44 protein-coding genes and 1 pseudogene (1 of these 45 running past the window's edge) are annotated in these 57,671 nt (G+C 61.0%); 14 read left to right on the top strand and 31 right to left on the bottom strand.

Translation table 11 applies throughout. The annotated features are described in order from the left end of the window. The 19 genes from rfbB to AC1DIX_RS18780 form a co-directional block, all read right to left on the bottom strand. Positions 1 to 754, bottom strand: the 5' portion of a protein-coding gene (rfbB, locus tag AC1DIX_RS18870; RefSeq protein WP_477326458.1) for a dTDP-glucose 4,6-dehydratase. The gene continues 305 nt to the left of window position 1, outside the view; only the first 754 of its 1,059 coding nucleotides appear in the window; its start codon is at positions 752 to 754; its stop codon lies beyond the left edge, outside the window. 94 nt (positions 755 to 848) lie between these two features. Further along, positions 849 to 3,629 carry a YjbH domain-containing protein gene (locus AC1DIX_RS18865; protein WP_477326456.1) on the bottom strand — a complete coding sequence of 927 codons (2,781 nt, stop codon included), beginning with the start codon at positions 3,627 to 3,629 and terminating at the stop codon, positions 849 to 851. Between the two features lie 178 nt (positions 3,630 to 3,807). Further along, positions 3,808 to 4,860, bottom strand: a complete 1,053-nt coding sequence (locus AC1DIX_RS18860) for a DUF1972 domain-containing protein (protein ID WP_477326454.1) — start codon at positions 4,858 to 4,860, stop codon at positions 3,808 to 3,810. Then, complete coding sequence (locus AC1DIX_RS18855) at positions 4,844 to 5,953, bottom strand: glycosyltransferase family 4 protein (RefSeq protein ID WP_477326452.1); 1,110 nt, start codon at positions 5,951 to 5,953, stop codon at positions 4,844 to 4,846. Before AC1DIX_RS18855 ends, AC1DIX_RS18860 begins: the two co-directional genes overlap by 17 nt. Positions 5,954 to 5,971: 18 nt before the next feature. After that, positions 5,972 to 7,087: a non-hydrolyzing UDP-N-acetylglucosamine 2-epimerase gene (gene wecB, locus AC1DIX_RS18850; RefSeq protein WP_477326450.1), complete on the bottom strand. Its 1,116-nt coding sequence runs from the start codon at positions 7,085 to 7,087 to the stop codon at positions 5,972 to 5,974. 25 nt (positions 7,088 to 7,112) lie between these two features. Beyond that, entirely contained in the window at positions 7,113 to 8,426 is a 1,314-nt protein-coding gene (locus tag AC1DIX_RS18845) for a hypothetical protein (RefSeq protein ID WP_477326449.1), read from the bottom strand. Further along, the gene (locus AC1DIX_RS18840; protein WP_477326447.1) at positions 8,423 to 9,577 is read right to left on the bottom strand and encodes a glycosyltransferase family 4 protein; all 1,155 of its coding nucleotides are present in this window, start codon (positions 9,575 to 9,577) and stop codon (positions 8,423 to 8,425) included. Before AC1DIX_RS18840 ends, AC1DIX_RS18845 begins: the two co-directional genes overlap by 4 nt. Before the next feature lie 43 nt (positions 9,578 to 9,620). After that, positions 9,621 to 10,148, bottom strand: coding sequence for an acyltransferase (locus AC1DIX_RS18835; RefSeq protein WP_477326445.1), 528 nt, complete (start codon positions 10,146 to 10,148; stop codon positions 9,621 to 9,623). After that, positions 10,145 to 11,302 (bottom strand): glycosyltransferase family 4 protein, encoded by a 1,158-nt coding sequence (locus AC1DIX_RS18830; protein WP_477326443.1) that lies wholly within the window; start codon positions 11,300 to 11,302, stop codon positions 10,145 to 10,147. Before AC1DIX_RS18830 ends, AC1DIX_RS18835 begins: the two co-directional genes overlap by 4 nt. Further along, positions 11,302 to 12,441: an N-acetyl sugar amidotransferase gene (locus AC1DIX_RS18825; RefSeq protein ID WP_477326441.1), complete on the bottom strand. Its 1,140-nt coding sequence runs from the start codon at positions 12,439 to 12,441 to the stop codon at positions 11,302 to 11,304. Before AC1DIX_RS18825 ends, AC1DIX_RS18830 begins: the two co-directional genes overlap by 1 nt. After that, positions 12,438 to 13,205, bottom strand: coding sequence for an AglZ/HisF2 family acetamidino modification protein (locus tag AC1DIX_RS18820; RefSeq protein ID WP_477326439.1), 768 nt, complete (start codon positions 13,203 to 13,205; stop codon positions 12,438 to 12,440). The genes AC1DIX_RS18825 and AC1DIX_RS18820 overlap by 4 nt, the downstream gene beginning before the upstream one ends. Continuing rightward, positions 13,195 to 13,821, bottom strand: coding sequence for an imidazole glycerol phosphate synthase subunit HisH (gene hisH / locus AC1DIX_RS18815; protein ID WP_477326437.1), 627 nt, complete (start codon positions 13,819 to 13,821; stop codon positions 13,195 to 13,197). The genes AC1DIX_RS18820 and hisH overlap by 11 nt, the downstream gene beginning before the upstream one ends. 8 nt (positions 13,822 to 13,829) lie before the next feature. After that, complete coding sequence (locus AC1DIX_RS18810) at positions 13,830 to 15,293, bottom strand: lipopolysaccharide biosynthesis protein (RefSeq protein ID WP_477326435.1); 1,464 nt, start codon at positions 15,291 to 15,293, stop codon at positions 13,830 to 13,832. Between the two features lie 22 nt (positions 15,294 to 15,315). Continuing rightward, the gene (locus tag AC1DIX_RS18805; RefSeq protein ID WP_477326474.1) at positions 15,316 to 16,413 is read right to left on the bottom strand and encodes a DegT/DnrJ/EryC1/StrS family aminotransferase; all 1,098 of its coding nucleotides are present in this window, start codon (positions 16,411 to 16,413) and stop codon (positions 15,316 to 15,318) included. Continuing rightward, positions 16,413 to 16,997, bottom strand: coding sequence for an acyltransferase (locus tag AC1DIX_RS18800; RefSeq protein ID WP_477326433.1), 585 nt, complete (start codon positions 16,995 to 16,997; stop codon positions 16,413 to 16,415). The genes AC1DIX_RS18805 and AC1DIX_RS18800 overlap by 1 nt, the downstream gene beginning before the upstream one ends. A gap of 33 nt (positions 16,998 to 17,030) precedes the next feature. Beyond that, on the bottom strand, positions 17,031 to 18,086 hold the full coding sequence (locus tag AC1DIX_RS18795) for a Gfo/Idh/MocA family protein (RefSeq protein WP_477326431.1): 1,056 nt from the start codon (positions 18,084 to 18,086) through the stop codon (positions 17,031 to 17,033). 18 nt (positions 18,087 to 18,104) lie between these two features. Further along, entirely contained in the window at positions 18,105 to 19,400 is a 1,296-nt protein-coding gene (tviB, locus tag AC1DIX_RS18790; RefSeq protein WP_477326429.1) for a Vi polysaccharide biosynthesis UDP-N-acetylglucosamine C-6 dehydrogenase TviB, read from the bottom strand. A gap of 57 nt (positions 19,401 to 19,457) precedes the next feature. Next, a complete protein-coding gene (locus tag AC1DIX_RS18785; protein WP_477326427.1) occupies positions 19,458 to 20,651 on the bottom strand; it encodes a GumC family protein in 1,194 nt (397 codons plus the stop codon). A 72-nt stretch (positions 20,652 to 20,723) separates the two neighbouring features. After that, entirely contained in the window at positions 20,724 to 22,628 is a 1,905-nt protein-coding gene (locus AC1DIX_RS18780) for a polysaccharide biosynthesis/export family protein (protein ID WP_477326425.1), read from the bottom strand. 370 nt (positions 22,629 to 22,998) lie between these two features. Between AC1DIX_RS18780 and AC1DIX_RS18775 the strand changes: the two genes are divergently transcribed. Continuing rightward, entirely contained in the window at positions 22,999 to 23,379 is a 381-nt protein-coding gene (locus tag AC1DIX_RS18775; protein ID WP_477326423.1) for a hypothetical protein, read from the top strand. A gap of 91 nt (positions 23,380 to 23,470) precedes the next feature. Further along, positions 23,471 to 24,634, top strand: a complete 1,164-nt coding sequence (locus AC1DIX_RS18770) for a hypothetical protein (RefSeq protein ID WP_477326421.1) — start codon at positions 23,471 to 23,473, stop codon at positions 24,632 to 24,634. 51 nt (positions 24,635 to 24,685) lie between these two features. Here AC1DIX_RS18770 and AC1DIX_RS18765 read toward each other — a convergent pair whose 3' ends face one another. From AC1DIX_RS18765 to AC1DIX_RS18730, 8 genes are all read right to left on the bottom strand, one after another. Beyond that, on the bottom strand, positions 24,686 to 25,687 hold the full coding sequence (locus tag AC1DIX_RS18765; protein WP_477326419.1) for a fumarylacetoacetate hydrolase family protein: 1,002 nt from the start codon (positions 25,685 to 25,687) through the stop codon (positions 24,686 to 24,688). 38 nt (positions 25,688 to 25,725) lie between these two features. Beyond that, entirely contained in the window at positions 25,726 to 26,721 is a 996-nt protein-coding gene (locus AC1DIX_RS18760; protein ID WP_477326417.1) for a phospholipase A, read from the bottom strand. A gap of 160 nt (positions 26,722 to 26,881) precedes the next feature. Further along, positions 26,882 to 27,595, bottom strand: coding sequence for a pseudouridine synthase (locus AC1DIX_RS18755; RefSeq protein ID WP_477326415.1), 714 nt, complete (start codon positions 27,593 to 27,595; stop codon positions 26,882 to 26,884). Between the two features lie 172 nt (positions 27,596 to 27,767). Then, on the bottom strand, positions 27,768 to 28,109 hold the full coding sequence (locus tag AC1DIX_RS18750; protein WP_477326413.1) for a hypothetical protein: 342 nt from the start codon (positions 28,107 to 28,109) through the stop codon (positions 27,768 to 27,770). Between the two features lie 120 nt (positions 28,110 to 28,229). Further along, entirely contained in the window at positions 28,230 to 29,219 is a 990-nt protein-coding gene (locus AC1DIX_RS18745; RefSeq protein WP_477326411.1) for a S49 family peptidase, read from the bottom strand. Positions 29,220 to 29,234: 15 nt separating this feature from the next. Continuing rightward, the gene (locus AC1DIX_RS18740) at positions 29,235 to 29,606 is read right to left on the bottom strand and encodes a Rieske (2Fe-2S) protein (protein WP_477326409.1); all 372 of its coding nucleotides are present in this window, start codon (positions 29,604 to 29,606) and stop codon (positions 29,235 to 29,237) included. After that, positions 29,603 to 30,262 (bottom strand): HAD-IIIA family hydrolase, encoded by a 660-nt coding sequence (locus tag AC1DIX_RS18735; protein ID WP_477326407.1) that lies wholly within the window; start codon positions 30,260 to 30,262, stop codon positions 29,603 to 29,605. Before AC1DIX_RS18735 ends, AC1DIX_RS18740 begins: the two co-directional genes overlap by 4 nt. Beyond that, a complete protein-coding gene (locus AC1DIX_RS18730) occupies positions 30,262 to 31,230 on the bottom strand; it encodes an RluA family pseudouridine synthase (protein ID WP_477326405.1) in 969 nt (322 codons plus the stop codon). The genes AC1DIX_RS18735 and AC1DIX_RS18730 overlap by 1 nt, the downstream gene beginning before the upstream one ends. A gap of 722 nt (positions 31,231 to 31,952) precedes the next feature. Between AC1DIX_RS18730 and AC1DIX_RS18725 the strand changes: the two genes are divergently transcribed. From AC1DIX_RS18725 to AC1DIX_RS18690, 8 genes are all read left to right on the top strand, one after another. Then, a complete protein-coding gene (locus AC1DIX_RS18725) occupies positions 31,953 to 35,150 on the top strand; it encodes an Rne/Rng family ribonuclease (protein ID WP_477326403.1) in 3,198 nt (1,065 codons plus the stop codon). 86 nt (positions 35,151 to 35,236) lie between these two features. Then, a complete protein-coding gene (gene chrA, locus AC1DIX_RS18720; protein WP_477326401.1) occupies positions 35,237 to 36,553 on the top strand; it encodes a chromate efflux transporter in 1,317 nt (438 codons plus the stop codon). Beyond that, entirely contained in the window at positions 36,546 to 37,655 is a 1,110-nt protein-coding gene (gene moaA / locus AC1DIX_RS18715) for a GTP 3',8-cyclase MoaA (protein ID WP_477326399.1), read from the top strand. The genes chrA and moaA overlap by 8 nt, the downstream gene beginning before the upstream one ends. Positions 37,656 to 37,659: 4 nt before the next feature. Then, positions 37,660 to 39,540 carry a molybdopterin molybdotransferase MoeA gene (moeA, locus tag AC1DIX_RS18710; protein WP_477326397.1) on the top strand — a complete coding sequence of 627 codons (1,881 nt, stop codon included), beginning with the start codon at positions 37,660 to 37,662 and terminating at the stop codon, positions 39,538 to 39,540. 133 nt (positions 39,541 to 39,673) lie between these two features. Further along, the gene (locus tag AC1DIX_RS18705) at positions 39,674 to 42,412 is read left to right on the top strand and encodes a type VI secretion system Vgr family protein (protein ID WP_477326395.1); all 2,739 of its coding nucleotides are present in this window, start codon (positions 39,674 to 39,676) and stop codon (positions 42,410 to 42,412) included. Positions 42,413 to 42,430: 18 nt separating this feature from the next. After that, complete coding sequence (locus AC1DIX_RS18700; RefSeq protein WP_477326393.1) at positions 42,431 to 44,242, top strand: esterase/lipase family protein; 1,812 nt, start codon at positions 42,431 to 42,433, stop codon at positions 44,240 to 44,242. Positions 44,243 to 44,267: 25 nt separating this feature from the next. Then, complete coding sequence (locus AC1DIX_RS18695) at positions 44,268 to 45,710, top strand: T6SS immunity protein Tli4 family protein (protein ID WP_477326391.1); 1,443 nt, start codon at positions 44,268 to 44,270, stop codon at positions 45,708 to 45,710. A gap of 3 nt (positions 45,711 to 45,713) precedes the next feature. Next, on the top strand, positions 45,714 to 45,980 hold the full coding sequence (locus AC1DIX_RS18690; protein ID WP_477326389.1) for a PAAR domain-containing protein: 267 nt from the start codon (positions 45,714 to 45,716) through the stop codon (positions 45,978 to 45,980). On the opposite strand, the gene AC1DIX_RS18685 is transcribed toward AC1DIX_RS18690, so the two are convergent. From AC1DIX_RS18685 to AC1DIX_RS18670, 4 genes are all read right to left on the bottom strand, one after another. Then, positions 45,981 to 47,324 (bottom strand): DNA recombination protein RmuC, encoded by a 1,344-nt coding sequence (locus AC1DIX_RS18685; protein ID WP_477252917.1) that lies wholly within the window; start codon positions 47,322 to 47,324, stop codon positions 45,981 to 45,983. It abuts the gene before it with no gap. Between the two features lie 21 nt (positions 47,325 to 47,345). Beyond that, the gene (locus AC1DIX_RS18680; protein WP_477326387.1) at positions 47,346 to 47,771 is read right to left on the bottom strand and encodes a group II truncated hemoglobin; all 426 of its coding nucleotides are present in this window, start codon (positions 47,769 to 47,771) and stop codon (positions 47,346 to 47,348) included. Positions 47,772 to 47,878: 107 nt separating this feature from the next. Continuing rightward, positions 47,879 to 50,410, bottom strand: coding sequence for an ABC transporter permease (locus tag AC1DIX_RS18675; protein ID WP_477326385.1), 2,532 nt, complete (start codon positions 50,408 to 50,410; stop codon positions 47,879 to 47,881). Beyond that, on the bottom strand, positions 50,410 to 51,420 hold the full coding sequence (locus AC1DIX_RS18670) for an adenosine deaminase (RefSeq protein ID WP_477326383.1): 1,011 nt from the start codon (positions 51,418 to 51,420) through the stop codon (positions 50,410 to 50,412). Before AC1DIX_RS18670 ends, AC1DIX_RS18675 begins: the two co-directional genes overlap by 1 nt. A gap of 545 nt (positions 51,421 to 51,965) precedes the next feature. On the opposite strand from AC1DIX_RS18670, the gene AC1DIX_RS18665 reads away from it, so the two are divergent. The 4 genes and pseudogenes from AC1DIX_RS18665 to AC1DIX_RS18650 form a co-directional block, all read left to right on the top strand. Further along, the gene (locus AC1DIX_RS18665; protein WP_442123391.1) at positions 51,966 to 53,888 is read left to right on the top strand and encodes a PrkA family serine protein kinase; all 1,923 of its coding nucleotides are present in this window, start codon (positions 51,966 to 51,968) and stop codon (positions 53,886 to 53,888) included. A gap of 169 nt (positions 53,889 to 54,057) precedes the next feature. Next, positions 54,058 to 55,329 (top strand): YeaH/YhbH family protein, encoded by a 1,272-nt coding sequence (locus tag AC1DIX_RS18660; protein WP_477326381.1) that lies wholly within the window; start codon positions 54,058 to 54,060, stop codon positions 55,327 to 55,329. A gap of 13 nt (positions 55,330 to 55,342) precedes the next feature. Continuing rightward, positions 55,343 to 56,869, top strand: a complete 1,527-nt coding sequence (locus tag AC1DIX_RS18655) for a SpoVR family protein (RefSeq protein WP_442123389.1) — start codon at positions 55,343 to 55,345, stop codon at positions 56,867 to 56,869. A gap of 563 nt (positions 56,870 to 57,432) precedes the next feature. After that, positions 57,433 to 57,671 (top strand): annotated as a pseudogene (locus AC1DIX_RS18650) (ABC transporter substrate-binding protein); the annotation flags it as partial.

The raw sequence follows: 57,671 nt of genomic DNA, 5'->3' as shown, positions 1-57,671 counted from the left end.
AGCCGCCGACGTTATAGACCTCCCCTATCTTGCCAGCCTCGAGGACGCGGCGAATCGCCGAACAATGGTCCTTTACGTAGAGCCAGTCACGGATCTGCTGGCCGTCGCCATAGATCGGCAAGGGCTTGCCGCCCAGTGCATTCTGGATGCATAGGGGGATCAGCTTTTCCGGAAAATGATACGGACCATAGTTGTTCGAGCAATTCGTCGTCAGTACAGGCAAGCCATACGTATGATGGTAGGCCCGCACGAGATGGTCGCTGGCGGCCTTGCTTGCCGAATAGGGGCTGTTCGGTTCGTAGCGGTTGGTCTCGCGGAACGCCGGGTCATCCTTGCCCAGGGAGCCATATACCTCATCGGTCGAGACGTGCAGGAAGCGGAATTCCGCCTTTCCCTGCTCCGGCAAGCCGTTCCAGTACTCCCGAACTGCTTCGAGCAGGTGGAAGGTGCCGACGATGTTTGTCTGGATGAAATCCCCGGGACCGTGAATGCTGCGGTCGACATGGCTCTCGGCAGCAAAGTTCACGACGGCGCGCGGGCGATGCTCTTTCAGCAGTTGCAAGACCAGGTCGACGTCGCCGATATCGCCTTTGACAAAGACGTGCTGCGGATTATCGCGCAGGCTTGCCAGGTTTTCTAAGTTGCCGGCATACGTCAGCATGTCGAGGTTAACGAGGGCTTCATTAGATGCCGCGAACCAATCGAGAACAAAATTACTACCAATAAATCCGGCGCCACCGGTCGTTAAAATCATGTGAATACACTCCAAGTAGCTGTGTCAGGCAGAGAATGTTGCAAGATGGACGTCAGATCCACAAATTTGCGAGACTCTGCGTCCATGAAGATATTTAATAGCTGCCGCCCCAAGCCACGCTAAGCGACTTCGGCCCCGGCGCGACGGCAAAGCTCGAGCCATTGTTGCTACGCTGGGTCTGCCACAGCCAGCTGCCCATGGCGTAACCGAGCACGCCGCCGGCAACCACGTCCGACACCCAGTGCTGGCGGCCGGCGACGCGGCCCATCGAGCTGGCGGCGGCAAGGCCATACAGCCATGGGGCATCGTACTCCTGCGCGAACGGCGTCACCGCCGCGAACGCGACCGTGCTGTGGTTCGATGGGAAAGAAGCATTGGAACGGTCCGAGGTCTTGCTCCACTGTCCTTGGCCTTCGCTCGGCCGCGCACGGCCGACGATGCGCTTGGTCGCGATCGACACGGCCGCCGCGCCGGCGATCGATTCCAGCGAGATAATGCCCATGTTCTGCGCGCGCGCATCGCCCAGCGCCACCGCGCCCGCGGCAGCACCAGCCAGCAGCACCGGCATGCCCTTGCCCACGTTGTCCCAGGCGCGCGCCGCACGCGAATCTGCATGCTTATCCATGAAGCGGTCGACCGGCTTGTCGAGCAAAGCACCGCCGAGGATTGCGCCGCCGCCCAGCAGCGTGCCCTTGGCCCACTGCGGCAGGGTCGGCGTGTTCGAGAACGACTGCTCCAGGCGATAGCGGAAGATCGGCCACATATTCGGCATCGGCTGCACCGGCGGATTCACGGCCGGCAGCTTCTGCTCGTCGCGGCGCTCGGCGAAGTTGCCGAGACCGTCGTAGGTCGTCAGGTCGCGGCGTGACTGTTCGAACAGGTCGTACAGGTCGCCTGGGCTGGCAACCATCTGGCCGACGTCGCGGGTCCAGGGCGACAGGCCGATACCGGCCGTTGCTTGCGTATCCGAGGGCAGCATGATGTTCAGCGGCACCGACAGGAATACCCCCTTGTCGTTGTACGGATTGGTCGGCGTACCGGGGCTCGTGATGTCCTTGCCGTTGGTTTTGGTGTACCAGGCGCCAATTTCGACACCCGATGAGAAGCGCCGCTTGAACTCGAAACGCGCGCCCTCGTCGCGTGCCAGGAAGCGGCCGACGCGGACAGTAGCCGTGACATCGTACGGGAGCTTGTAGTGCAAGGCGCCCAAAGTTGTGACGGTCTTGTAGTCCAGCTTGTCGAACCAACCTTTGTAGCCGCGCTGCTGCAGGGCGTCGACGCTGACATCTGCGGCCCAGCGGCTGTCCTTCGGCAGATACAGCAGTTGCCCGCCCAAGCCGCGGTACATTTCTTCGTAAAAGCCCGCCGATGCACGCGCATACAAGCGCTCGTCGAGCGTCAGGTACTGGTTGACGAGCAGGCGGTTCATCTTGAAGCGCCCGCCGCGCTTGTATTCGGCGATGTCGGTTCGGACGTGCGGCAACAGGCTGTTCGACGCCTGGGTCACGCCGGAGACGTTCTCGAACAGGTCCAGCTTGAACGCGCTGTTCAGGTAAGTACCCTGCCCCAGCCGCTTGTCATAGTTGGCCGCCGCCGCCACTTCGTAACGCAGCGCGCCGCTGGGATCGTTGAAGAAGAAGGCGATCTTGGGGACGGTCTTGAAACGGTTTGCTTCCCGGTCTTCGGAAACAACCTGGACGATATTGCCGTCACGGCCAGTCTGGACTGCCAGTCCTGTGCCCTCTTCACGCACGGCAGCAAGCAGGCCCTGCTGGTCATCGATACGATCTGCCGGCGTCGAATAACGCACCGCCACGGTTTGCAGGAAAGCGTCGCGGGTTGCCAGGCCGGTCAAGTAATCGGTCAGACGCTGCAGGTCCAGGAACTCGTAGGTCGCGATCGGCTGTTCGAGCCTGGTATAGGTGATGTGGATCGCGCGCGTACCTTCGGGCGCGAACGCGAGCGCGGTGCGCGCCGCGCGGCCGACCGCGCGGCCCATGTTCGAAATGCGATTGTTGGTCAGCGTGAGCTTGAGGACGCCGCTGTCGAGTTCGACGCGCACGTTCTTGAAGTTCTGTTTGACCAGGGCCTGCGCCAGTGCCGCACCGCGACTACCGTCCTGCTGCCATTCGGCTGCGGTGACGCGCGCGGGCGCCTTCTTCGGATCGAAAGGCGCCGGCTCGTATAGCTTTGGGATGAACTCGCGCTCGGAGAACGGAATGCTGACGTAGGCGTTGGCGCTAAAGTGGTCGCGGTGGCGGGCGACCTGGGCACCTAGCCAGCCCCAGCGGTATTCGAGGCCGACAACTGGGCCTTTCTTGTGTTTAGCGGCACCGGTGAAAGCGGATTCGAACTCGGCCTGATAATTGGTCGCATCATACTCCGCAGACAGGGCGAAGCCGCGCATGGTCGGCGAATACCAGCGCAACCCGGCAAAGGCTCCGTCTGGACGGTCCTTGCCGAAACCGACGCTGGCTTCCAGGTTACGCAACTCTCCAAACGACTTGGTGGCCACGACATACCGACCTTTGAACAATCCGGTACCTTGCAGGTCTTTGATACCGACTGCCACCGCCGGACGCCATTCGGTCTCCGTCAACAGCTGGATCTTTGCATCTGCAACCTTGTCCTTGTAACGCCCGTATCCCTTCCAATAAGGATTGTCACTAATGTTTTCGAACTGGGGCGTGCCACTGATCGCAATGTAACGCCCGGTAAGCTGGAGAAATGGCAACAGCGTCGTACTAGCCCAGAAGTTGCTGTACGGCGTGTCTCCGCTATAACCGACCGAAAACGTGCCGTCCGGCTCGACGATGGCGTTCGGCATGTTGATGTAGCCGGACTGTCCTTGGTTGTTCGGCGTCGCTGCAAGCACCGGGCTGCAGATGATCAGATACCCGCACCAAGTGTATTTGATGGAGTCACGTAATGCTGTTATCAAAATAATTAACCGATAAATGGTGAAGGCGAATCCTGCAGGTCCACACGAACAGGACTGGTCGATTCATTAGCTGGCGCATACAGCGGCGACGTGCGCGCCGCATCGCTGGTGATTACGCACACATCTTGAGGTAGGTTTCGGAAATGCGGTCCCGGCTATAACGCTGACGCAGCTCGTCGCGCTCCATCGGCTTTCCATCCTCTGCGTTGAGCAGCTCGGCCAGCGCTTTAGCGTTGGTGAAGTAACTAGCGTGTTCGCCAACCGTCGAGTGATGGTAGACAACGTCGAGGCAATACATATGGCAATCGTAGTAAACCATCTCGACCAGCGAAGGATTGGTGCCGCCAACCGAATGCCCGTGAATGTAGGAAGAGCAGGTTTCACGGTAAAATGCGAGTTGCTGCGGGTCGTAGATCGGATCGAGCAGGTTCAAGCGCGGATTGTCCGCATATTTCTTGCGCAGAGAGGTACCATATTCGCTGCGATCCCAGTTCCCGATGATAGTGTAGTTATGGTGTTTCGACTCGAGCACGCCTTGGATCAGCATTTCGATATTGTTTTCGGGCTCGATGCGGCAGATCGTCAGCGCGGCATGCGCTTTGCGTTCCGCACTGCTCAGCCGGATCACGTGGTCACCAGGATAGGCCACACAGAAGGTCTTGCGTGGAAAGTGTGGTTCGAGCGCATCGCTGTCGATAATCACTTTGTGCGCGAAACGCTGTGCGAGGTAGTCCAGAAGGCGCAGGAACAAGCGTTTCGGCTTCGAAAACTTCCCACGCTTCCACTCGACGCCGTCGACATTCACCAGCAGGCGCTTGCCGGTCAGGCCGCACATTAAACGGAATAGCGGAAACCATAAGCCGCCAGACACACCGAGAACCACGATGTGCGAAGAACGCGCGAACACGGCGAAAAAGCCCAGTAGATCGTGCAGCAGCGACGCCGCACCATTTGCCGGACAATTCAGGAATACGCGATCGACGCCGTTATAGGCGCCTTCGGCGTCCGGATAGGCGGATTTGTCGCACGTGACAGTGACTGATTCGGCGCCCTTCAGCATGAAAGGGGTCGTATGCTCGAGGAAGGCCTCAAAACCGCCGTAACGGTTCGGAATACCGACGCTGCCGATAAATGCGATGTGGGGAGATTTATTGTCGGAACGCAAGATGGTAACCTTTCAACGTCATGTCAGCAGCTTTCTGCCAAGTGAATTCGTCGCAGATTCGGCGCTGCAGGGCCAGATTGCGCGGGGCTTCCAGCGCGGCTACCACGGCCTGTCGGATCGAATCGACCGACTCGGGATCGCAATAATACGCGTCGTTCCCAAAATAATCGCGGGTATCGCCTTTTTCGGTGATTACCAGATTGCTGCCCATAGCCCCTGCTTCCAGCGAAGACAGGCCAGGGGTTTCCATCCAGCTGACCAAGGCATGGACTTTGGCCGCTGTGTAGTATTGCGCCAGCTGGTCGTGCGGGATCTGGCCCAGGAAGAACACGCGGTCGTTAGCTTCGCGCTTAACGGCTTCGTAGTATCCGGCATGGTTCGGCGCAGGCTTACCGATCAATACGAGTTTTACCGGCAAGTCGCGCACGGCGCGCACCAGCTCCAGCTGGCATTTGCGGCCTTCGATGCGGGCCGCACTCAGCACGCAGCCTTCGAACTTGCGCACCTCGTCCGACATCGTCACGGTGTCGGGATTGAAGACCGCCGTGTCGACGGCGTTTGGCACCACGACATAGGGCTTGGTGCGGGATGCCTCGAAATCCGCATGGACTCGCCGCATCTCGCTCTCCGAGTTCGGCAGGAATACATCCGATAGGTCTGCCAGCCGCGAACACTGGGTGCGGTAACCTAGCGCGGCCACCAGCATGCTGCCACGACTGAACTCGCCGTTCGCCACCGCTCGGGCCAAGACCTTCAAACGCTCGACCTGCCATGGAGACAAGTTACGGCTGACAAGGCCGGCCAGTCCCGGCCGCGCTTTGCGCTCATATTCCGTGTACAGGCCATAGATCGTGGATAGGGCCACGCGACGACCCTGCTTCTTGGCATTTGCAGCCTGCACATAGACTTCCTGCGGGCGCATCAGGTTGAACAGATGGACCAGGTCATAACCGGCAAGGGAAGGTTCGAGTTCGGTCGAGATGTCGACGGTGACGCCGCGCGCGCGCAACGATTCTGCGGTCTTCATCAACTGCACGGTGTCGCCGCCTGGCACGCTGAACAGCGTCGAGCGGGATTGGAAAAGTACTTTCATCGTATTCAGATATGCTGGTCAGGATTCCAGTGCTTCGCGGATGCGTAAGCTGGCCCGGCCATCGCCGTAAGGATTGTGAGCTTCCGCCATACGTGCATAAACGGCAGGATTGTCGAGCAATTCGTTAACGCCGCTGACGATACGGTCGGGATCAGTGCCGACCAGGCGTACCGTGCCTGCTGCCACCGCTTCCGGACGCTCGGTATTGTCGCGCATGACCAGCACCGGCTTGCCGAGCGAAGGCGCCTCCTCCTGGATGCCGCCAGAATCGGTCAGCACGATATCGGCGCGCTTCATCAGGTAGGTGAACGGCAGGTACTCAAGTGGTTCGATCAGCTTGACGTTGCCGTTGTCTCCCAACAGCCGGCGGACCGGCTCTTGGACGTTCGGATTCAGGTGTACCGGATAAACGATTTCCAGATCCTGGCGCTCGGCGAGAATCGCCAACGCGCGGCAGATGTTCTCGAAACCGCCGCCGAAGTTCTCGCGGCGATGCCCGGTCACCAATAGCAGGCGCTTGCTGCGGTCGAGGAAGCTGAAACGCTCTTCCATTGCCCTAATCTGGGCCTGGTCAGTTTCCAGGCGACGCACTACGTCGAGCAGCGCGTCGATGACGGTGTTGCCGGTGACACAGATCGTTCCGGGTGCAACGTTTTCTGCCAGCAGGCTGTCGCGCGAAGTCTGCGTTGGTGCGAAATGCTTGGTGGCGATGCGTCCTACCAGGCGGCGGTTCATTTCTTCCGGCCATGGCGAATAGATGTCGCTGGTACGCAGGCCAGCCTCGACGTGGCCGACCGGAATACGGGCATAGAAAGCCGCGAGCGCCGCCGCCATGGCTGTTGTCGTATCGCCATGGACCAGTACGATGTCGGGGCGGCAGTCGGCCAGCACCGGACGCATCTCGGTGATCACGCGCGCCGTGATATCGGACAGATCCTGGCCCGCCCGCATCAGGTTCAGATCGTAGTCAGGCGTGATGTCGAACAGCCGCAGCACTTGGTCCAGCATTTCACGGTGCTGGGCAGTGACGCAAACCTTGACGTTCAATACGTGGCTGCGGCGTAAGGTGGCAACCACCGGCGCCATCTTGATCGCTTCGGGGCGGGTGCCAAATACAATCAGTACAGTTTTCATTCTTAGGAACTCTTTACGGCTCAATTCAATTAATAAAATTACGGTTCGACACGCTCTGTTCCGCGGATTCCGGATTCGCATAGGAAAGCAGCAGCAGTGCCAATATCGTCGTGACTTGCGGTGAAAACAGAACGTGTCCAGCCATGAATGCGTGGCCGAGTACGCAGATGATCGCCAACCCGACGTCTGAGGGAAGTTTGCCTACGTTCGAGCGCTTGATCAGTTGCCAGACGGTGTAACCATAGAGGACAGTCCCTATCAGACCATATGCGGCAAACAGATCGAAGAAATCCATTTCGAACGTTGTACCTTCGCCGGGCAACAACTGCAAAGGTGCCACCGATATTTCACGCATGAAATGCTCGCCGGCCCCGAATAGGTAAAACAGGCCATTCATATCGTGGTCGAGCAATTGAGGAAAGATCGCGTCGATATAGTTTTGGCGGCCGCGGAACAGGAAGGAAACGATACCGCCGTCGAACAGGGACGAGAAAAATGTAGTGCGTGCGAATTCCTGGATTGCATCCAGGTTCGCGACGACCGCGCGTGCAGTAAAAAGCACAATCGCGGCCAAGCCAACCCATACCAGCAAGCGTGTGGCGGCATTTCCTTTTTTGAATCCGCAGATTGCCGAATACACCGCGACGCAGGTCGAGATCAATGATGACTTGGTAAAAACATAGACTCCCGCAAGCGCATACGTCGCCATTGTGGCAAGACCGGAAAGCAGGACACTCCTGCTTTTGGCTGTCAGCCAATACAGCAGGAAAGGCTGGGTCAGGATCAGCATCAGGCCAACTTCGTTAGCACCGATCATGAATCCTTTGCCGCCTTCCATCTCGATTCCGCGACCGCCAATAGTTCCGCCAAGTCCGGTCACGCCCCCTAGTAGCAGCGAAACGAGCACCAGGACACCATACAAGAATACGCTTTGACGAAAATCGCCGTTCGTCAGTTTTCCCTTCTCGAATTGCGCCTTCAGGTAAGCGTACAGCAGGGGGAAATACAAGAGCTTCATGGTTGCGCCGCCCTCGACCGAAAGGATGCTCTGTTCGGGCGCGCGTAGAAAATCGACCAGCAGCCGCGCCACGAAATACAACAACACAACCGACCAGAGCAGCATTTGGCGCGGACGGTTAGCGGAAGTTACCGCCAGGTGTCCCAGAAGGAAGACGACCAAACAGGCGCGCAACAATAGTGAAGCCGGAAAGAAACTCTGCACCAGTCCGCCAAACGTATCGACGACCGCCAGCATGAAGATCAGGTAATGGACATGACCGCGCTTTCCAAAGGTGCCGTTTACGGGAAGCCCAGTCGCTTGTGATCCGGAGCCGGTCATTGGATACCGATGTACTTCACGAAATGGTCGACATGGCGCTCGAGCGAATAAAGTTCGAGTACCGATGCGCTCGCGCGGACCTTGTCCTTCATCTCTTCAGCGCGGGCATCGACCGCCGCGAATACCGCAGCCAAGGCTGGGATCTCGCTTTCCTCGACGAACGCAGCTTGGCTATCGTCCAGCACCTGCTTGAATATGAGCGAGTCCCATGCAATGACGAGACGTCCCGCGCCGATGAGTTCGAGCAGGCCGTTCGAGACGCCGCCGCCGCCCGACTGTTTCGAGTACGTCAAGCAGACCCCGGCATCGATCGTCTCCAGATAACCCAACATGTTTTCGTTGGCGACCGGCCCAAGGAACCTGACTTGCTCCGGATATTTCGCGCTGAACTCTTCCGCAAGCGGCCGCAGGGGCCCGTCTCCAACGATATCGAACACGATATTGCCTGACCCGGAACCAGTGGAGAGGTAATACGCGATCGCCTCGAGATAAGCGCGCAGGCCTTTTTCCTCGCTGAGCCGGCCGATGTACGATACGACCTTGCGCGGCGACGAAAACGCTGCCCGCTTGACCGCCGCATATTTGGCGATGTCGAGTGCGTTGGGGATTGCTTCGACGTGCCGTTGCAACAACGCTTCATAGAATAATTTCGTGTCATGACCATTCGAAATGACCTTATCCGCGCTGCGCAAGAACAGCTTTTCGAAACGGCAGATCAGATCGCGCATGCCACCAGCGTGCCGGTGGTTGATCTCTTTGGACCAGACGCCACGGATCCATGCGACCAATACCCCCGGTCGCTTGGACAGTATCCGTTGCAGCGCCAAGATCGCACCTTCGTAAAAAGTACCGATTGCCAAAACATAGTGCTTTTGCCCAGACTGCGCGCGAAGTTTGCCAATCACGCTGGAGCAGAACATCAGGATCCGATGCAGGGAGCGGAACTTGCCGGCACCGACTGGCAATCTGGTTTCGATGAAGCGTACGCCGGGGTTCTCAAAGGCGCTGATCTTTTTATGCACATCGGTGCTTTCGTCTGCAATGTAATAGACGTCAATCGACGAGAACCGTCGCGATTCCACCAGTTTTGGCAGCACATTGTTCAGCCAGGTTTCGCGCCCGCCACCATGGCTGAGCAATGCGGAGAACATGACAATGCTTAATTGAGAACTGCTCATAAAATAACCGCGCGCTTCAAAAAGTGGGCTTTAAGTGAATCTGAACCGCTGGCACGCCAGCCACCGTCGAATAATCAGTCGTGCTTCGGGTAACGACCGAGCCGGCGGCTACCGTACAGCCCTTTCCTATCGTTACGCCCGGCAGGATTATGGAACGAGCACCAATCCACGCGTCGTCCTCGATCACGACCGGAGCATGCGTTTCGCCCTGCCGGAAATACGTCCTCTCCCGCTCGTTCCAAACGTGATTCGAGGTGAAAATCATCACGCCAGGTCCCATCAGCACGCGTGACCCGATCGACACCGTATCCAGACAACTGAGGTAGCAGCCAAGGCCGATGCCGGAGTTGTCGCCGATGCTCAAGTTGTGCGGCGCACCGATCTCTGCGTTTGCGAGCACGTTCACGCCATTGCCGCAGGAATGCGCGAGCCGGCGTAACAGGAATACACGCACCCGGCAACCGAATGAGGAACGCGCGCTGCCCGGAATGAACTTGGAAGCCTGGAACAGGCCAAGCCAAACCTTCCTGATCAGCCGGCTCATGCGGGCAATGCCTGTTCACGCATGACAGAATTGATCAGCTCGATTTCTTTCTGGATTGTTGCGGCATAGTCGGTTCGCTTGCGCATTGAGTACGCGGAATTCTTAGATTTCGACAAGAACTTCGGCTCGTCTTCCGCCAGCTCAATCATCGCCTTCACCATGTCATCAACCGAATCACAAAGGTAACCCTCCAACGGAGTCAGGTATTCGGGGATTGCTGTATTGTTCGACGCAATCGGCACAAGGCCGCTGGACATTGCCTCGCACATGGAGACACCTTGCGCGTCCTGGCGCGTCGGGCATAGAAAAATCCCGTGCGCTGCGTGCAGCTCACGGATTTGCTGATGATCCAGACTTCTGTTCACCAGTTTGACGTTGTCAAAGCGGATTCGCGAAGTCAAGGGTTCCCAGAGCTTGCCGGAACCGACCACCGTGAATTCCAGTTCTTTAAAACGAGGATACGCTGCATGCAGTTTTTCGATCGCTGCCACTGCCAGGTCGTTTGCATATTTGGCGGAATTGAAAGAACGGATGAGCAGGAATCTCTTGTTCATCCCTTCAGTTTTCTGCCGATACGCGAAAAACTCGTCGTCGATGAAGTTCGCGATGATATTCGAATACTTCGGTGTGACGCCTACATCTGACTCCGCTACGTCACGCATCCAGTTCGATACGAACACGAAGCGGATCTTGCCTTTGACCTGGTTCGAGCGCCGGAACAAATACGCCATCGCGGCACGCTGCCTATGGTTTGAAGCAATATACCGCAGGAAACCACCCAATCCCAAGGTTTTCAGGTAAAAAAGACGACGGCGCCACGACAAGGCTTCCTCGCCGTGGATCCAAACCAACAGTGGAGCAGCGCTCAGGTCCGGCAGGACGCGGCACAAATGAGCCTGGATAAAATGTGCAAGCATGACATCGGGCTTGAAACTTGCCAAAAGTGCAGGCAGGCTCTCGCGCGAATGATGCTCGATACGAACACCACCGAGCTCGTAATTATCGGTGGACGAACTATGACGTGCGAGCTTTACAACAAGGATCTCAGCACCTGAGAACGTCTTCAAATATGATTCCAGCCTGAATCGAACAAAGCTGTCGGCATATCCCGGCCCTGGCTTAGGATAATTGTCGCAGAATACTAACAGCCTCATCAGGTCCCCTTCTTGGCGGCCTTGCCACGCAGGCGCTGCAACATGTTGCTGGCGAAACTCCAGAGGCCGACCTCAGAGGAGTAGGCATCGTGAGGAATGCTGGGACGTTTTAAATAAGTTTGCAGGTCAAGGTCGGTCCAACCCATCTTTTTTAGGAAGTATTGTCGGTCTTCCGCCAATTGCGCTTCATCCGGATACGCGATCTTTTCCAGATCCAGCAGGGCCTTGTCACGGTTCATCTGGCCGGAGGCGACGAGCGTACCGAGGTGCAGTTTGCGCTTGTCCACACCGAATTTGTTCGGCAAGATGTAGCCTTGATAGAAACGGGTAAAGATCGATTCGTAATGCTTATAAGGGTAAGGCTTATAGCCGTACTTTTCCTGCAGCTCGCGCAAGACATCCGCTTTATTGTAGGGCATCAAATCCAGAATCGAGGTCCAGCGAATGCCATTCATGAAACGGAAGCGGAAAAAGTCAAAAGTCCCGATAGAGGGGAAGCTGCGGATGCGTACGTTGCCAAAACGCTTGCCGATTGACTTGATGTTTTTTTTATCGAACTTCAACCAGTTCCAGCCTTCGGGCATGCGCATGCCTTCCGTCGCGGAATTTGTTCCTGCGAGAATATAGGTTATGCCGTTACGAGCAGCTTCGCGGTAATTCACCGCCAACGCGGCATTATCGTAGAGCAGTTCCACATCGATGACATCGGCATCGAAAAATGCTTGCATCAATTTGCGATATTCATGCCAGTCGATGACTGTCGTGTGCAGGTCAACTCCGAGACGCTGTACCAAAGTGGCGATGTTATGCTGTGCCAGCTCCGAATTCCAGCCGTTGTCCATGTGGACAGCCAGCGGGCGAAGGCCGAGCTTGACTGCCTGCACCAAGACCCAGGAACTGTCCACGCCACCCGAAACGCCGATGATACAGTCGTATTTCTTTCCGGCGCCTTGCTGTTTTACTTTGGCCACCAGTTCTAAAAGTTTGGTCTGTTTGACCTCGGGCCGTTCGTACAGTACATGATGGCATTGCTCCAGGTATTCGGAACAGTAATTACACACGCCAGCAGCGTCGAAAGAAATATTCGGAACGCTGCTATCCATGATGCAGCGCGCACATACCTGCTGTGCTGTGTTCATTTATTTACTCCAATAATTTTTTCCAATTCCTCGTATTGAGGATAGGTAATCAGCACGGCACGGTGCGGGCCGTAAAACACGAACATTGCGCCGGCTGCAACGGCGGCGGCACCGGCTTCGATAGCTGCGCGAAAATCTTCCAGCCTAGCCGCGCCGCCTGACGCGATGACCGGTACCGGCACCAGCTTCGAAGCACGCTTTACCAGTTCGAGATCATAGCCGGACAATTCGCCGTCGCGGTCGACAGCGTTGACGACCACCTCACCAGCCCCCGCTTCCACGCCGCGGCGCAGGAAGTCGGTCCAGTCTTGGGAATCTGTTTTCCTTGATCTGGACTGGTATAGCTTCGGACGGCGCAGCCAATCGCGCTTGACGTCAACCGACAGCACGATCGCCTGGCTGCCATAACGGTTGGCGATCTGGGTGATCAGGTTCATGTTGTCGAACGCCGCCGACTGGATGCAAACTTTCTCGACCCCACAATCGAAAATGCGCGCTGCCATGTCCAGTGAGCGCACGCCGCCGCCATAGCACAAGGGCATGAAGCACTCGCCGGCAATTTCGCCGATGAGTGCGTAGTCCGGCTCCTTGCCGCGTTTGGAAGCCTGGATGTCGAGGACGATCAGCTCATCGACCTCCTTCTCGTTGAAAATCCGGATCGCATTGACTGGATCACCGACATACTTCGGATCCTTGAACTTGCGGGTCTTGACCAGGCCGCCATCCTGTAGCAACAGGGTTGGAATGACGCGATTACTGATCATTGTTCAACCTTACGAATTTCGTCATGATGGCCATGCCAAAGCGATGGCTCTTTTCGGGATGGAACTGTGCGCCGAACAGGTTATCGCGCGAAAAGGCAGCGACGAAGGTGTCACCGCCATAGGTGGCGGTTGCAGCGATATCCGATTCGTCATTGCAGGTCACACGATAGGAATGAACGAAGTAATAGCGGGTTCGCGGCAAGGCGTTGTCCATCAGCGGATTGGGATTACGGATGTCCACCACGTTCCAGCTCATGTGCGGCACGGGTACGCCGGCACCTTCGGGAAAAGCGAACTTCTTTACGTCGGCATCGATCCATGCCAGTCCCCGTGCGCTGCCTTCGTCACTCCGATTGCACATGAGCTGCATGCCCAGGCAGATGCCAAGGAAGGGAATCTTGCGCTGCAGTGCAGCCTCGTTCAGCGCTTCGATCAGTCCGAGCTGTGCCAACTGGCCCATACCGTAGTCAAATGCACCGACACCCGGAAGTATCAGCTTTTCGGCGCTGGCGATATCGGCAGGCGACGAGACACGACGTGCGCTGCCACCTACCTTTTCGATCATGCGGATCACCGAGCCAACGTTGCCGGCTCCGTAGTCGATAACTGAAATCATATTTGCCTTTAAGGTTCAATCGCTTCGGCGAAAGGTCCGGAAGATGCCGGTGCGGCCTGCGCCTTGTTCCGCAGGAGATCCGTCAGCATAGAGGTGAAAAGGCATCGGTTCCGGACAATGAAAGAGATTGCGAGGATGTTCCATAGCGCCACCCAGAAGGCCGCATACCGCGCACCGGTCAACGCGAACGCGACGGCAAGGAAGACCAGTGCACCCATCGGGACATATAACCTTCCGCGGCGCATCGGTGCCCAGCTGCGCATCGAGGCTTCCGAGCGCAGAACGTAGACGGTAAAAAACGACAGCGCGGTCGCGACAGCAGCGCCGGCAGCGCCCAACGCAGGGATGAGCAGCAGGTTGCCGGCCAGGTTGACGGCGCAGCCGATGACGGATGCAAGCATCACGCCCGAGGTCTTACGGGCGATACCAGAGCCAATGCCAGTGACCTCGGAGCTTGCATACAAGACTGGCGGCAGCATCGCCACGCAGATCAGGTACTGCACCTGGTTGTAGGTAGCCGGCAGGATGTAGCGCAACGTCCAGCTGAAGGCGCCGGCCCCAAGGATGATGACGATCCCGAGGGTGACGATCTTGTGGGCGATCTGCTCGATCCGCGGCACACAGTCCGGCTCGCCAGCCCAGCGGTAGGCGGTCGGAATCCAAATTGTAGTGAACAGCACCGACAGGGTACCGGCGACGGCGGCGATACCGGCCGCAACCGAGTAAGTGCCCAGCTGGTCGAAGTTACTCAGCATCCGCAGCAAGACCTTGTCCATGGCTTCCAGGCCCCAGAAAGCCAGGCCCGATACCATCAATGGCATGCCATAGCTGACCAGGCCACTCAAGGCGATGGGATCGCCAACGGTTTCGACCGGCGCGCGGCTCCAGCTATGGCGCGTGTTGTAAGCAAAGATCAAAGTCGCGCTAACGATGCTCACCACATGCGCACCCAGCAAGTGGGCGAACGAGCGGTTGGGCCCGGCGAAGTGAATCGCCAACAGCGCGGCCACGAACAGCAATTTCGGAAGCAACTGGCTCATCGAGAAGGCGAATCCGCGCTCTTCCATCCTGAGCACCAGCGAAAAGTAGCGGGAGCAGAACGACGCGGTGATGGTCAGCAGTGCAACGTAGGCCAGTGCAGGTGTGTCAAGGCCAAATACGCCCCGCGCGACCCATCCGGGCACGCAGCCAACCAGCAAACCACCGCAGCCGAGCAGCAACAGCAGGCCCGGCGCAGTTGCTTGCCAGAATAGCCGGAAACGGTTACGAGTCTGGTGAAATTCGCGCAGGTAACTCTGATCGAGCCCAAGCCCGAACAGGATGATCGCCAGGCTGGTCAGCGTCTGCAGCATCGCCATACGGCCGATGTCGGCCGCGCCGAACATCCAGGTGGATGCCGGCAGGCTGATGAATCCGAGCGCGGCCGCACCGATCGGCCCTACCGCAAACCCCAACACAGCACTACGTTTCATAGGTCAGGCCTGCATGTCCCGATCAAACGCGCTGAACGGCGGCAACCGCCTCGGCAATCAGCTGGAGGGTTGCATCGTCGAGGTCGGCCGACATCGGCAGGCTCATCACCTGCTTGGCGAGCGCCTGTGCAACCGGCGTATGGCCGAGTACCGAATTCTTGGAATATGCCGGCTGCTCGTTCAGCGGGATCGGATAATGCACCGCGGTCGGTACACCGCGGTCGGCCAGGGCTTTCTGGACGGCCTCGCGGTCATCGACAAAAATCGAATATTGTGCGAACACACTAGTGCGGTCGCCACGCTGCTGCACGCGGCGCGCGCCGATCTCGTCCATTGCACGGTTATAACGCGCACCGATCGCCAGACGTTGCTCGACCTCCCAGGCGAAACGGTCCATCTTGGCCAGCACAACAGCGCACTGGATGGTGTCCATGCGACCGCCCACGCCGACGCGAGTGTGGACGTAGCGCTTTTCCTGGCCATGCACGCGGATCTCGCGGCAGGCCTTTGCGATTGCGTCGTCGTTGGTGAAGATCGCACCGCCGTCGCCGTAGCAACCAAGTGGCTTGCTAGGGAAGAAACTGGTGCAGCCGATGGTCGACAGGTTACAAGACTTCTTGCCCTGGTAGTCAGCGCCGAAGCTTTGCGCCGCGTCTTCGATCACGGGAATGTTGCCATGGCGCGCAGCCAGGGCGTTCAGTTCCGCCATATCGGCGGGCTGGCCATAAAGGCTCACCGGCATGATGGCCTTGGTGCGCGGCGTGATTGCCTGCTCGACCTTGGCGATATCGATGTTGCCGGTGTCGGCTTCGACGTCGACGAAGACAGGCGTGGCGCCAGCGAGTACGATCACTTCGGCGGTGGCGGCGAACGTGAATGCGGTCGTGATCACCTCGTCGCCGCGGCCGATGCCGAGCGCCATCAGGCTGATCAGGAGCGCTTCGGTGCCACTGGCGACCGTGATGCAATGCTTGGCGCCGCTGTACTCTTCCAGGCGCGCCTCGAGTTCACGGACTTCCGGCCCCATGATGTACTGTCCATGGTCGAGCACGCGGTTGATGCGCGCCTGCACGTCCGGCTTGATGGCCTCGTATTGTTTTTTCAGGTCGATAAAGGGAATCATTGGGACAGACACGTGCATTCTCCGTTTTCTAATTTATAGATATTACCGGTTTCCGGACAGACAGCTTCTCCTGTCCCTTCCATTGGCAGGTCGAGGCGAACGCCGTGACGGCTCATCCAGCCGACCTGGCGCGCCGGAACGCCGACCATCAAAGCGTAAGGCTTGACGTCGCGATTGACCACGGCGCCGGCGCCGATGAAGGCGTACTCGCCAATCGTTGTGCCGCAAACGATCGTGCTGTTGGCGCCCAGGGTCGCCCCCTTCTTAACGGTCGTACGGCGGTACTCGTCCTTGCGGGTCACCGCCGAGCGCGGGTTGTAAACATTAGTGAACACCATGCTTGGTCCGCAGAACACGTCATCCTCCAGCGTGACGGCGTCATAGATGCTGACGTTGTTCTGGACTTTGCAATTGTCGCCAATAACGACATCGTTACCGACGAACACGTTCTGCCCGAACGAACATCCCTTACCGATTTTTGCCTGCCCGCAGATGTGCACCCAGTGCCAGATTCGCGTGCCTTCACCGATTTGCGCACCGGCATCGACGATGGCGCTGGGGTGGACTGTAAATGCTGTCATATCCGATCCGTTTATGTCGAAATGTGGGGGCGCTTAATATTCGAGCGGCAGCGAGACCGTATGGCCATCCCGCGAAGACAGGTATGCGGCGATCAGCAGCTCGAGCGACTTCAGGCCCTCGCGGCCATCGGTCTCGGGTTCGGCCAATCCACGCATGACGTCGACCACGTTGCTGTAATAAAGAGGATGGCCGAAACCGTACACCGAGGTGGTTGCATAGTTGGCTTCGGAGATCTGCTGGTCGTAGTCCTTCGGCTGGTCGAATTGCCACAGCTGGATATCATTGACCGCGACGCCGCCGATACGAACCGTGCCTTTTTCGCCGAGGATCGTGATGCTGCCTTCAAGATTCTGCGGGTAGGTCAGCATGGTGACGCTCATCGAACCGATCGTACCGCTGCGCCATTTCACGTTCAGAACGGCGGTATCTTCAACCTCGATATCGCGCGTGGTGCTCATCATCGCATTGACCTTCTCGACCGGACCGATCAGCCAGTCGAGCAGGTCGACATAGTGGCTGGCCTGGTTCATGAGCGCGCCGCCATCGAATTCCCAGGTGCCGCGCCAGTTGCCCTGATCGTAGTAGGACTGCGGGCGGGTCCAGAACACATTCAGCTGGACCAGGTGGATCTTGCCGAAACGCTTTTCTTCCACCGCACGCTTAAGCAGTTGCAAGGTCGTGTTGCGGCGGTTTTGCTTGACCACGAACAGGCGCACGCCGGCTTCGTCGCATGCACGGACCATGCGCAGGCCATCCTGCCAGCGGGTTGCCATCGGCTTCTCGGTCATCACGTGCACCTTGTACTTGGCAGCGAGGACCGCCTGGTCCGGGTGCAGGCCGCTCGGCGTACACAGCACGACGAGGTCCAGTTTTTCGGACTGCAGCATGTCTTCCATGTCGCGGTATCCAGGCACCTTGTAATGCTCGACATGCGAAGCCAACTGATCGGCATCAACGTCGCACACTGCCGTCAACTCGAGGTGCTCGGAATGTTTTTCGATCGCACCGAAGTGGTTCTTGGCGATCCGACCGCAACCGACAATGGCGATACGGATCTTTCGGTCGGTAATGGGGAAGTAATGTCGCATGTTCTTACCTTGTAAAAATTAAAGTCGGAAAACCGTGAAGCCTGCGCCGGCGGCGATGTCGCGGTCGTACATCGCCTTGACATCGGCCAGTACCGGTTTGTCGCCTCGGCAGAGGGCACGCAGATCGGACGGCGTCATCTGGCAGAATTGCTGATGGCCGACGGCTACCACCACAGCGTCAACGCCCTGGAGGTCGTCAAGATTTCCGACTTCGAGGCCATATTCGTGGCTTACTTCCTCAGCGCTGGCCCAAGGGTCATAAATCACCGGCTTGACATTCCACTTCTTCAATTCATTGACGAGATCTACGACCTTGCTGTTGCGGATATCCGGGCAGTTTTCCTTAAAGGTGATGCCGAGCACGCCGACCTTGCTCCGCGCCACGTCGATACCGTTGTTAAGCATGAGCTTGACGACGTTACGCGCGACATAACGGGCCATATTGTCGTTGATACGACGGCCGGCAAGAATTACCTGTGGGTGGTAACCAACTTCCTCGGCCTTATGCGTCAGGTAGTAGGGATCGACGCCGATACAATGGCCGCCCACCATGCCCGGTCGGAAGGGCAGGAAATTCCACTTGCTTCCGGCTGCTTCCAGTACATCAATCGTATCGATGCTGAGGCGATCGAAGATCACCGACAATTCGTTGACGAGAGCGATATTCAAGTCGCGTTGGGTGTTTTCGATGACCTTCGCGGCTTCGGCTACCTTGATCGACTTTGCAGGGAAAGTGCCTGCAGTAATTATGCTGGCGTAAAGCTGGTCGACAGCCTTGGCAACTTCTGGCGTGGAGCCACTTGTAATCTTGCGGATGGTAACGAGAGTATTTACTTTATCGCCGGGATTAATACGCTCCGGGCTGTATCCACAGAAAAAGCCTTCGTTAAACTTTAATCCAGAATGCTTTTCGAGTACTGGTACAGCGACCTCTTCAGTGCATCCGGGGTAGACCGTGGATTCATAAATCACGACAGCTCCCTCACCCATGACCTTGCCGACAGTTTCGCTCGCCCTGATCAAGGGAGTGAGGTCGGGGCGGTTGACAGCATCGATCGGCGTCGGCACCGTGACGATGAACACGCCGCAGTCGCGCAGATCGTCGAGATTGGAGCTGAACTTCAGATGTTCGGCGTTGGCCAGTTGCTCTGCCGTCACCTCAAGCGTTGCATCGACACCTGCCGACAACTCGCCGATACGCGCCGAGTTGATATCGAAGCCTGTAACAGGCCGATATTTACCGAATTCGACGGCCAATGGCAGGCCGACATAGCCGAGACCAATCACGGCAATTTTCTTATTAATCAGATCCAAACTATTTGCTCCATTCTTGGAATTGCTGGATATCAGTGAGCCGCTTCGGTTCACTGTCTATCGTTTATTCGTTGGCGATTTCAATTGATTCCACCGATCGCTGGTCCGCAGCACTCGGAGTTGGCGCTGCCCCATCTCAAGCATGATCGCCAGGAGTACGGCTAAGAACGCTGAAATGGAGGTGCAAACCATGACAAAAAGAGATCGGCGCGGCTTGAACTTCCGCTCCGGCTCGCTTGCCTGGTCGACTACCTGGATCAGGGCGGGATCCTTTGCTTCGTCGAGTCGAGCCGCTTCGTATTGCTTGGCGAGCAGTTCGTACAGCATTTGCCTGTACTTCAGATCACGGTACAGTTGCACGTTGCCCGTCGCACGGTCATTGCTCGAATCCTGGGCATTGTTCGCGTCACTATCGCTCCCCCCTTGGAGCTTCGCGATTTCGGTGCGCAGACTGCGAATCTCTTCCTCCAGCTTCCGATACTCGGGATTATTCGGCGTCAGGAATGCTCCCATCGCGCGAAGCTGAACGTCCTTCGCTGCCGCCTGACTCTTCAGTCGGGCTGTATTTTCAAGCAGAGAGGCGGTTTCCGCATCCGGACTGGCTACACCACTTGTCGCCAGAGCGCGCTTGAGCGTCAGTTCAGCCGTAGCAAGGCTGTTCTTGGCCGCGACCAGTTCACGCTCAAAAAACACACGACGCTGCGACGCCTCGGTGACTGCCAACTGCTGGACCAGGTTTTGTAGTTCGGCAACGTACGCATTCGCAATCGGGGCAACCAGCTTCTGGTCACGATCCACAACCTCGAGATCGATGAAACCGTCTTTGCCGATCACAATCGTCGTGTTTGCTTCCAGCGATTTCCGTGCGGCTTCCAGCGATGCCCCATCTTCGCGCTTCTGCAGATTGAATTTTCGAATGACCTTGTCGCCGACTGCGCGGCTACGAAGCATGCCGACATACATTTCGTTAGGCGTGCGGAGTCCGGCAACACCGGCCGCCAAGCCAGCGGCACCGCCCAATTGGCTGAGCATTGCAGCCGCCGCCCCGCCGGTGTTCTGCTGCGGCGGCAAAATCGTCACATCGGCTCGATACTGATTTGGCAAAAACATGCTGAACGCTGCGGACAGAATGAATGCTGCGACGGTCACGCTCAATATTAATCGTTTGCGAGTGAACAACATGATCGCAAGACCGGCCAAATCCGCTTGTTCCGATTGTGCTTGCAACGGTGGTTTCAGTTCCATATCCATAAGGCTTCATCAACGCGCTGCGACGATTTTCACAGTCGCTTTGCTGTTAAATTTCTTTGTGGCCGCAAAAAGTTATTGACGCAAGGTCTTGATGGCGGCAGCGCCCAGACCGAAGTTCGCCAGAATCTGCGTCCACTCACGCGCCCCCTGCGTAAACTTGGTCCACGCAGTCTGCTTGTCCAGCTTTTCCGGCACGACGATCGTATCGCCCGGCATCACCTCGAGACCACCGATCTTGCCGAAGAACCAGCCCTCCGAATCAGCCGACACCACGGTGCCGTCGACACGCAGCACGAAGGCGTTGTCGATATCCGCATCGGAGGTCGTGCCGGCCATCCGCAGGTAATCCTTGACGCGGCTGTTCGAGCGCCACAGCGGCGATGCCTCGACGTTCACGGCGCCGAACACGTGCACGAAGGCCGGCTTCGACGGCACCACCAGGCGGTCGCCGTTCTGCAGCGTGACCTGCGGCAGGCGCGCGAACGAACGCTCGTTCGGGTCCAGGCCAAAGGCAATGCGGCCAGTCGGCTGCAGCTTGCGGAAGCGTGCAATACGTTCCTCCGCGGAACGGCGCTCGGATTCGAACTGGGCCGTCATCGCGGCAGCCTCGGCGGGAGACGTGCCGCGGAGGTTGGCCATCTGGCGCGACTGCTCGCTGCGCAGCTGGGTTTCCAGACGGTCCGCGGCGCGCTGCAGGTTCGCTTCCTGTTCCTTCTTCACCTCTTCGCGATAGAAGCCGGTACCGAACAGGTAGGCGTTGCCGGTCGGGCCGCCCGCCTTGGCGATCAGACTCTGCAGGGTATCACCCGCCGTCATCTGGTACACACCCGGCACATTGACTTCGCCTTCCACGCGCACGAATACCTGGCGCTTGTCCATCGGCACGGCCACGTCTTCCTGGGAGAAGATGGTCACCGTATCGCCCGGCTGCAGCTGGACGTTGTCCGGGCCGGCCGGATTGGTGAATACGGCACCCAGGTTGAATGGGATCAACTTGACGCTCAGGTCGCTGCGATTGACGCGCTCGATGACGGCGTACTCCCAGTTGATCGGGGTGATCAGGTTGCCGATACGCGAGGCGATCTTCGCTACATCCTCGGTCGTATCCTTTTCGTTGTCGCCTGCCGCCACGACATTGTTCTGGCGCTTGGTCGATTCGCGGCTGATCAGATATTCGCGACTCGGAATCAGGTCGCTGACGCGCATGCCCGGCTTGAACGGCGCACGCACCGGCTGGTCGACGTTACCGCGCAACACCACCGCATTCGAGAAGTCCGGCGTAATCGACACCACATTGAGCACGTCGCCGTTCTTCAGCGGGCGCTGCAGCCCCTGCGGGTTCAGCGCGAATTCTTCCACGCTGCGCGGATGATTCTTGTCCGGATCGATACGTTCCAGATAGGCGCGGCGCGGATCGGCCACGACCGGCAGGCCGCCGGCGAAGTCGAGCAGAGAGCCGATGCTGTCGCTGCTGTTCTTCAGTTCGTAGATGGCCGGGCTATTGACCTTGCCAACCAGCGCCACATAGCCGCCGGCCGGAGGGATATAGATGGTGTCGCCGTCCAGCAGCTTGATGTCGGCCGACTTGTCGCCCTTGGCGATGAAGGAATACAGGTCCAGCTCCGCTGCGACCTTGCCGCCGCGCTTCACCTGCACGCGGCGCATGCTACCGTTGGCGTTCGGACCGCCGCTCGCGAACAGCGCCGTCACCAGGGTCGACAGGCTCGACACGGTGTAAGTGCCCGGACGGCTGGCCTGGCCGACCACGTACACGGTAATCGCGCGCAGCTGACCGAAATTGACGCTGACCGTCACGCCCTTGTACAGGCGCGCGACCGCATTGCGGATCACGGCTTCGGCATCGCCGGCCTTGACGCCCGCCAGCACGACCGTACCGATGGTCGGAATATTGATGGTGCCGTTACGATCGATGGTCGCGCGGAAATCGATATCGATCGTGCCCCAGCCGCGAATCATCAATTCATCGCCCGGACCAAGCGGATAATCGCTGGGGACCGGAGAATTCAGAATGGGCGTAAAAGTCGACGGCGCGCTGGCAAAGAATTCGGAACCGAAAATCGGTAATACCTGCCCGGTATTATCTTCGATGAATTTCTGGAATTCGCTCAGTGGCGCATCCTGGTCAACCATTTGCTGCGGGAACAGGCGCGCCCTCCCATTATCGCGCGCGCCGTTCGGCGAAATTCCGAAACGGCCGGCTTGACGGTCAGCTTGGTTTCTGCCCATGCCCGCAGCACGAGCGGAGCCTTTACCTTGAGCCTGCCCCTGCCCCTGTCCATACGCTTGATTCAATCCCTGGTCACCGACCTGATTCGCAGGGGCATTCGTGATGGATACCCTGCGAGGCGTCGTTGACGAGCCGGCGGCTGCCGAGCTGTTAACCGTAGACGGCGTGTCCTGGCCAAACATGTCGGCCTTGTTGGTTGTCTCTTGGGCGGAAGCGGCAATAGCCGTCATGGCCAGCGCGACGGCCGTAAAACTCTTGGTGAACTTGAACATTGGTCTTAGGAGGAGTGGAGCGTGGACGCGTCTCGAACAGTCTGGCATTTTACCCGACAGCAATATGATTGGGAAACCTTTTGTTGTCACCAAATCTATGCTCTTTGTAGCGAAGGATATGAAATTCGGCATATACACCACAGTCAAAATCCCCCTTCAATGGAGGCTTTGCCCGAGCGCAAGAAACAAATCATTCACTTATGGATAGATTGGTAATGAAGGTCTCGCATTTCGGTGATTTTTGGTGAGATTTTAAGTGGTCGCGTTAAAATAAAATTAATAAAGATAGAATATTTGATATGAAAATATTTCAATCGAACACTGTTTTTCGCGCTGCCGGATTTTACATTATTCTTTCAATCGCAACGACTTCCCGTGCGGGAACCATCCTCGCCGACCTGGTGTCCACCCAGCGCGAAGCCGAAGCCCGCGCCGCCATCGCCCAGGCCGAACGCGCCGAGCTGCTCGCCCGCCTGCCGCCCTCCTCCATCAAGCCGCTTCAGGGCAGCGTCGACACCGGCAAATTCGGCGCCGCTGGCCTGGTCAGGGCCTTCGACCTGGCCCGTGAGCTAGCCACGGAAGTTTGCGCCGCCCTGCCCGCCGGCCGCAAAACCGCCATCTACGAACCGGCTGCCGCCCAGGGCGTCCTGGCGGCGCGCCTCGTGCAGGACGCGATCGAGCGCCTCAAGGACGACCTGGGCAAGCAGAACAAGGAGCTGCAGCAGGCCATCGAGACGCATACGCCGCAGGGCAGCGCCGCCGCCGTCGCCTTCACCGTGCTGACGGCGGTGCCGGCGACGCTGAAGGCCGGCGCCGACCTTGCCGCGCTGTTCAGGTCCGACGTGTCGGCGCAGGGCATCGGCTATGGCGACGGCGCCCGCGCCCTGTTCGCGACCGCCCTCGCGCGCAGTTGCCCGGAGCGGATCGCGGGACTCGGCGCAGGCTATCTGGGTGAGCTGGACGGCAAGCAGGACGCCGCCCTGCTCTCCCGCGTGCGTGCGCTGGCGGCGCAGCGTGGCGAGCTGGCGCAGCGGATCGCGGCGCTGAACCGGCTGGCCGATGCCGCCAAGGGCGAGGAAAAACGCGAGCTGTCGGCATTGGCCTCAAACGCCGGCGCGCTGCTGAAGACCGTCGACGCCTTCATCGACTCGCTCAAGGCCGGCGAGGCGGGCGAGCGCAGTCCGCTGTACAACGCGGCGCGCTATCTGGRCTATGCGGCCCGCACCGAGGGGTCGCCGGTGCTGGATTTCGACTTGCGGCTGGAGGGGATGAGCATCGTGAAGGATGCCCTGTTCACGGGGCAGAAGCTACGGCTTTCCGGCGTGGCCTTCCTCTGGTACCGGGTGCATGAGGCGGATGGGCGGCTGCTGGGTGCGGATGTGGTGCGCAGGGTTTCGCGGCCGGTGGAGATCGATTTACGAGGCGACAACGTCGACGGAAGTTTTTTTGGCTCCGGACAGTAAACTTGGGTCCCCGCCTTTGCGGGGACGACGTGCTAATGCAAGCAGCTCTGGTCAGCGCTCCAGCCGCGCTACTTTCTGCTCGATCGCCCCGAAGATCGACTTGCCCTTCTCGTCCAGCATCTCGATGCGGATCGTGTCGCCGAAGCGCATGAACTGGGTGACCGGCTGGCCGTATTCGATCGTCTCCAGGCAGCGCTGTTCGGCGATGCACGAATAGCCGCGCGAGGCATCCTTGTTCGACACCGTGCCCGAGCCGACGATGCTGCCGGCGCGCGCGTTGCGGGTCTTGCAGAGGTGGGCGATCAACTGCGGAAAATTGAACACCATGTCGACGCCCGCATCCGGCTGGCCGACCAGGCGGCCGTTCCAGGTCGAGCGCAGCGGCAGGTGGACCTTTCCTCCCTTCCAGGCTTCGCCCAGCTCATCCGGCGTCACCGCCACCGGCGAGAAGGCCGTTGCCGGTTTCGACTGGAAGAAGCCGAAGCCCTTCGCCAGCTCGGGCGGGATCAGGTTGCGCAGCGAGACGTCGTTGGCCAGCATGAGCAGGCGGATCTGCTGGTGCGCCTCGTCGGGCGTGGCGCCCATCTTGACGTCGCCGGTGATCACGGCCACTTCGGCCTCGAAGTCGATGCCCCATTCCTCGTGCGCCAGCACGATGTCGTCCATCGAGCCCAGAAAATCGTCGCTGCCGCCCTGGTACAGCAGCGGTTCATCGAGATTAAGTTCCGCCCAGAACGAGGCCGGCATCTCGGCGCCACGCGCCTTGCGCACCAGTTCGACGTGGTTGACATAGGCCGAGCCGTCGGCCCACTGGTAGGCGCGCGGCAGCGGCGCCATGCAGCGCGCCGGGTCGAAGTCGAAGGGGCGGCGGGCGCGGCCGGCGTTGAGCTGGTCGTAGAGTTCCGCCAACTGGGGCGCGATGAAGGCCCAGTCGTCCAGCGCGGCCTGCAGGGTGGGAGCGATGCCGTCGGCGATGTGGGCGGCTTTCAGGTCGCGCGAGACGACGGCCAGCTGGCCGTCGCGCGATCCATCGTTGAGGGTGGCGAGTTTCATGTCGCCATTGTAGTGCAGCCGGGCCGGCGGCAAGCCGCTCAGAAGGTGCCGAGCAACCCCACGCCGACCACGTTCTGGTAGTAGTCGTAGTCGATCATGCTCTGGCCATAGCCCGAGAAATACTGCACATAGCCCTTGAAGTGACCTGCCAGCGGGAAAGCCCAGCTGAGCTGGACCGCGCCGCGGTTCGTCGAGAAGTTACGGCGCAGCAGGGCCGAGTAATCGTGTCCGTTATTGCGGTAGGTGATGGCCAGGTCGCCACGGCCCATGTAGTCGACGATGTTCGGGTTATCGTCGTCGCTCGCCGCTTCGTTGATGCGTTTCCAGACTCGTCCGGTGACGGTGAATCCTGCCCGCTCCAGGCCGACACGGGCGTAGACCCTGTTCCAGCTGCGCGACAAGGTCGATACCTGGCCGTTCGACTGGTGTACCACGCCCAGGTTGAAGAAACTCGCGTGCATGCCCAGCACGTCGAAGTTCAGCGGCATTACCGCCATCAGCTCGGGCTGGTAATTGGTTTCGCGGAAGGGACTGGATGCCTGGCGGTTGCCGGCCTGCCAAAAACTGTTCTGCGTATAGCCGAACCACAGGTCGACCGGCTTCTTCCCGATGTCTTCCAGCACCTTGGTCTTGAAGCTCAGCTGGTACACCAGTTCGTTGTGCGCCAGGTCGGTGTTGAAGTCGGCGAGGTTGCGGAAGGGCCGGTAAGGCGCATCGTTCGGATGCGCCGTGCGCGTGATCATCAGGTAGTTCGCGTTGTGCGGACGGAAATTGAAGACGCCACGCTTGTGCTCCCGATCCAGTTCCCAATGATCGGCCAGGYTGAAGCCGCGGGTCTTTTCGGGCGAGAGGTCGAGGGCGGACTGGACTTCGCGCTCGGATTGCGCCGCCGGCGGGCTGGACACCGCTGCGGCCGCTGGTGCGGGCGCGGGCGCGGGGCCGACGCCGGCGAGACGGTCATAGCAGGCCAGGCGCTGGGCGGCATCGGTGATCTGTGCACAGCCGGCCAAGTCCGGAGCGCCCTGCTGGGCCAAGGCGGGATTCAGAACAAAGAGTGCTGAAACGGAGAGGAATCGGTACGTTTTCGGAGAAATCAATATCATCTTGCTGAGTTGCCTCAATAGTAATGACAAGTGTCGCGGAAAAAGCTGCCGTGCGTCGCACGAAACCACCGCTGCTTTCGCAAGCACCGTCTCAGGGCACCAGCAAATCCAGCTGTGCCCGCTCCAGATAGCACCACTCCCCTTCCTTCAGGCCGAGCGATTCGAGCGTCAGGCCGCCGATCTGCGAGCGGTGCAGGGCCGCGCAGTGGTTGCCGGCTGCGGCCAGCATGCGTTTGACCTGGTGATATTTTCCCTGCTCCAGCACGATCTCGAGCTGGTGGTCGCCGCGCTGGACGCAGCTCAAGGCCGCCAGCGGAGCGGGCTCATCAATCAGTTGGACGCCGGCCAGCAGCTGGTCGACCAAGGCCTGGGTCACCGGCTCCTGCGTCCTTGCCTGGTAGACCTTCGGCACATGACGCTTGGGCGAGGACTGGGCGTGGATGAAGGGACCGTCGTCCGACATCAGCAGCAGGCCGGTGGTGTCGTGGTCGAGGCGGCCGACCGGCTGCACTTCACGCCAGGTAAATTGTTCGGGCAACAGGGTCAGCACACCGGGATGGTGGCTGGGCTTGCGCGAGCATTCGAAGTTGGCCGGCTTGTAGAGGGCGATATAGACGCGCTCGCGATAGACCCACTCCTCGTCGAACACGGTCAGCACCAGGCCATCGGTCTCGACCGCGGTCTTGTAGCTGGTCTGGACCTCGTCGCCGATCGCGACGTCACCGTCCTCGATCAGGGCGCGGCAGTATTTGCGCGTGCCGAAGCCCTGGGATTGCAGCACGCGGTCAAGGGAAAGTTTGCTCATGGGGCGGGACTTTAACAGAATGGATGTGTATGGCATAGATCAGGTAGTTCCACTGTTTGAATCGGTAGCAAAACTACGTTTGACACGCGTCAATGCCACATCAGTTTCCATTGCTACACTGAAGCCTCGTTAGGAATCGACCTACAATCGTTGAGCTTAGGACTACCGTTCATCAACTTGTAGGATTAACACTCACCGATGTTTCAAACCAAGAGATGAGGTAAATGTGCATATTAAAGAAGAAAAAAATCGCCCTCCCTTTCATGGAAAGGATTCCATGGATCAGACATGCCATGTGGCGAGCGAGTACGCGGCGGCGTTTCCAACCCGCCTCGCGCTGGCGCGCTGGACACGCGGCGGCGATACTCCCCATGTCTTTGCCTCCGCTCACAACGTACCCATGCGTGCCGCATGGTACGGCCAGGCCCAGCGCCAATTCCAGGCCTGGCTCGAGGATGGAGGTTTTCATGCCGAATAAATGAAAACGACGGCTTGCGCCGTCGTTTTCTCCCATAGCGGGATCCAACCTGAGGAATGGAGTTCACTCGAAACCGCCTTGAAGCGGGTCTGTAGGTGTAAGCTACAAAACAACTATAGGCGACACTTTGGAATTTTCAAGGCACATTGATATCAATCAGCGAAGACTCGGAACAGGCCCCCGGTAAATCGAATGCACGGCGCCGGCCCCCACCGATGCGCCAAATTTCTTCAGCACACGCTCCGGCAAGCCTTCATGCGCGGTGTAGTCGATGATGTCTTCGGCCTTCACCACGTCGCGGGCGACGGTGTCGACGGTACCGAAGCCATCGGCCAGGCCCATCTCGACGGCCTTGGCGCCGGTCCAGTAGAGGCCGGAGAAGATTTCCGGATTTTCCTTCAGGCGCTTGCCGCGGCCGGCGCGGACCACGGCGATGAATTGCTCGTGGATTTCGTTCAGCATGGTCAACGCGTGCTGCTTCTGCTTGTCGGATTGCGGGCTGAAGGGGTCGAGGAAGCCTTTGTTTTCGCCCGCCGTCAGCAGGCGGCGCTCGATGCCCAGCTTGTCCATCAGGCCGGTAAAGCCGAAGCCGTCCATCAGCACGCCGACCGAACCGACGATGCTCGCCTTGTTGACGAAGATCTTGTCGGCGGCCGAGGCGATGTAATAGCCGCCTGAAGCGCAGATTTCGTCCACGACCACGTACAGCGGCTTGTTCGGATAGCCCTTCTTGAGGCGCTGGATTTCGTCGACGATGATGCCGGCCTGCACCGGGCTGCCGCCCGGGCTATTGATACGCAATACCACCGCGGCCGAGCCGGCATCGGCGAAGGCCTTGTTCAGGGACGGGATCACGGTATCGGCGGCGCCGCTGCCTTCGTCGTCGATGCTGCCGTCGATTTCGATCAGGGCGGTATGACGGCCGAGGGATTCGGTGCCGGAGCCGGTGCTGAAATCGAAATAGGCCCAGATCGCAAGAAATGCCAGCAACAAGAAGGATAGTTTGAAGAAGATTCCCCAGCGCCGTGCGGCCCGCTGCTCGCGCACCGTGGCAAACACGAGCCGCTCGAGGGTCTCGCGTTCCCAGTTGCGCATGGCGCCCGGGTCATTCACGTTCTGATTCTCGTTCCTGATGTTTTCGCTCATAAATGTGTGCTTGTTTTACTTCGGCGGCTGGAAATGCTGGTCCGGCTGCCAATAGACGCCATCGCCGGATTCGCGCACGGCAATCGGGCGCAGCCTGCCGCCCCGGCAAGGTCCACCTGTGCAGACCCCGGTTTCGGGCGCATAGATCGCGCCGTGGGTCGAACACATGAGGTACAGCTTGCTCGACTCGAAAAACTCGCCCTTGAACCAGTCCAATTCGACGGGAACGTGGGCGCAGCGGTTCAGGTAGCCGTAGACCTTGCCGCCATGGCGCACCACGAAACCGGTGGCTTCATCGCCGAACGCGACCACCGGGAAGCGGACGCCATTGCCGCCGTCGACCAGGGCATCGGACCCGCAGATATAGACCTGGTTTGCTTCGCTCATGCGTTCTCGACCAGCCACTGGTGGAGTTCAGGCACATTCTTTGCCGTGAAGATCGGGTGACATGCATGCAGTTGCTGCACAGGATGCGCGCCATACTCGACCGCGATGCCGGAGGCGCCGGCATTGTTGGCCATAAGCAAGTCGTGCGTCGTGTCGCCGATCATAACGGTGCGACGCATGTCCTGCCCCAGCTCCCTTGTCAATTCTTGCAACATTGCAGGGTGCGGCTTGGAAAATGTCTCGTCCGCGCAACGGGTTGCATCGAAGGTCGACAGCAGTCCGCAGGCATTCAGGGCGCGGTTCAGGCCGACCCGGCTCTTGCCGGTGGCGACGGCCAGGAAATAGCCGAGCTGGGAGAGTTCTTCCAGCATGGCGGGAACGCCACGGAATAGCACCAGTTCGTGGTCTTTTGTCAGGAAATGATAACGATACCGCTCCACCATGCGCGGATACAGGGCCGGGTCGATGTCCGGCATCACGGCCTGCATCGCTTCAAGCAGGCCGAGCCCGATCACGTGCGCGGCGGCGGCATCGCTGGGAACGCTCAGGCCGAGGTCCTTGGCGGCGGATTGGATGCATTTGACGATGGTGGCGGTGCTGTCCATCAGCGTGCCATCCCAGTCGAAGACGATCAGGTCGAATTGCTTGCGTGCCATTATGAATGTTTGCTTGTCGGTTGCCCCAAGCTTACCAAGAAACGCTCGCATTCCGCCGGCAGCGGCGCCGTCAGGGTCATCGGCTTGCCGGTTTCGGGGTGCTGGAAAGTGATCCGGTACGCATGCAGGAACATCCGCTTGAGGGCTCCGCGCGTATTGTTTGCCTTCTGAAGCTGCTTGTTCAATGCAAAATCGCCGTATTTCTCGTCACCTGCGATCGGGAAACCGCTCGATGCCAGGTGCACGCGGATCTGGTGCGTACGTCCGGTCTTGAGCTCGGCTTCGAGCAGGGCGAAGCCTTCCCAGCGGCGCAGCAGGTTGAACACGGTATGCGCTTCCTGGCCGCCGGCCTGCACCACTACGCGGCGCTCGCCCTCCGAGGTCGTGTACTTGTGCAGGGGCAGCTTGACGTGCTGGCGCGGGTTGGTCCAGTTGCCGCTGACCAGGGTCAGGTAGCGCTTGTCCGTCTTGCCGTCACGCATTTGCTCGTGCAAATTGGTCAGCGCCGAACGTTTCTTCGCTAACAACAATAAACCCGAGGTTTCGCGGTCGAGGCGATGCACCAGTTCCAGGAACTTGGCTTGCGGACGCGCCGCGCGCAGCTGTTCGATGACGCCATAGGACACGCCCGAGCCCCCATGCACGGCGACGCCGGCCGGTTTGTCGATCACCAGCAGGTGGCTGTCCTCATGCACGATCGCGAATTCGGCGCCGGGCACGGGAGCGCTGCCGGCTGCCTTTTCGGCGATGCGGATCGGCGGAATACGCACCACATCGCCCGTTTGCAGGCGGTACAACTGATCGATACGCCCTTTGTTCACACGCACTTCGCCAGAGCGGAGGATGCGGTAAATATGGCTTTTGGGGACACCTTTACAAACACGCAGCAGGTAGTTGTCGATACGTTGCCCGGCTTCTTCTTCAGCGATTGTTACAAGCTGGACAGAATTTCTCTCTAAGTCCTTCATTTTGAATATATAATCGACAGGCGGCGGTCAAACCTCTGCTGGTGTAAGAATTAAAACGATATTTTACACAGGGGCGCCTTCGTCGACCCCGCAAAAATGCGAATTCGATGAAGAAAAAAAGGAATCTCGCAAAATCGTAGCGAGCGGAAGTAGTGGTGACCGAGAAGCGCGGCTGTACGAAAGTACAGCGAGCATCGCAGGCCGCCAATGCGAAGCGCAGCAGGTTGGGTGAGATGACAAACGTGTACGCACATTCTTGTGCGCGCCAAGGTTGCACCGCAGTTGTAATCGGGTAGCGCACAGGACTGCAGGATTGGATTGTTTGGAATCGTAAGGATAAGTACCGGCAAGCCAGGTTCAGCCTGGCTCGCCGGGTGATGGCGTCGATAACGCTTGTCGTTTTCGCCGGACCCGCTGCAAGGAGCCTCTCCAGGAACCCGCAGGCCAAGGCTGATAAGCGCCTGGTCCGGATTCCCGCTACGGTCGCCCCGCGGTCTGGCTGTGGTCGCTGTTAGCACCCGCCCCAAGGCCCTGGCGCCGCCCTGATCGGGCCGCGCCGGCCGAACAAGGTTGCGGCGTGCGCGCGACAATGACGTTCGATGCCATTTGCGCCCTGTGGCCGGCAATGCCGTGCCACGCCCCGGGCATACCACCGCCAACACTCCCCTCCCCGCGTACGTTTCCAGCAATTAAACGGTCCACGGGCCGCGGAGTTAATAAAAATGAAACGTATGTTGTTTAACGCTACGCAGCAAGAGGAGCTGCGCGTAGCGATTGTCGACGGCCAAAAACTGATCGACATCGATATCGAGACCGCCGGTCGCGAACAGCGAAAATCGAATATCTACAAAGGCGTCATCACCCGAATCGAACCCTCCCTTGAAGCCTGCTTCGTCAGCTACGGCGAAGACCGCCACGGTTTCCTCCCCTTTAAAGAAGTCGCCCGCTCCTATTTCCGTGAAGGTGTCGACGTCCGGAATTGCACCATCAAGGAAGCCCTGCGCGAAGGCCAGGAAATCATGGTGCAGGTCGAGAAAGAGGAACGCGGCAACAAAGGCGCGGCACTGACGTCCTTCATTTCGCTGGCCGGCCGCTACCTGGTCCTGATGCCGAATAATCCGCGCGGCGGCGGCGTCTCCCGCCGGGTCGAAGGCGAAGAACGCCAGGAACTGCGCGAGACCATGGACAAGCTGGACCTGCCGCAGGGCATGTCGGTGATTGCCCGGACCGCCGGCATCGGCCGCACCGTCGAAGAACTCCAGTGGGACCTGAATTACCTGATGCAACTCTGGCGCGCGATCGAAGGCGCCGGCAAATCGGCCCCCGGGGCCTTCCTGATCTACCAGGAATCCTCCCTCGTCATCCGCGCCATCCGCGACTACTTCCAGCCCGACATCGGTGAAGTCCTGATCGACACCGACGACATCTTCGACCAAGCCCAGCAGTTCATGAGCCACGTGATGCCCGACATGGCGCACCGCGTGAAACGCTACACCGACGACGTCCCGCTGTTCTCCCGTTTCCAGATCGAACACCAGATCGAGACCGCGTACTCGCGTACCGTCCCGCTGCCGTCGGGCGGCGCGATCGTGATCGACCACACCGAAGCCCTGGTGTCCATCGACGTCAACTCGGCCCGCGCCACCCGCGGTTCGGACATCGAGACCACCGCCTTCAACACCAACTGCGAAGCGGCCGACGAAGTCGCCCGCCAGCTGCGCCTGCGTGACCTGGGCGGCCTGATCGTGATCGACTTCATCGACATGGAAGTCGCCAAGAACCAGCGCGAAGTCGAACAGCGCCTGAAGGATGCCCTGCACCATGACCGTGCACGTGTCCAGATGGGCAAGATCTCGCGCTTCGGCCTGATGGAACTGTCGCGCCAGCGCCTGCGTCCTTCGCTGTCGGAAGGTTCGCACGTCACCTGCCCGCGCTGCTCGGGCACTGGCCACATCCGCGATACCGAATCCTCCGCCCTGCAGGTGCTGCGCATCATCCAGGAAGAGGCGATGAAGGAAAACTCGGCCGCGATCCACGTCCAGGTTCCGGTCGACGTCGCTGCGTTCCTGCTGAACGAAAAGCGCGGCGAAGTGCTGAAGATCGAGAACCGTCACCGCATCACCGTCATCCTGATCCCGAACAAGCATCTGGAGACCCCGCACTACAAGCTCGAGCGCATCAAGCACGACGATCCGCGCCTGGAAGACGCCGCCTCCAGCTACACGATGGCCGAGTCGGCCGACACCGACATGGCTTACGCCAAGCGCCAGAAGGAAGAAGCCAAGCCGCGCCAGGAAGCCGTGGTCAAGACCATCACCCCGGCCCAGCCGGCGCCGATGGTGGAGCGCCGCGAACCGGTCAAGGCCGAGGCCGCTCCTGCCGCGGCCCCCGCCGCGCCGGTGGCGCCACCGCCTCCGGCCGAGCAGGGCTTCTTTGCCAAGCTGCGTAATTTCTTCTTCGGCAGCCCGGCGCCGATGACCCCGCCGCCGGCTCCGGCAGCGGCGCCCGTCAAGCCGGCCGAGCCGGCAGCGGCAGCCGCCGAACGCGGCGAGCGCGGCAACCGTGGCCAGCGCAATGGCCGTGGCGGCCGTAACGGTACGGGCACCGGCAAGGGCCGCGAGCGCGAAGACCGCGAACAGCTCGCCAAAGGCGCGCCGGCCGACGAGACCGCCAAGCCGGTCGACGCCGAAGGCAAGCCGGCCCGTCCGCCGCGCAAGCCGCGTGAACCGCGCGAGCCGCGCGAAGGCCGCGAGACCCGTGAAGTGCGCGAAACCCGCGACCAGGCCGAGGCACCAGCCCAGCCGGCCCCGCGCGCCGAGCGTGGCGAACGCGCCGAGCGTCCGGAACGTGCCGAGCGCCAGCCGCGCCAGCCGCGTGAGCGTGCCGAGCGCGCCCAGGTGGTCGAAGCCAAGGCCGACGAACTGAGCGTGGTCCAGGCTAGCGCCGCGACCACCGTCACGATCGCGACGACCGCTCCGAATGGCGATCAGGAAATCATCCAGGAGCAAGTGGTGAAGACCGTGACGGCCATCGGCCCGGACGGCGAGGAAGCCGAGACCGATGGTGGCGACGAGCCGCGCCGCCGCCGCCGTCGTGGCGGCCGCAACCGCAACCGCCGCGATCGCGACGGGGCCGACATCATCGACAACGAGAGCGGTGAAGAAGGCGCGGCACCGGCCTTCGCACCGGTTGCCGACGAAGAAGCCGCCAAGGTCCAGGCCGAAACCAAGGCTGCGAGAGCCAAAGGCGCCAAGCCGGCCAAGGCTGCTGCTGCCCCGGGTCCGTGGCCCTTCCCGACCGCCGCTTCGGTGAAAGCCGCTGCCGAGAAAGCCGCGGCCGAACACGCCGCCGCCGAACAAGCCGCAGCCCGGGCACGTGCCGAAGCCGCGGCAGCAGAAGCCCTGCACGTCGCCGCCGCACAGGCAGCAGCCGAGGCCGCTGCCGCAGAGGTGAAGGCATCGAACCAGGGTGCGTGGCCCTTCCCGACCGCGAAATCGGTCGCCGAAGCCGCAGCCCGTCACGCTGCCGCCATGGCGCCGGTTGCTCCGGTTGCTCCGGTTGCTCCGGTTGCTCCGGTTGCTCCGGCACCGGCTCCGGTTGAAGCCGTGGCTCCGGTCGAAGCCGCCGCTCCGGCTGCCCAGCCGGTCGTGATGCCGGCGCCGGTGGCGCCGGTCGCCTCGGCCCCGGCTCCGGTCGCAGCCCCCGCACCGGCACCGGCTCCGGTTGCCGCTGCCCCGGCCGATCTGGGCGAAACGCTGGCCCAGGCCGGTCTGCAACTGGCATCGACCGATCCGGAAAAGCTGCGCGCCGCCCAGGAAGCGGCCGCCCAGTCCCAGCAGCCGGTCCGTCTCGGCCGCACCCGCAAGCTTGCGCCGCCGCCGGCCCAGGAGCCGCTGATCCAGGTGGATACGCGCCAGTAAGACGCGGTCTTGTCCAATAAAAAAGGAAGCTTCGGCTTCCTTTTTTTTGTCTGTAAGATAAACCAACTTTGACCATCGCTTGTTGCATGCATCCCCAGCCCATCCCCTTCCGCACCGCCCTGCGCTACTGGCTCAAGCTGGGTTTCATCAGCTTCGGCGGACCGGCCGGACAGATCGCGATGATGCATGCCGAGCTGGTCGAACGCCGCCGCTGGATCTCCGAGCAGCGCTTCCTGCACGCGCTCAACTACTGCATGCTGCTGCCCGGCCCGGAAGCGACCCAGCTCGCCGTCTACATCGGCTGGCTGATGCACCGTACCCTCGGCGGCATCGTGGCCGGGGTGCTGTTCGTGCTGCCTTCGCTGCTGATCCTGATCGCGCTGTCGTGGATCTACATGGCCTACGGCCACCTGCCGGCCATCGCCGGCGTCATGAACGGCATCAAGCCGGCGGTGGTCGCCATCGTGCTCGGCGCCGCCTGGCGCATCGGCAGCCGTACGATCCGCAACTGGCTGCTGGCCGCCATCGCCGCTTGCGCCTTCGTCGCCATCGCCGTGCTGGCGCTGCCCTTCCCGCTGGTGGTGCTGGGCGCGGCGCTGGCGGGCGTCGTGGGCGGACGCCTGCGCCCCGCCCTGTTCCAGCCCGGCGGCGCCCACAAGGCGGGCGGCAAGTCCCATGGCCCCGCGCTGATCGACGACGACACGCCGACGCCGCCACACGCCCGCTTCAGCTGGCGCGGGCTGGTGCGGGTGAGCCTGGCCGGCTGCGGCATCGGCCTGGCGGCCTGGCTGCTGCTGGCGGCGCTGTACGGCCCGTCGGGCGCGCTGGCGAGCATGGGCTGGTTCTTCACCAAGGCCGCGATGATGAGTTTTGGGGGCGCCTATGCCGTGCTGCCCTACGTCGTGCAGGGCGCCGTCGAGCACTATGGCTGGCTGAGCGCCGGACAGATGATCGACGGCCTGGCCCTTGGCGAGACCACGCCCGGCCCGCTGATCATGATCGTGGCTTTTGTGGGCTTCGTCGGCGGCTGGACCCATGCGCTGTTCGGGCCGGGCGCACTGTTCGCCGCCGGCGCGGCCGGGGCGGCAGTGGCCAGCCTGTTCACCTTCCTGCCCTCCTTCGTGTTCATCCTGGCCGGCGGGCCGCTGGTCGAGTCCACGCGCGGCGACCTGCGCATGACGGCGCCCCTGACGGCGATCTCGGCGGCGGTGGTCGGCGTGATCGTGAGCCTGGCGGTGTTCTTCGGCGGCCAGGTCTTCCTGGCCGGCGGCAGGCCGCACTGGCCGGCGATCGCGATCGGCGCCACCGCCACCGTCGCCCTGCTCCGCTACAAGGTGGGAACGATCCCGCTGATCCTCGCCTGTGCGCTTGCGGGCATCATGCTATCGTATTGGAATGTCTGAGAAAATCATCATGCTGGGCGACGCCGGATCGCCGGCAATGCCGGTGCCGACGGCGCCGGCCGAACCTTCGGGGCTGCTCGCGGACGCGCTCGGCCGGCCGCTGCACGACTTGCGCATCTCGGTCACCGACCGCTGCAACTTCCGCTGCGTCTACTGCATGCCGAAAGAGGTGTTCGACAAGAACTACGCCTACCTGCCCCACTCCTCGCTGCTGAGCTTCGAGGAGATCACCCGGGTGGCGCGCCTGTTCGTCGCCCACGGCGTCGAGAAGATCCGCCTGACCGGCGGCGAGCCGCTGCTGCGCAAGGACCTGGAACGCCTCGTCGCCCAGCTGCGCGAACTGCGGACGCCGTCCGGCCGCCCGCTCGACCTCACCCTCACCACCAACGGCTCGCTGCTGGCGCGCAAGGCCCGCGTACTGAAGGACGCCGGCCTGGACCGCGTCACGGTTTCGCTCGACGCCATCGACGACGCCATCTTCAAGCGCATGAACGACGTCGACTTCGCGGTCTCCGATGTCCTCGAAGGCATCGAGGCCGCGAACGCCGCCGGCCTCGGTCCGGTGAAGGTCAACATGGTGGTCAAGGGCGGCATGAACGACGCCCAGATCCTGCCCATGGCGCGCCACTTCAAGGGCACGCCGACCATCTTGCGCTTCATCGAATACATGGACGTGGGCGCCTCGAACGGCTGGAATATGGACGAAGTCATTCCGTCCAACGAAGTGGTGCGGCGCATCGCCGCCGAGATGCCGCTCGAACCCATCGGCGCCAACTACGCGGGCGAGACCGCTTCGCGCTGGCGTTACGTGGACGGCAGCGGCGAGCTCGGCATGATCTCGAGCGTGACCCAGGCCTTCTGCAGCGACTGCTCGCGCATCCGCCTGTCCACCGAGGGCAAGCTCTACACCTGCCTGTTCGCGACCCGCGGCCACGACCTGCGCGCCCTGCTGCGCGAAGACCGCAGCGACCTCGAGATATCGTCCAGCATCGCCCAGCTGTGGAGCCGGCGCGCGGACCGCTATTCGGAAACGCGGACGATCAATACCGAAGGCCTGTCGCGCGGCGCGAAGAAAATCGAAATGTCTTACATCGGCGGATAAGAAAATGAATACTGCATCGATCAGCGGCCTGGTCCTGGCCGGCGGACGCGGCACGCGCATGGGCAACGTGGACAAGGGCCTGCAGCCCTTCGGCGGCTCGACCATGGTGGCGCACGTCCTGGACCGCCTGCGGCCGCAGGTGGCCAGCGTGGCCATCAACGCCAACCAGAACCTCGAAGCCTATGGCGCCTTCGGCGTGCCGGTCTGGCCGGACGATACGCCGGGCTTTGCCGGTCCGCTGGCCGGACTGGAAGCGGGCCTGCGCCGCTGCGCCACGCCCTATCTGCTGACCGCCCCCTGCGACTCGCCGTTCCTGCCGTCGGACCTGGCGGCGCGCCTGCTGCAGGGCCTGGAGGATGCCGGCGCCGACCTCGCGCTGGCGGTGACGGAAGAAAACGGCCTGCGCCAACCGCATCCAGTTTTCTGCATAATTAAATCCAGTAAAGTGGACGTGCTGTCGGCCTATCTTGCCGCCGGCGGACGCCGCATGGACGGCTGGTACCCGCAGATCAAGGTGGCCGAGGTGCTGTTCGAGGACGCCGCCGCCTTCCGCAACATCAATACCCGCGACGAGCTGCAGAGTCTCGATCCCGCCGGGTCGCCCGTATCTGCTCCGCGCTTGGCCGACGTCGTCAGCTGCCTGTCCGCATATGACCCGGATGCCCTGCCGGTGCGCGACGCCCAGCGGATCATCCGCGACTTCGTTTCGCCGCTGCGCGCGACCGAACAGGTGGCGCTGCGCGCCGCGCTGGGACGGGTGCTGGCGGCGGACATCACGTCGCCGATCGACGTGCCGGCCCACGACAACTCGGCGATGGACGGCTATGCCCTGCGCGGCGAAGATTTGTCTACCGAAGCGTTGGTGCTTCTGCGCGTGATCGACACCGTGTATGCCGGTCGCACCTCCAGCGCCGTACCCGGCCCCGGCGAATGCGTGCGCATCATGACCGGCGGCGTGATGCCTGCCGGCTGCGACAGCGTGGTGCCGCAGGAACTCGTGACCGAATCCGGCGGTGTCATGGTCATGGCCCCCGGCACCATCCGCGCCGGCGACAACCGCCGCCTGGCCGGCGAAGACCTGAAGGCCGGCAGCGCCGCCCTGCGCAAGGGGAAGGTCATCCGCCCGGCCGACCTGGGCCTGCTGGCATCGCTCGGCGTGGCCGAGGTGCCGGTGCGGCGGCGCCTGCGCGTCGCCTTCTTCTCGACCGGCGACGAGCTGCGCTCGATCGGCCAGCCGCTCGACGAAGGCTGCGTCTACGACAGCAACCGCTACACCATCTACGGCATGCTGACGCGGCTGGGCTGCGACATCATCGACATGGGCGTGGTGCGCGACGACCCGCAGGCGCTGGAAGACGCATTACGCGAGGGCTGCGAAAACGCCGACGCCATCATCACCTCGGGCGGCGTCTCGGTGGGCGCGGCCGACTACACGAAGCAGATCATGGCGAAGCTCGGCGACGTCACCTTCTGGAAGATCGGGATGCGCCCGGGCCGTCCGCTGGCCTTCGGCCGCATCGCCTCCAAGGGCCACAGCGCCTTCCTGTTCGGGCTGCCGGGCAATCCGGTGGCGGTGATGGTCTCCTTCTACTTCTTCGCCCGCGAAGCGCTGCTGCGCATGATGGGGGCCGAGGCGCCTTTGGAGTTGGTGCGTGCCCGCTCCGTGGCGTCCATTCGCAAGAAACCGGGGCGTACCGAATACCAGCGCGGCGTGCTGTCGCGCGGCGCCGATGGGCAGCCCGAGGTGAAGATCACCGGCTCGCAAGGCTCGGGCATCCTGCGCTCGATGTCGGAGGCGAACTGCATGGTGGTGCTGCAGGATGAACAGGGTAGCGTGCAGGCTGGGGAGATGGTGGATGTGTTGATGTTCGAGGGCTTGATTTGAACATCTCTTGCTGTCCGCTTCTGGGGTTGGCATGCGTAACTGATATTTAGCAAAGACTTTATTGATATCAATGTAGCGACGATTCGGATTCCTACCATTGAGCAGTTCTGCTTACATGGATTGGAAACCCTGGATGAATTTCAAAGATATCGTCGAAGGATTCGCCGGCTTATCCGAAGCGAATCGTCCCATCCGGGCGCGGCTGTCCAAAGGACCGCGCGTGCTCGAAGACGTCTTGTTGGTCAAGCGCGCCACCGGAAGCGAGACCTTATGCGGTGGGCTGGAATACCGCCTCCTGTGTGTATCGACGCGTGTCGATCTCCCCTTGAAGGAATTCATTGCGTCGCCGGTCGAGCTGCAGTTCGTGACGGATCGCGGCGATCTGCGCTCCGTGTGCGGCATTGTCGCGCAAGCGGCTGCGGGGCAGAGCGACGGCGGCCTGGCGACCTATGAACTGGTGCTGCGCGACGCACTGGCGCTGATGGAGTGCCGCAGCAATACACGCGTCTTCCGCAACCTGAACGAATTGGACATTACCGAAGTCATCCTCGACGAGTGGCGACGGAACAATCCCGTGCTGGCCAAGGCTTTCGACGTGGACTGGTCCTTTGTGACCGGCAGCTATCCCGCCCGCGAATTCACGATGCAGCATAACGAATCCGACGCGGACTTCCTGCGCCGGCTTTGGAAACGGCGCGGCATCGCATGGTTCATGCGGCCCGGACAAGCCAGCCAGGACATACCGGCTCATTCCCTGGTGCTGTTCGACGACGCGTTCACGCTCCCGCAGAATGCCGCCGGTACCGTCCGCTATCACCGGGACGACGGCACCGAGCAAAGCGACAGCATTTTCGCGTGGAGCCCGGTACGCGCGCTCAGACCCGGCAATGTCAGTCGCCTCAGCACGGATTACATGCAGGGCCGTCCGATGACAAGTCACACGCCGTCCCATATCGATCAGGGAGCGGCGGGCAACCGGTTCGCATTCAGTCTCGACGATTACCTGATCGACGTGCCGCACGCAGGCGGCGATGGAGAAGACTACCGGAACCTCGGTGAATTGCGCATGAAGCGCCATGAGTACGAATCGAAGTGCTTTCATGGCGAAAGCAGCGTGCGTGATTTGTGTATCGGACAGTGGATCGGCTTGACCGGCCATCCCGAGATCGATACCCACCCCGCAAAAGAACGGGAATTCATCGTCACGCGTCTGGAGGTCGAGGCGGAAAACAATCTTCCCAAGACCGTCGCGGACCGCGTACAGCGCTTATTCACCCACAACCGGTGGAACGAAGGGCCCGTCGATAGCGCGCTACGGCAAGCCAGCGACGAACGCGGCATGCGTTATACCAATCGCTTTTCTTGCGTGCGTCGCGGCATTCCCATCGTCCCCGCCTTCGACCCGCGTAGCGATTTGCCGCGCCCGCAACTGCAGAGCGCCATCGTGGTCGGCCCACCCGGCGAAGAGGTGCACTGCGACGAGAATGGCCGGGTCAAGGTGCGCTTTCCGGGCACCAGGGTGGAGGACCATAGCCACGCGCAAGGGGCGGGCGCCAGCGATACCGGCCGCGACTCCGCCTGGGTACGCGTAGCCAGTACCTGGGCCAGCAATCAATGGGGAACGATCACGCTGCCTCGGGTGGGAGATGAAGTCATCGTCGATTTCCTCGGCGGAGATCCGGACAAGCCGATCATCGTGGCGCAAGTCTATGGAGGAATGGCTCCGCCACCCACCTTCAGCCACACTGGTAGGCTGCCCGGCAACAAATACCTGGCTGGCATCAAGAGCAAGGAAGTACAAGGCCTTCGCTACAACCAGCTGCGTCTCGACGACACCCCGGGACAGATCAATGCGCAACTCTCTTCCCAGCACGGACATAGCGAACTGAATCTCGGCTGGCTCACCCATCCGCGCAACGACGGCAAGGGTGAGGCACGCGGCGAAGGTGCCGAGCTGCGCAGCGACCACGCGGTTGCGGTACGCGGAGCGCAAGGCGTGCTCATCAGCGCCGCGGCACGCCAGAAGGCCAGCGGCAAACAACTGGACCGCGCCGAACTGATCGGTCTGGTCGAGGCGCTACAGGGTGTACAGCAGCAGCTCTCCGAACTGTCGGTGACCCATCACGCGGACGCTACCTCCGACAAAGAGCTCAAACAGCTGATCGCTTACCTGAAGCAGTGGGAAGCCGGCAGCAACACCGACAGCAATGGCACGGGCGATGGCGGCCAGGCAGTGGTCGCGCTTTCCGCGCCCGCAGGCGTCGCGCTAAGCAGCCAGGACAACATCGCCATCGGCGCACAGACGCATGTCGATGTGCTCAGCATCGGGAACACCCAGCTGTCGGTCGGCAGAAAACTGCTGGCGCGAGTATCGGAAAGTATCAGCCTGTTCGCGCACCGGCTCGGTATCAAGCTGATCGCCGCGAGCGGCAAGCTCGAACTGCAGACACATGCCGACGATATTGAGCTCACCTCTTCCAAGCGCATCGTCTTGACTGCCACCGAGGAGATCGTGCTGCAGGCACCGAAGATCCGCATGGTGGCGCAGGGCGCGCAAGTGGATATCGGCGGTGGCTCCATCACGCAGCAGAGCAGCGGTGAGCACACCATCAAGTCGTCGAAATTCGCGCACGTCGGGCCCGGTGGCGGTAGCCCGGCCGCGGTGAAGCTCCCTGTCAGCGAATCGACGCACGACCAGCAGACCGTTCTGCGGTGGATAGGAACCGATGAGCCGATGAAGAACCAGCGGTATCGCATCACCACGGAGGACGGGCGCACGTTCGAAGGGCGTACCGATGCGACTGGACTGACCGAGCGTTTCACCAGTGCCATTCCTTTCGGACGCTACAGCATCGAGGCGCTGGACGACTGATCTCATGGGGAGAATGCGATGACCAAAGCCGAACATCCTCTACCAGCGCAACAGCACGCTGGTGCGGCTCGCAAGGCGGAAGGGTTTGCGACGCCGAAGCAGGATCAAAACCCGCAGTGCGCGCGGATGCTGCCCAAGCGGGTATTGCCGATCATTTTTTTGCCGGGGATTATGGGGTCGAATTTGCGGATGAGTGCCGAGCGGCAGAGGGAGCTGGGACAGAAGGACAATATCGCTTGGCGGCCGGATGGCCTTGGAGTATCGAACGTACATAAGAACTCAAAGAATGATGCTCGCGAGCGCCAATTGCGGCTGGATCCGTTGCAAACCACAGTGGACATTTATGACCCGTCCGGGCCATCCGACGTCAGCGGCGACGGGCGGCATGGTAATGTCAAATTGGAGACCAGCTTTCAATCGCCATTGCTGACAAACGATCCAACGGCTAAACCTGGCGGACGCACTGCCGTACAAAAGGCTCGAGCCCGAGGCTGGGGTGAAGTTTACTTCAAAAGCTATGGCACGCTGCTGCAGCATCTCGAAACACGCCTCAACAGTACCTTTTTCGAAGGCAAGATGCGTCCTGAGTGGCGCGACGTGGTTGGCGTCGATCCACGGGCTTGGAGCTTGGATCCCAGACTGCCGCAGAAGGCCTTGACCGAAGACGAGCTCAAAAAGGTCGCCACCGGCTGTTGGTTTGCAGTCTATGCTTTCGGCTACAACTGGCTGCAATCGAATGGAGACAGTGCGACGATCATCGCAGAGCGCATCAACAAAATCATGGATGAGTTGAACGCATCTGGTTATGAATGCAATCAAGTGATTGTTGTCACCCACTCGATGGGTGGCCTTGTAGGGCGCGCCCTGATCCATCCTGATTTCGGCAACCTGCAGGACAAGGTGCTGGGTATCGTGCATGGTGTGATGCCTGCGATAGGCGCCCCGGCAGCCTACAAGCGCATGCGGGCGGGATTCGAGGATCCCGGCATGATGAGCCCCAGCCTGGAAGCCATCGAAGCAAGCATTGCGGCCAAGGTGGCCGGCAACTATGGCGACGAAGTCACCGCAGTACTGGCGAACGCTCCGGGTGGATTGCAATTATTGCCTGGCGAGTCTTATGGCAATGGCTGGCTGCGGGTGCGCCACAATGGGCTGGACCTGGAAGCTTGGCCGAAGGAGGGAGATCCTTACCGTGAAATCTACAAAGTACGAGGCAAGTGGTATGCGCTTTTCCGCGAAAAGTGGATCAACCCTTCCGGATTGACTCAACGGCAAGGTGGCGGAACGTTTAAACGAACGTGCACCTATCTCGATATAGCGCAGAGTTTTCATCAAGCAATTGCAAATACATATCATCCCAACAGTTACGCACACTATGGCGCCGACCCGGAGCGGCGAAGCTTCGGTGAAGTCATATGGGAAATCGACAGGAACTGTGCCGACCCCGAAGGCTGGAGGAACTGGCCTATTCTCAGTGACACCAGGCAAGGCAAACTGGAACTCGTCCGCTGGGATCCCAACTACCATGGCAAGAACTTCGTAGAGCGTCCTGTTATCGCTAGTCCCAAATCCATCAACGCTGCTGCCACGCCGATTTCAAACATCGGCGGCAGTAAATCGATTCACGCGACGATTCTTCCGGCAAGCGCGCTCGGTGACCAAACTGTACCTGCCCTTTCTGCCGACCATCAGCTCAACAGCGGTAAGTTCAAGGCGATTTTCCGCCAGACCGGTTACGAACATCAATCCAGTTACAAAGATCCTCGGGCGATCGCCTCAACCTTGTACAGCATCGTGCGCATCGCTGAAAAGGCAACATGGAAATGCTGAAGGGACTCTCATGCAAATGACAACCATGAAACGCCTGTTGCTTGTTCCGCTCGCAGCCACGACCTTGCTGCTCGCTGCTTGCGACCACAACCCCAGAGAATGGAAGACGCCAAACATGACCTCACTCACGCCCCGTTTGCAATCCATGTTTGCAAAAACCAAGACTGTCTGCTTCGGTCGCTTCATGGCCGACGTGCCTGCATCGGCGACCGTGCTCTGGGCAGATCCAATTGTTCCGCTCACGGTCAGCATCTATCCAAACGGTGTGGATGAGGTGAAGGCATTGGAGCAAAAATTCATCAACGAACTAAAAAGCAAAAAGGCTATTTACCTCAATAAAATCCCTTTACTAATCTCGGTTGACGAAGTGCATCAGCCAGAAGGGAAAATCGTAACCGGTTACGCCGGATTTGAATCCGTTGCCGACCTTAAAATCAATGGCTATTTCAGGTGGAACGATGACGGCCTTGTCATAAATTCAATGCCATTGAAAGAAGAAAAAAACGAAACAATTGCAGACATAAATAGCATCGCTCAACGTTTGCGAAAACGTACAGAAAGCGAAATCCCCACTGAACCAGGCAACTGCATTGAATATGCTTTCTTGCCGGACAAGCCAAACCCAAGCAAGGAAGATCTTATGGAACACATCCGTGTCGGCTTCCGCTTGAAGGAATTTCCCGATGCTCACTTCTCGATCTATGTCGCACCCTCAAATCCTCACAACCCCGAGGGCGACTCGCTTAAAGCACAGTGGAAAAGAATCATGGAAGATCCAGCGACTCCAGAAGAGAAAAAATCGCTTGCCAGCATCAAATTCTTCCGCCAAAGCCCGCGTCAGATCCATGATTGGAAAACCGGCTACGAAGTCCTCGTCCGTAACCCCGATGAGGAGGGGGTACATTCTTATCACGACTTCCAAGTCAAATTCATTGGCCTCCCGCACGATCCTTACAGACCTTATGCAGACATTCAGTTCCAGACCGGCGTCGCCAACAACGCCGCCGGCGCCGCCAAAGCCAGCCTGACCGACGAAGAAGCCATCGCAGTATGGGACAAAATCACCAGTACCATCCGGGTACGCCCAACAAGCGCCACGCCGGCAAAGACTGCTGGCGCTGACCCGCATCCACAAATCCCGCTAGGTGAGCTTGCCGCAACCGGACGCGCCTGTCCTCAGACCGGCTGGTGGGAAGCCGATGAACCAGGAACTACCGAAGGGGAGCGACGCCGGCATTTCAACTCAGGCGAACGAATGCCGCACGTGGTATCGCTTGGCGAACCGTCCATCTGGCAAAAGCTCAAGGGCGAGCGCCCTTCTTACCGCACTGCGACCGTGTGGAAGCTGGTCGCTTACGGCGAGGCTCCTGCACAGGCTTCCTCCGCCAACCTTGCTGCAAACCACATCCCGGGCAGCGCGACCGAAAATGGCGGACACGACGAGCCTCCAACAAACGAAAAAGGTTAAGCCATGCGCAACGTGATCCGTCTAGGCGACCCCACTTCACACGGTGGCAAGGTCGAAAGCGTAAGCGCGACGCACTTCACGGTCGGCGGCATCCCGGTCGCCCGCGTCGGCGACAAATGCAGCTGCCCCATCAAGGGCCACGACAACTGCACGATCGCCGAGGGCGACCCGCATCACGTCATCGACGGGATCGCCGTTGCACACGAGGGTCATAAAGCGACGTGCGGCGCGACATTGATTGCGACGACAGGCAATTACGGCGGCGAATGATCAAGCGAGGTCGTCGCCATCCGCCGGCGCAGCCCCCAGCATCAACTGCGCCGCCTCGCTCGGCAGCGCCTCGACCGACTTCAGCTTGCGCGCCATCTGCCGGCTGCGCACCTCGGCATTCTCGATGTTCTTGGCCGCGCGTTCGAGCGTGGTCTTGGTGGCGGCCAGCACGTCGCCGAACTTGCCGAACTCGGTCTTCACCGCGCCCAGCACCTGCCAGACTTCGGATGAGCGCTTTTCCAGCGCCAGCGTGCGGAAGCCCATCTGCAGGCTGTTGAGCAGCGCGGTCAAGGTCGACGGTCCGGCGATCGTCACGCGCAGGGTGCGCTGCAGCTCGTCGGCCAGGCCCGGGCGGCGCATCACCTCGGCGTACAGGCCTTCGGTGGGCAGGAACAGGATCGCGAAGTCGGTGGTCTGCGGCGGCGAGACGTATTTTTCGCAGATCGTTTTCGCCTCGTTGCGCACCGCGCGTTCCAGCTCGGCGCCGGCGCGCACCACGCCGTCGGCATCGGCGGTATCGGCCGCTTCCACCAGGCGCTCGTACTGCTCTTTCGGGAACTTGGCGTCGATGGGCAGCCACAGCGGCGGGCCGCCCTCGACCGTGCCCGGCAGCTTGATCGCGAACTCGACGCGCGCGTTCGAGCCGCTGACCGTCTCGACGTTCTTGGCATACTGCTCGACCGTCAGCACCTGCTCGAGCAGCATCTCCAGTTGTACCTCGCCCCAGGTGCCGCGCGTCTTCACATTGGTCAGCACGCGTTTCAGGTCGCCCACGCCGATGGCCAGCTGCTGCATCTCGCCCAGGCCCTGGTGCACGCGCTCGAGGCGGTCGGATACCTGGCGGAAGGATTCGGTCAGCCTGGTCTCCAGCGTCGCGTGCAGCTTTTCGTCGACGGTCTGGCGCATCTCTTCCAGGCGGCGCGCATTGTCGGCCTGCAGGTCGCGGATCTTGGTCTCGAGCGTGCCGCGCACTTCCAGCATGCGCTGGGCGTTCGATTCGGTGAGCGTGGCGATGGCCGTGTTCATGCTGTCGGCGAAGCGCTTCAGCACGCGCGCCTGTTCTTCGCGTCCGCCGGCGGCGTGCAGCTGGATCTGCTGGCGCATCGCTTCCAGCTGCTGGGCGGTGGCGGCCTGGTTCTGGGCCAGGTGGGCGGCCAGTTCCTGGCGCGTGGCCTGGGCGCTGGTCTGCAGCTCGTGGCGCAGCTCGCGCTCCAGGCGTTCGAAGGCGTGGGCCTGGCCGTCCGCGTCTTTACCACTACCGCGGCTGCGCGCGAACAGGGCGAACTGCAGGGCGAGCACGGCCAGCAGGCCGATCGCGAGGACGATGAACTCGATGGTCGACATATCAGTGCTCAGTGCGGGCGCTCAGTGCGATCGATTTCGCATCCAGTCGGCGGTCTGGTAGAAGGCGCCCATCAGGCGCAGGCGCAGGTCGTAGTCGTAGCCGAGATCTTCCAGCGCCATCGCCATGCACCGCAGCCATTGGTCGCGTTCGGTGGTGCCGATCGCGAACGGCAGGTGGCGGGCGCGCAGCATCGGGTGGCCGTAGCGTTCGATGAAGAGGTTGGGGCCGCCCAGCCAGCCGGACAGGAACATGAACAGCTTCTCGCGCGAGCTGTCGTTGGGCACCGGGTGCATGGCGTGGATGCCGGCGAAGTCCGGCTCGAGCTGCATGATGTCGTAGAAACGGTCGACCAGTTCGCGCAGGCTGGACTCGCCGCCGATCAGTTCATAGGCGCTGCGTTCGTCCGCGGCTTCCTGGTCTTGGGGGGTGGTCTGAGATTCTTGCATCTGCCCATGATAGCGCAGCGGACAAGGCCCGTGGGAGGGCCTTTTGTCCCAGGTCGGCGATGCGCAACAGATGCGTGGGCACGATGTGCCCACGTTCTCCGCCTCGATTACGCCTCGCGCAAAGTCTGCAGCGGCGGCTGCCGCAACACATTGCGCAGTCCCAGCCAGCCGCCGATCAGCGCGCACGCCGCCCCCACCAGCAGCCCGGCCGCCCACACCTGGGGCTCGAAATGCCAGGGGAATTTGAACTGGTATTCGGCCAGCGCCCAACCCAGTCCCGCCGCGCCGGTCGCCGCCAGCAGGCCGGACAAGCCTCCCACCAGCGCGAACTCGATCCGCTGCGCGCTCGCCAGCTGGCCGCGGGTGGCTCCCAGCGCGCGCAGCAGGCCGGCTTCGCGGGTGCGCTCGGCCGTCGATCCCATCAGGGCCGCGTACAGCACCAGCACGCCGGAGGCCAGGGTGAACAGGAACAGGAACTCGACCGCGGTCACCACCTGGTCCAGCACGTCCTGCAGCTGGCGGATGATGCCGCTGACGTCGATCACGGTCAGGTTCGGATACTTTCGCGTAAGCGTGTTCGCCAGGCCAACGCCGCGCGCCGGCAGGTGGAAGGCGGTCATGTAGGTGGTCGGTGCGTCGCGCATCGCGGCCGGGTTGATGACGACGAAGAAGTTGGCGCGCATCGAGCCCCATTCCAGCTTGCGCAGGCTGGTGATCTTCGCATCGACCTGCAGGCCGCCCATGTCGAAGCGCATGGTGTCGCCGAGCTTCAGGCCCAGGGTCTGCGCGATGCCCTGCTCGACCGAGGCTTCGGCCACGCCGGGAGCGTCGCGATACCACTGGCCGGCCACGACGTCGTTCCCTTCCGGCAGATCGTTCACGCTGGAGAGGTTGAATTCGCGGTCCGACAGCGCCTTGGCGCGCTCGCTGGTGTAGGTGGCGGCGGTGATCTCCTTGCCGTTCACCGCCACCAGGCGGCCGCGGATCATCGGATAGAGCATCGGGTTGTCGACGCCGGCCGCGCTGATGGTCTTTTCCACGCCCTCCTTCTGGTCGGGCTGGATGTTGATGATGAAGCGGTTCGGCGCGTCGGCCGGGGTGGCCAGGCGCCAGGCGTCCATCAGGTCGCCGCGCACCACGGTCAGCACCAGCAGCGCCATCAGGCCCAGCGACAGCGAAACGATCTGCACCACCGTGGCGCCGGGCCGCCGCTGCAGCGAGGTGATGGCGAAGCGCCAGCCCTGGTTGCGGGAGACGCCGCGCAGGCTGCGCAAGCCCAGCAGCGCCAGCCAGCCGACCAGCGCGAACACGGCCAGGCCGCCGAGGAAGCCGCCGGCGGTCAGCAGCGCCAGTTTGAGGTCGCCTGCCTGCCACAGCAGCAGGCCGACGAAGACCGCGGTGCCGAGGCCATAGGTGGCAAGCGCCATCGGCCTCGGCGGCGCTTGCTCGCGGCGGATCACGCGGTTGTGCGGCACGTTGCGCAGCTGGAGCACGGGCGGCAGCGCGAAGCCGACCAGCAGCAGCAGGCCGGTGGCCACGCCCTGCAGCGCCGGCAGCAGCGATACCGGCGGCAGCTCGGTCGGGATCAGATTGCCGATCAGTTCCAGCAGCACGTAGTGGGCGGCGAAGCCGACCAGCACGCCGAGCAGGCTGCCCGCCAGGCCGACCAGTGCGAACTCGATCAGGAACAGCAGCCCGACCTGGTTCTGGGTTAGCCCCAAGCAGCGCAGCATGGCCACCGAATCCAGGTGGCGCTGCATGAAGCGGCGCGCCGCCATCGCCACGGCCACCGCCGCCAGCATCGCCGACAGCAGGCCGACCAGGGCCAGGAAGCGCTCGGCGCGGTCGAGGGTCGAGCGCATCTCGGGGCGGCCGTTTTCCAGGTTCTCGATGCGCACGCCCTTGACCTTATCGAGCGCGATGCGTTCGCGCACCCAGCGCTCGTAACCGGCCACCGCGGCCTGGTCGTTCGGCGAACGCGCGGCGACCTGCATGCGGTAGGTGATGCGCGCATAGTTGTCGGCCAGGCCGGTGGCTTTCAGGTCCGACAGCGCCAGCATCACGCGCGGCGCGAAGTTCGAGAACGAGGCGCCGCGATCGGGTTCGGTGGCGATCAGGCGGGCAATCGTGAAGCTCTTGTCGCCCAGCTGGATCACGCTGCCGATCTTGACTTTCAGCGGTGGCAGCAGGTTGACGTCGACCCAGACCGTGCCCGGGGCCGGGGTGTCGCGGGTGGCGTCGCCGAGGGCCTCGCTGGCGTCGACCGGGCTGGTGGTGATCTTCAGCTGGCCGCGCAGCGGATAGGTGGGCGAGACCGCCTTCACCGATGCCAGCACGGCCTGGGATGCATCGCCGGTTCCGGCCTGGGCCATGCTCGGGAAGGTGACGGTGTCGGCCAGCAGCAGGCCGCGCCGCCGGGCTTCATCGCGCCAGTCCTGGCGCAGCGGCTGGTCGGCGTTGATCAGGAGGTCGGCGCCGAGCAGCTGGTGGGCGTCGCGGTTCAGGCCGGCGCGCATTCGGTCCACGAAAAAGCCGACCGCGGTGAGGGCCGACACCGCGACCACCAGCGCCACCAGCAGGAAGCGCAGTTCGCCGGCGCGCCAGTCGCGCGCGGTCATGCGCAGGGATTGCATCAGCATTAATTGGCCTCACTGAAAAAACGGTCGACTTCGGCCAGCCAGGCGCGCTTCTGTTCCGGCTCGAGGAAGGCGGCGGCAAAGCTGTTGCGCGCGAGCTGGCGCGCATGCGAACGGTCCAGCGGCAGCGCCTCGAAGGCGGCGATGTAGTTCTCGTTGAGGTAGCCGCCGAAGTAGGCCGGATCGTCGGAGTTGACGGTGGCGACCAGGCCGGCGTCGAGCAGGCGGCGCAGGTTGTGCTCGCCCATCACGTCGAATACGCGCAGCTTGATGTTCGACAGCGGGCACACCGTCAGCGCCATCTGCTCGCGCACCAGGCGCTGCACCAGGGCGGGATCGTCGAGGCAGCGCACGCCGTGGTCGATGCGCTCCACGTTCAGCACGTCCAGCGCGCTCTCGATATAGGCGGGCGGCCCCTCCTCGCCCGCGTGCGCGACCAGGTGCAGGCCGAGATTGCGGGCGCGTTCGAACACGCGCGCGAATTTTTCGGGCGGGTTGCCGACTTCGGAGGAATCGAGGCCGACGCCGATGAGCTTGTCGCGGTAGGGAATCGCCTCCTCCAGCGTGGCGATCGCCTCTTCCTCCGACAGGTGGCGCAGGAAGCACAGGATCAGGCTCGCGCTGACCGGGCTGTCCTGGCAGGCGCGCCAGATGCCGTTGATGACGGTCTCGAAGGCGACGCCGCGCGCGGTATGGGTTTGCGGGTCGAAGAAGATCTCGGTGTGGCGCACATTGTCGGCCTGCGCGCGCCGGAGATAGGCGGCGGTCATGTCGTAGAAATCCTGCTCGGTCAGCAGCACACTGGCGCCCGCGTAATAGATATCGAGGAAGGATTGCAGATCGCTGAAGGCGTAGGCCTGCCGCAACGCTTCGACGGTGGGGTAAGCGAGGGATACGCCGTTTCTTTGCGCTAGCTCAAAAATCAGCTCGGGTTCCAAAGAGCCTTCGATATGGATGTGCAATTCTGCCTTCGGCATTGCCTGCAGGGTGAGGCGCAGCTCTTCGTTCAGCATGAGGGATCTCCACGGTGGACCGGCGTTTGTCGCCATTTGGAGAAGTGTAGCGCATGCGCTCTCCAGGCTCATTTCGCCCTGGAATTTTATAGATGGCCGACGGCATACGCGCGTGCGCCACTGCTTAGCAAGTTGGTGCACTATTGACTTACCTTTTGACAAACACGACGCTGTCCAACGGGGCCAAAAACCCTGTCAAACATGACCTCGCCAGGACCCTGCAAAACGGCGTCAAGACTGGATCCGCAGGCTCGTCAAAATGGTTTTTTTCGACGCACGACACTGTTTTGACTTCGAGAACTAATAGGCACATAATAAATTTCATAAGCGTAAGAAGACGCTCTCTGCGGGCGCTAACCAACCGGTTTTCATAACCGGATGAGAACAAGAAAATCGCCCTCCGTTTCATGTCAGGTCACATGCCTGACCTCTCGAACGTAGACGGCGACCCCACAACAGCTTGATGCCAGAACCGGGGCCTGGGCAGTCGTCTTTCATCGGCTGCCGCGACAGTGATCAGTGTTAGCACATTAGAGGACATTCACATGACCATTTTTGATAACTACGCAGCCCGCTATGAGCGTACCCGGGAAGAGGAATACTCCCTGTCGGAGTATCTTCAACTGTGCAAGAAAGACCCCCTGACTTACGCCAGCGCTCCCGAGCGCATGCTGGCCGCCATCGGCGACCCCACCCTGGTCGACACCCGCCTCGACCCGCGCCTGTCGCGCATCTTCGCCAACAAGGTCATCAAGATTTATCCCGCCTTCCGCGAGTTCTACGGCATGGAGGAAGTGATCGAGCAGGTCGTCTCCTACTTCCGTCACGCAGCCCAGGGCCTGGAAGAACGCAAGCAGATCCTTTACCTGCTGGGCCCGGTTGGCGGCGGCAAATCGTCGATTGCCGAAAAGCTCAAGCACCTGATGGAACAGATTCCGTTCTTCGCGATCAAGGGCTCGCCGGTGAACGAATCGCCGCTGGGCCTGTTCAACGAAGAGGAAGACGGCGCCATCCTGGAAGAGGACTACGGCGTCCCGCGCCGCTACCTGCGTGGCGTCCCCAGCCCGTGGGCAGTCAAGCGCCTGCACGAGTTCGGCGGCGACATCAACAAGTTCCGCGTCGTCAAGCGCTACCCCAGCATCCTCAAGCAGATCGCGATCGCCAAGACSGAGCCGGGCGACGAGAACAACCAGGACATCTCCTCGCTGGTSGGCAAGGTCGACATCCGCAAGCTCGAAGACTATTCCCAGGACGATCCGGACGCCTACAGCTACTCCGGCGGCCTGTGCCTGGCCAACCAGGGCCTGATGGAATTCGTCGAGATGTTCAAGGCSCCGATCAAGGTCCTGCACCCGCTGCTGACCGCGACCCAGGAAGGCAACTACAAGGGCACCGAGGGCTTCGGCGCGATCCCCTTCGAGGGCATCATCCTGGCGCACTCGAACGAGTCCGAGTGGAAGACCTTCCGCAACAACCGCAACAACGAGGCTTTCCTCGACCGTATCTACATCGTGAAGGTGCCCTACTGCCTGCGCGTGTCCGACGAGATCAAGATCTACGACAAGCTGCTGCGCAACTCCTCGCTCGACAAGGCGCCCTGCGCACCGGGCACGCTGCGCATGATGGCCCAGTTCGCGATCCTGTCGCGCCTGAAGGATCCGGAAAACTCCAGCATCTATTCGAAGATGCTGGTGTACGACGGCGAGAACCTGAAGGACACCGATCCGAAGGCCAAGTCGATGCACGAATACGTCGACTACGCCGGCGTGGACGAAGGCATGAACGGGCTGTCGACGCGCTTCGCCTTCAAGATCCTGTCGAAGGTCTTCAACTTCGATAACACCGAGGTCGCGGCGAATCCGGTCCACCTGCTCTACGTTCTCGAGCAGCAGATCGAACGCGAGCAGTTCGCCGGCGAGACCGAGCAGCGCTACATGTCCTATATCAAGGAACACCTGGCGCAGCGCTACGTCGACTTCATCGGCAAGGAGATCCAGACCGCCTACCTGGAAAGCTATTCCGAGTACGGCCAGAACATCTTCGACCGCTACGTGACCTTTGCCGACTTCTGGATCCAGGACCAGGAATTCCGCGATCCGGACACCGGCGAGAGCTTCGACCGCGAATCGCTGAACGCCGAGCTGGAGAAGATCGAGAAGCCGGCCGGCATCTCGAATCCGAAGGATTTCCGAAACGAAATCGTCAACTTCGCCCTGCGTGCGCGTGCGACGAACGGCGGCAAGAATCCGGCCTGGACGAGCTACGAGAAATTCCGCACCGTGATCGAGAAGAAGATGTTCTCGAACACCGAGGAACTCTTGCCCGTCATCTCCTTCAATGCGAAGGCGAGCACGGAGGATGCAACCAAGCACGCCGACTTCGTGGCCCGTATGGTCGAGAAGGGTTATACGCCGAAGCAGGTTCGGCTGCTGTGCGAGTGGTACCTGAGGGTTCGCAAATCCTCGTAACCAGGCCATTGCCACACCAGGTGCGTGGTTGGGCGGACCAGATTTCTGGTCCGCCCGTAGGCTTTGTCCCACCAAAATCCGGGACGCCAACCACGTTGATGCGCGGCGCGTTAATATAGGGGTACCGGTGGTGACCCGGCCCGCCGCGAATTTGAGCAGGAGGCCTGTTTTGACTTACCTCATCGACCGACGCTTGCAGGGCAAGAACAAGTCTGCGGTCAACCGCGAACGCTTCTTGCGCCGCTACAAGGCGCAAATCAAGGATGCGGTCGGCCGGGCGATCAAGGGTCGCTCGATCACCGACATCGAAAATGGCGAGAAGGTCTCGATTCCCGTCAAGGACGTGAACGAGCCCAAGTTCGGGCACGCCCATGGGGGTGTCTGGGAAGTCGTCAACCCCGGCAATACCGAATATCAGAAAGGCGACCAGATCAACCGTCCGCGCAGCGGCGGCGGCGGCAGTGGACGCGGCCGTGCCGGCAACAGCGAGCAGACCACCGAAGACGATTTCATCTTCGAACTGAGCCGCGAAGAATTCATGAATTACTTCTTCGAGGACCTCGAGCTGCCGAACATGATCAAGACGCAGCTGACCCAGGTCGTCGAATTCAAGAACCAGCGCGCCGGCTACAACATCTCCGGCACGCCGTCCAATATCCACGTGCTGCGCTCCCTGCGCGGCGCGCTCGGCCGCCGCATCGCCGTGGGCGGACCGAGCCGCAAGAAGCTCGCCAGCCTGGAACAGGAGCTCGAAGAGATCCAGGCGCTGGGCGCCGAGGACGACGACCCGCGCGTACTCGAACTGAAGCACAAGATCCACGCGCTGCACACGCGGCTGCTGGCGATCCCCTTCATCGACCCGATCGACCTGCGCTACAGCAACCGGATCAAGGTGCCGAAGCCGTCGACCTCGGCCGTGATGTTCTGCATCATGGACGTCTCCGGCTCGATGGACGAAAGCCGCAAGGACACCGCCAAGCGCTTCTTCATCCTGCTCTACCTGTTCCTGAAGCGCGCGTACGAGAAGATCGACGTGGTCTTCATCCGCCACCACACGGCCGCCGCCGAGGTCGACGAGAACGACTTCTTCCACTCGCGCGAATCGGGCGGCACCRTCGTGTCCTCGGCGCTGCACCTGCTGAACAAGGTCATCAGCGAGCGCTACAGCAGCGGCGACTGGAATACCTATGTGGCCCAGGCTTCCGACGGCGACAACTGGGACAACGACTCGGTCCTGTGCAGGCAGATCCTGACCAATGCGATCATGCCGCGGGTCCAGTACTACACCTACGTCGAGATCACGGACGGCCCGCCGCAGAACCTGTGGGAGCAGTATTGCGAGGTGGCGGCCACGCATGCGAACTTCGCGATGCAGAAGATCGTGACCCCGGCCGACATCTACCCGGTGTTCCGCGAATTGTTCAAGAAGCAGCCCAAGTAGACGAGGCCCGCTCATGCCAAGAGATCCCAAAAATCCGCGTGCCCTGCCCGACCAGTCGGAGTGGACCTTCGACCTGATCGAGCAAGCCCACGAGGAAATCCGCCGGGTGGCCAGGAAGTTTGGCCTGGACACCTACCCCAACCAGCTCGAGATCATCACCGCCGAGCAGATGATGGATGCCTACACCTCGGTAGGCATGCCGGTGTCGTACAACCACTGGTCTTTCGGCAAGCATTTCCTGACCACGGAAAAAAGCTACCGCCGCGGCCAGATGGGCCTGGCCTACGAGATCGTGATCAATTCCAACCCCTGCATCGCCTACCTGATGGAGGAAAACAGCCTGACGATGCAGGCGCTGGTGATCGCCCACGCGGCCTATGGCCACAATTCCTTCTTCAAGGGGAATTACCTGTTCCGCACCTGGACCGACGCCGACGCCATCGTCGACTACATGGTCTTCGCCAAGAACTACATCGCCGAGTGCGAACAGCGCCACGGCATCGACGCCGTCGAGGAACTGCTCGATTCCTGCCACGCGCTCCAGAACTATGGCGTGGACCGCTACAAGCGTCCGGCCAAGCTGTCCGTGGCCCAGGAACAGAACCGGCAGAAGGAGCGCGAGGAATACGCCCAGTCCCAGATCAACGAGATCTGGCGTACCCTGCCGCGGCGCGAGGAATCCCACCGGGATGCGCCGCCGCCGCGCTTCCCGGTCGAGCCCGAGGAAAACCTGCTCTACTTCATCGAGAAGTACGCGCCGCTGCTGGAACCCTGGCAGCGCGAGCTGGTGCGCATCACGCGCAAGATCTCGCAGTATTTCTATCCGCAGCGTCAGACCCAGGTGATGAACGAGGGCTGGGCCACCTTCTGGCACTACACGATCCTGCAGGAACTATATAAAGAGGGCATCGTCGGCGACGGCTTCATGCTCGAGTTCCTGCAGAGCCATACCAACGTGGTCTACCAGCCGCCGGCGACCAGCCCCTATTACAATGGCATCAATCCTTACGCGCTCGGCTTTGCGATGATGACCGACATCAAGCGCATCTGCGAAGACCCGACCGACGAGGACCGCGCCTGGTTCCCGGACATCGCCGGCAGCGACTGGATCAAGACGCTCGATTTCGCGATGCGGAACTTCAAGGACGAAAGTTTCATCGCCCAGTACCTGTCGCCCAAGCTGATCCGCGACTTCCACTTCTTTGCCGTGCTCGACGACGACCGCAGCGACAAGCTGACGATTTCGGCGATCCACGACGAAGCCGGCTACCGCTACGTGCGCCAGCAGCTGGCCGAGCAGTACAACCTGGGCAACCGCGAGCCGAACATCCAGGTCTGGCAGGTCAATACCCGCGACGACCGCGCGCTGACCCTGCGCCATACGCAGTTCCAGCGCCGTCCGCTGAACCAGCAGGCCCATGAAGTGCTCAAGCATGTAGCCCGGCTCTGGGGTTTCGATGTCAGATTGGAAACGGTAGACCCATCGGGGCGCGTGGTCAGCAGCCTCGAGTGCCGCCGCGAGAAGCGCGCGCGCTACTAATATATATATGCTGGTGCCAACGGTGCCGCCAGGCCTGTCTGCTTAGGACAGGCCTTTTTTCTGTGTCAACGCAAAATTCTACATGCGTGGCAAGTGAGCCATATCAAACAGGGGTCCGTACATAAGTGCCTCTTATGGCCTTCACTCCTACCACAAGGGCGAGGCCGTTTCAACAGTACGCCCCCCATGAATGAATATGGCTATAGTTTGCAGAAACGCCATTATTGAATCATATCTTATTTGCCAACTGGCAAAATCGGCATGGAAAATTTGGCGGAAGGGGCTATTTGACCTGATCTTCTACACATCGGCAAGGGGATAACGCTAACATTGCCATAAAGATAACTGCATTCTCGATTATGCACCCCATCCTTCCTCATTACGGATGAGCTTGTTTGCTTGTTTTTACAGGCAGTTAGCCCCTCTTTGGAGGTATAAAAATGTATGTGCAAAAAAGAATTCGTAGGTATAATTCCTCGATGTCCCGGATGCGGCCCTGAGTTTTTGTCGTGTTTAGTGGGTTTAGTAGCAACAAAAAAGAGATGGTATTGGAGAAATATGGCATGAATTTTTCGCATGAGAAAAACCCCGGGAAGAATTTCACAGGAATAGCCATCGTCGTTCTGTTGCACGTTCTGGTCGCTTGGGCAATCGTTAATGGCCTGGGCACCAAGATCGTCAGCAAGGTGACGGAAGCTGTGGAAACGAAACTGATCGAAGACGTGAAACCGCCGCCACCGCCGGAAACTCCGCCGCCGCCGCCGCCGCCAGAAATGAAGGCGCCGCCGCCGCCGTTCATCCC

The organism is Massilia sp. 05N420 (genome assembly GCF_056397205.1).
The sequence above is the reverse complement of the archived record's forward strand: the minus strand, read 5'-3'. Positions and strand labels throughout refer to the sequence as shown.

Bases quoted from the DNA above. Each gene is read 5' to 3' on its own strand.
- AC1DIX_RS18785 (WP_477326427.1), bottom strand. From the start codon at position 20,651: ATGGATATGGAACTGAAACCACCGTTGCAAGCACAATCGGAACAAGCG.
- wecB (WP_477326450.1), bottom strand. From the start codon at position 7,087: ATGAAAACTGTACTGATTGTATTTGGCACCCGCCCCGAAGCGATCAAG.
- AC1DIX_RS18780 (WP_477326425.1), bottom strand. From the start codon at position 22,628: ATGATTCGCGGCTGGGGCACGATCGATATCGATTTCCGCGCGACCATC.
- hisH (WP_477326437.1), bottom strand. From the start codon at position 13,821: ATGATTTCAGTTATCGACTACGGAGCCGGCAACGTTGGCTCGGTGATC.
- AC1DIX_RS18755 (WP_477326415.1), bottom strand. From the start codon at position 27,595: ATGAGCAAACTTTCCCTTGACCGCGTGCTGCAATCCCAGGGCTTCGGC.
- AC1DIX_RS18800 (WP_477326433.1), bottom strand. From the start codon at position 16,997: ATGACAGCATTTACAGTCCACCCCAGCGCCATCGTCGATGCCGGTGCG.
- AC1DIX_RS18825 (WP_477326441.1), bottom strand. From the start codon at position 12,441: ATGAACACAGCACAGCAGGTATGTGCGCGCTGCATCATGGATAGCAGC.
- AC1DIX_RS18740 (WP_477326409.1), bottom strand. From the start codon at position 29,606: ATGAGCGAAGCAAACCAGGTCTATATCTGCGGGTCCGATGCCCTGGTC.
- AC1DIX_RS18795 (WP_477326431.1), bottom strand. From the start codon at position 18,086: ATGCGACATTACTTCCCCATTACCGACCGAAAGATCCGTATCGCCATT.
- AC1DIX_RS18695 (WP_477326391.1), top strand. From the start codon at position 44,268: ATGAAACGCCTGTTGCTTGTTCCGCTCGCAGCCACGACCTTGCTGCTC.
- AC1DIX_RS18700 (WP_477326393.1), top strand. From the start codon at position 42,431: ATGACCAAAGCCGAACATCCTCTACCAGCGCAACAGCACGCTGGTGCG.
- AC1DIX_RS18830 (WP_477326443.1), bottom strand. From the start codon at position 11,302: ATGAGGCTGTTAGTATTCTGCGACAATTATCCTAAGCCAGGGCCGGGA.
- AC1DIX_RS18840 (WP_477326447.1), bottom strand. From the start codon at position 9,577: ATGTTCTCCGCATTGCTCAGCCATGGTGGCGGGCGCGAAACCTGGCTG.
- AC1DIX_RS18735 (WP_477326407.1), bottom strand. From the start codon at position 30,262: ATGGCACGCAAGCAATTCGACCTGATCGTCTTCGACTGGGATGGCACG.
- AC1DIX_RS18855 (WP_477326452.1), bottom strand. From the start codon at position 5,953: ATGAAAGTACTTTTCCAATCCCGCTCGACGCTGTTCAGCGTGCCAGGC.
- AC1DIX_RS18820 (WP_477326439.1), bottom strand. From the start codon at position 13,205: ATGATCAGTAATCGCGTCATTCCAACCCTGTTGCTACAGGATGGCGGC.
- AC1DIX_RS18655 (WP_442123389.1), top strand. From the start codon at position 55,343: ATGCCAAGAGATCCCAAAAATCCGCGTGCCCTGCCCGACCAGTCGGAG.
- chrA (WP_477326401.1), top strand. From the start codon at position 35,237: ATGCATCCCCAGCCCATCCCCTTCCGCACCGCCCTGCGCTACTGGCTC.
- AC1DIX_RS18705 (WP_477326395.1), top strand. From the start codon at position 39,674: ATGAATTTCAAAGATATCGTCGAAGGATTCGCCGGCTTATCCGAAGCG.
- AC1DIX_RS18810 (WP_477326435.1), bottom strand. From the start codon at position 15,293: ATGAAACGTAGTGCTGTGTTGGGGTTTGCGGTAGGGCCGATCGGTGCG.
- AC1DIX_RS18750 (WP_477326413.1), bottom strand. From the start codon at position 28,109: ATGGGAGAAAACGACGGCGCAAGCCGTCGTTTTCATTTATTCGGCATG.
- AC1DIX_RS18730 (WP_477326405.1), bottom strand. From the start codon at position 31,230: ATGAAGGACTTAGAGAGAAATTCTGTCCAGCTTGTAACAATCGCTGAA.
- AC1DIX_RS18765 (WP_477326419.1), bottom strand. From the start codon at position 25,687: ATGAAACTCGCCACCCTCAACGATGGATCGCGCGACGGCCAGCTGGCC.
- AC1DIX_RS18835 (WP_477326445.1), bottom strand. From the start codon at position 10,148: ATGAGCCGGCTGATCAGGAAGGTTTGGCTTGGCCTGTTCCAGGCTTCC.
- AC1DIX_RS18725 (WP_477326403.1), top strand. From the start codon at position 31,953: ATGAAACGTATGTTGTTTAACGCTACGCAGCAAGAGGAGCTGCGCGTA.
- AC1DIX_RS18680 (WP_477326387.1), bottom strand. From the start codon at position 47,771: ATGCAAGAATCTCAGACCACCCCCCAAGACCAGGAAGCCGCGGACGAA.
- AC1DIX_RS18670 (WP_477326383.1), bottom strand. From the start codon at position 51,420: ATGCTGAACGAAGAGCTGCGCCTCACCCTGCAGGCAATGCCGAAGGCA.
- AC1DIX_RS18690 (WP_477326389.1), top strand. From the start codon at position 45,714: ATGCGCAACGTGATCCGTCTAGGCGACCCCACTTCACACGGTGGCAAG.
- AC1DIX_RS18685 (WP_477252917.1), bottom strand. From the start codon at position 47,324: ATGTCGACCATCGAGTTCATCGTCCTCGCGATCGGCCTGCTGGCCGTG.
- AC1DIX_RS18745 (WP_477326411.1), bottom strand. From the start codon at position 29,219: ATGAGCGAAAACATCAGGAACGAGAATCAGAACGTGAATGACCCGGGC.
- AC1DIX_RS18675 (WP_477326385.1), bottom strand. From the start codon at position 50,410: ATGCTGATGCAATCCCTGCGCATGACCGCGCGCGACTGGCGCGCCGGC.
- moeA (WP_477326397.1), top strand. From the start codon at position 37,660: ATGAATACTGCATCGATCAGCGGCCTGGTCCTGGCCGGCGGACGCGGC.
- AC1DIX_RS18845 (WP_477326449.1), bottom strand. From the start codon at position 8,426: ATGACCGGCTCCGGATCACAAGCGACTGGGCTTCCCGTAAACGGCACC.
- moaA (WP_477326399.1), top strand. From the start codon at position 36,546: ATGTCTGAGAAAATCATCATGCTGGGCGACGCCGGATCGCCGGCAATG.